At 60.0% G+C, this 57671-nt stretch carries 36 protein-coding genes and 1 tRNA gene (1 of these 37 running past the window's edge); 24 read left to right on the forward strand and 13 right to left on the reverse strand.

From position 1 onward, the window contains the following. Positions 1 to 487 precede the first annotated feature (487 nt). The 4 genes from JNN07_08200 (at position 488) to JNN07_08215 (ending at position 15025) form a co-directional block, all read left to right on the forward strand. The gene (locus JNN07_08200) at positions 488 to 4048 is read left to right on the forward strand and encodes a histidine kinase (protein ID MBL9167708.1); all 3561 of its coding nucleotides are present in this window, start codon (positions 488 to 490) and stop codon (positions 4046 to 4048) included. Further along, positions 4045 to 4668: a response regulator transcription factor gene (locus JNN07_08205; GenBank protein ID MBL9167709.1), complete on the forward strand. Its 624-nt coding sequence runs from the start codon at positions 4045 to 4047 to the stop codon at positions 4666 to 4668. Before JNN07_08200 ends, JNN07_08205 begins: the two co-directional genes overlap by 4 nt. A gap of 484 nt (positions 4669 to 5152) precedes the next feature. Next, entirely contained in the window at positions 5153 to 11365 is a 6213-nt protein-coding gene (locus tag JNN07_08210; protein MBL9167710.1) for a lamin tail domain-containing protein, read from the forward strand. A gap of 168 nt (positions 11366 to 11533) precedes the next feature. Continuing rightward, complete coding sequence (locus JNN07_08215) at positions 11534 to 15025, forward strand: hypothetical protein (protein ID MBL9167711.1); 3492 nt, start codon at positions 11534 to 11536, stop codon at positions 15023 to 15025. A 120-nt stretch (positions 15026 to 15145) separates the two neighbouring features. On the opposite strand, the gene JNN07_08220 is transcribed toward JNN07_08215, so the two are convergent. The 5 genes from JNN07_08220 to JNN07_08240 all read right to left on the reverse strand — a co-directional run bounded on the left by JNN07_08220 (position 15146) and on the right by JNN07_08240 (position 20706). Next, a tRNA-Tyr gene (locus JNN07_08220) sits at positions 15146 to 15231 on the reverse strand. Positions 15232 to 15327: 96 nt separating this feature from the next. Next, a complete protein-coding gene (locus JNN07_08225; protein MBL9167712.1) occupies positions 15328 to 16701 on the reverse strand; it encodes an aspartate aminotransferase family protein in 1374 nt (457 codons plus the stop codon). Between the two features lie 67 nt (positions 16702 to 16768). Beyond that, complete coding sequence (phnY, locus tag JNN07_08230; protein MBL9167713.1) at positions 16769 to 18184, reverse strand: phosphonoacetaldehyde dehydrogenase; 1416 nt, start codon at positions 18182 to 18184, stop codon at positions 16769 to 16771. Between the two features lie 15 nt (positions 18185 to 18199). Continuing rightward, entirely contained in the window at positions 18200 to 19465 is a 1266-nt protein-coding gene (phnA, locus tag JNN07_08235; protein ID MBL9167714.1) for a phosphonoacetate hydrolase, read from the reverse strand. Between the two features lie 104 nt (positions 19466 to 19569). Further along, on the reverse strand, positions 19570 to 20706 hold the full coding sequence (locus JNN07_08240) for a 2-aminoethylphosphonate--pyruvate transaminase (GenBank protein ID MBL9167715.1): 1137 nt from the start codon (positions 20704 to 20706) through the stop codon (positions 19570 to 19572). Between the two features lie 313 nt (positions 20707 to 21019). Between JNN07_08240 and JNN07_08245 the strand changes: the two genes are divergently transcribed. Genes JNN07_08245 through nth form a run of 3 tightly spaced genes read left to right on the forward strand, consistent with a single transcriptional unit; the run spans position 21020 to position 24308 of the window. Next, positions 21020 to 22348 carry a hypothetical protein gene (locus tag JNN07_08245; protein ID MBL9167716.1) on the forward strand — a complete coding sequence of 443 codons (1329 nt, stop codon included), beginning with the start codon at positions 21020 to 21022 and terminating at the stop codon, positions 22346 to 22348. Between the two features lie 34 nt (positions 22349 to 22382). Further along, a complete protein-coding gene (locus JNN07_08250) occupies positions 22383 to 23621 on the forward strand; it encodes a KamA family radical SAM protein (protein ID MBL9167717.1) in 1239 nt (412 codons plus the stop codon). A gap of 18 nt (positions 23622 to 23639) precedes the next feature. Next, positions 23640 to 24308: an endonuclease III gene (gene nth / locus JNN07_08255; protein MBL9167718.1), complete on the forward strand. Its 669-nt coding sequence runs from the start codon at positions 23640 to 23642 to the stop codon at positions 24306 to 24308. Between the two features lie 175 nt (positions 24309 to 24483). Here nth and JNN07_08260 read toward each other — a convergent pair whose 3' ends face one another. The 8 genes from JNN07_08260 to JNN07_08295 all read right to left on the reverse strand — a co-directional run bounded on the left by JNN07_08260 (position 24484) and on the right by JNN07_08295 (position 34246). After that, complete coding sequence (locus JNN07_08260; protein MBL9167719.1) at positions 24484 to 25542, reverse strand: hypothetical protein; 1059 nt, start codon at positions 25540 to 25542, stop codon at positions 24484 to 24486. 145 nt (positions 25543 to 25687) lie between these two features. Next, positions 25688 to 26557 (reverse strand): hypothetical protein, encoded by an 870-nt coding sequence (locus JNN07_08265; GenBank protein MBL9167720.1) that lies wholly within the window; start codon positions 26555 to 26557, stop codon positions 25688 to 25690. A 58-nt stretch (positions 26558 to 26615) separates the two neighbouring features. Further along, on the reverse strand, positions 26616 to 27653 hold the full coding sequence (locus tag JNN07_08270; protein MBL9167721.1) for a hypothetical protein: 1038 nt from the start codon (positions 27651 to 27653) through the stop codon (positions 26616 to 26618). Between the two features lie 21 nt (positions 27654 to 27674). Then, positions 27675 to 28556 (reverse strand): SMP-30/gluconolactonase/LRE family protein, encoded by an 882-nt coding sequence (locus JNN07_08275; GenBank protein ID MBL9167722.1) that lies wholly within the window; start codon positions 28554 to 28556, stop codon positions 27675 to 27677. 287 nt (positions 28557 to 28843) lie between these two features. Continuing rightward, entirely contained in the window at positions 28844 to 29563 is a 720-nt protein-coding gene (ubiE, locus tag JNN07_08280; protein MBL9167723.1) for a bifunctional demethylmenaquinone methyltransferase/2-methoxy-6-polyprenyl-1,4-benzoquinol methylase UbiE, read from the reverse strand. A gap of 14 nt (positions 29564 to 29577) precedes the next feature. Further along, the gene (locus JNN07_08285; protein MBL9167724.1) at positions 29578 to 30453 is read right to left on the reverse strand and encodes a UbiA family prenyltransferase; all 876 of its coding nucleotides are present in this window, start codon (positions 30451 to 30453) and stop codon (positions 29578 to 29580) included. A 57-nt stretch (positions 30454 to 30510) separates the two neighbouring features. After that, positions 30511 to 32619 (reverse strand): S9 family peptidase, encoded by a 2109-nt coding sequence (locus JNN07_08290; GenBank protein ID MBL9167725.1) that lies wholly within the window; start codon positions 32617 to 32619, stop codon positions 30511 to 30513. Position 32620: 1 nt separating this feature from the next. Continuing rightward, positions 32621 to 34246, reverse strand: a complete 1626-nt coding sequence (locus JNN07_08295) for a serine hydrolase (GenBank protein ID MBL9167726.1) — start codon at positions 34244 to 34246, stop codon at positions 32621 to 32623. 231 nt (positions 34247 to 34477) lie between these two features. Here JNN07_08295 and JNN07_08300 point away from each other — a divergent pair, with 231 nt between their 5' ends. The 17 genes from JNN07_08300 to JNN07_08380 all read left to right on the forward strand — a co-directional run. Continuing rightward, positions 34478 to 37045: a heavy metal translocating P-type ATPase metal-binding domain-containing protein gene (locus JNN07_08300; protein MBL9167727.1), complete on the forward strand. Its 2568-nt coding sequence runs from the start codon at positions 34478 to 34480 to the stop codon at positions 37043 to 37045. Beyond that, a complete protein-coding gene (gene ccoS, locus JNN07_08305; protein MBL9167728.1) occupies positions 37042 to 37230 on the forward strand; it encodes a cbb3-type cytochrome oxidase assembly protein CcoS in 189 nt (62 codons plus the stop codon). Before JNN07_08300 ends, ccoS begins: the two co-directional genes overlap by 4 nt. Next, a complete protein-coding gene (gene ccoN / locus JNN07_08310; protein MBL9167729.1) occupies positions 37227 to 39398 on the forward strand; it encodes a cytochrome-c oxidase, cbb3-type subunit I in 2172 nt (723 codons plus the stop codon). The genes ccoS and ccoN overlap by 4 nt, the downstream gene beginning before the upstream one ends. Before the next feature lie 9 nt (positions 39399 to 39407). Next, positions 39408 to 39614, forward strand: a complete 207-nt coding sequence (locus JNN07_08315; protein MBL9167730.1) for a hypothetical protein — start codon at positions 39408 to 39410, stop codon at positions 39612 to 39614. Then, positions 39607 to 40188, forward strand: a complete 582-nt coding sequence (locus JNN07_08320; GenBank protein MBL9167731.1) for a c-type cytochrome — start codon at positions 39607 to 39609, stop codon at positions 40186 to 40188. The genes JNN07_08315 and JNN07_08320 overlap by 8 nt, the downstream gene beginning before the upstream one ends. Before the next feature lie 52 nt (positions 40189 to 40240). Next, complete coding sequence (gene ccoG, locus JNN07_08325; protein MBL9167732.1) at positions 40241 to 41707, forward strand: cytochrome c oxidase accessory protein CcoG; 1467 nt, start codon at positions 40241 to 40243, stop codon at positions 41705 to 41707. Positions 41708 to 41768: 61 nt separating this feature from the next. Next, positions 41769 to 42254 carry a FixH family protein gene (locus JNN07_08330; GenBank protein MBL9167733.1) on the forward strand — a complete coding sequence of 162 codons (486 nt, stop codon included), beginning with the start codon at positions 41769 to 41771 and terminating at the stop codon, positions 42252 to 42254. Further along, entirely contained in the window at positions 42254 to 42943 is a 690-nt protein-coding gene (locus JNN07_08335) for a sulfite exporter TauE/SafE family protein (GenBank protein MBL9167734.1), read from the forward strand. The genes JNN07_08330 and JNN07_08335 overlap by 1 nt, the downstream gene beginning before the upstream one ends. A gap of 94 nt (positions 42944 to 43037) precedes the next feature. Then, the gene (locus JNN07_08340; protein ID MBL9167735.1) at positions 43038 to 48431 is read left to right on the forward strand and encodes a hypothetical protein; all 5394 of its coding nucleotides are present in this window, start codon (positions 43038 to 43040) and stop codon (positions 48429 to 48431) included. Between the two features lie 169 nt (positions 48432 to 48600). Next, positions 48601 to 48906, forward strand: coding sequence for an antibiotic biosynthesis monooxygenase (locus JNN07_08345; GenBank protein MBL9167736.1), 306 nt, complete (start codon positions 48601 to 48603; stop codon positions 48904 to 48906). Beyond that, entirely contained in the window at positions 48872 to 50068 is a 1197-nt protein-coding gene (locus JNN07_08350) for an iron-containing alcohol dehydrogenase (protein ID MBL9167737.1), read from the forward strand. The genes JNN07_08345 and JNN07_08350 overlap by 35 nt, the downstream gene beginning before the upstream one ends. Positions 50069 to 50295: 227 nt before the next feature. Beyond that, the gene (locus JNN07_08355; protein MBL9167738.1) at positions 50296 to 51327 is read left to right on the forward strand and encodes a rod shape-determining protein; all 1032 of its coding nucleotides are present in this window, start codon (positions 50296 to 50298) and stop codon (positions 51325 to 51327) included. Between the two features lie 52 nt (positions 51328 to 51379). After that, positions 51380 to 52186, forward strand: coding sequence for a rod shape-determining protein MreC (mreC, locus tag JNN07_08360; protein MBL9167739.1), 807 nt, complete (start codon positions 51380 to 51382; stop codon positions 52184 to 52186). Further along, positions 52183 to 52734, forward strand: a complete 552-nt coding sequence (locus JNN07_08365; protein MBL9167740.1) for a hypothetical protein — start codon at positions 52183 to 52185, stop codon at positions 52732 to 52734. The genes mreC and JNN07_08365 overlap by 4 nt, the downstream gene beginning before the upstream one ends. Before the next feature lie 3 nt (positions 52735 to 52737). Further along, entirely contained in the window at positions 52738 to 54669 is a 1932-nt protein-coding gene (mrdA, locus tag JNN07_08370; GenBank protein MBL9167741.1) for a penicillin-binding protein 2, read from the forward strand. Continuing rightward, a complete protein-coding gene (gene rodA / locus JNN07_08375; GenBank protein ID MBL9167742.1) occupies positions 54666 to 55865 on the forward strand; it encodes a rod shape-determining protein RodA in 1200 nt (399 codons plus the stop codon). Before mrdA ends, rodA begins: the two co-directional genes overlap by 4 nt. Positions 55866 to 55907: 42 nt before the next feature. Then, positions 55908 to 57671: the 5' portion of an Rne/Rng family ribonuclease gene (locus JNN07_08380; protein ID MBL9167743.1), read on the forward strand. Its footprint extends 165 nt past the window's final position; only the first 1764 of its 1929 coding nucleotides appear in the window; it begins with the start codon at positions 55908 to 55910; the stop codon falls past the right edge of the window.

Consider the following 57671-nt stretch of genomic DNA (forward strand, 5'->3'; position numbering starts at 1 on the left):
GATGGGGTTGTGGATTCTATGGCGTTTTCCCCAGGGTAGCTCGTTCCTCCCAACCCTGGGCTTTGAGGCGCAATCCCGTTGGGATAGGGAGGAAGCCCTCCGAACTTGTGGGTAATGCTCAGAGAGGGCTGCCGCACTCCATATAGTCCAACTGCCTCGCGAAGCGTTTGGAGTGCTGTAGCCCTCTACAGCTTTTCGGGCACCCCCGGAGGGGGATCCCAGCTCCGCTGGGGGGGGGCAAAGCGGCAGAGGGCTGCCGCACTCCATATAGTCCGACTGCCTCGCGAAGCGTTTGGAGTGCTGTAGCCCTCCACAGCTTTTCGGGCACCCCCGGAGGGGGATCCCCGCTCCGCTGGGGGGACCAAAGCGGCAGAGGGCTGCCGCACTCCATATGTAACGCCCGCGTCGCGGTGTTTACACCAGCGTTGGCTGGCCCTACTCTCAGTTCATACCAATGGCTCCGGGTCCCGTTCTCACCCTACTCGCGATGGCACTGGCAGGTGTTGTCCTGCCAGCGGCTGCCGCGTTGCGTGAGCCGGTTCATCCACGGCGGAACGTGGAGGACTTTGCACCGGTGGATGCCAAATATGTTCGATTCACCGTTCGTGCTACCAATCGAGGGGAACCCTGCTTGGACGAATTGGAAGTCTATGCATCCGGAGGTGGTGATCGCAATCTGGCGCTCGCGGCCAATGGTGCTCGTGCGAGTGCTTCCGGCTCGCTTTCGGGCTATGCGATTCATCAATTGGATGGCTTGAACGACGGTCGGTTTGGCAACGGGCGGAGCTGGATCGCGGATCGAACCGCGGGGGCTTGGGCTCAAATCGAACTTCCGGAGATCACCCGCATCGGTCGGGTGGTGTGGGGGAGAGATCGTGAAGGGAACTTCATGGATCGACTGGCGACCGAGTATGAGGTCCAGGTGGCGACCGACACGAACCGCTGGCGCACGGTGGCCTCGTCCGCCGACCGCGAACCCCTCACCATCGGTGCCAGGCTTTCCGGTGGCGGGTCGATCACTCGGTCGTTGGTGAACCGATTCGTTCCGATGGGCACCTCGTTGTCAGCTGAACCGGGTACGACATCGACCGGGTATCGAATCGACGTGTGGCAAACTTCGGATGGTTTGCCCGGCAACACCGTGACAGCACTGCAGCAGACCCAGGATGGCTATCTCTGGATCGGTACCCTCAACGGCCTCGTGCGGTTCGATGGAATTCGGTTCAAGGTGTTCGGAGAGGCGTCCGCCTTGCCCAACATTCGGGTGTTGGCACTGTTGGCAGCGCGTGACGGCGCGCTCTGGATTGGAACCGAGGGCGGTGGGTTGGTTCAATGGCAGGCAGGGGTTTTTCGCACCTTCGGTCGCAAGGAGGGGCTGCCTAGCGATACGGTGACGACCCTCGCCGAGGATGGCCAGGGGCACATTTGGGTGGGTACATTGGCGGGACTCATTCGCTGGCGGGATGGGCGGTTGGAGGCTCCGTCGAGTGCCGTGAGTGAGGTGGGATTGCCCATCTCGGCAGTTGCGGTGGATCGCGAGAACGGCCTGTGGGTGGTATCTTCCAGCCGGTTGCTCCTGAGCCGCAATCAGGAACCGCTGCTACGACCGGCGGCTTCCGAACCTAGCGCATTCAGCAGTGTGTTGGCCGCAGAGTCGGGGCGGTCGGGGCAGCTGTGGTTTGGGGGCGCGAATGGTTATATCGGGGCGGTGAGCAACGGGACTGTACACGTGTTTCGAGAACAGCCCGGTCAGCTGTTGGAGGCCACGTGGGCGCTTTGCGAGACCCGCAATGGAGATCTCTGGGTGGGGACTGCCAATGGAGGACTCCGTCGCTTGCGCGATGGAAAATTTTCGTCGCTTACTACTCAGGAAGGGCTTTCGGACAATTCCGTACGCTGTCTCTTCGAAGATCGGGAAGGCACTTTGTGGGTCGGCACTGTCGGCGGCGGGTTGAATCGGGTCAAGTCGCGGAAGGTAACTCCCTTCACGACCCGGGATGGCTTGGCTCACAATGTGGTGATGTCGCTGGCGGAGGATGGGGAAGGAACGCTGTGGGTGGGCTCTAACTGCGGTGGCCTCAGCGCACGTCGCAACGGGGTCTTCGGACCCTTCTATGCGAACTACCTGCTCGATAATGAGTGCATTTGGTCGTTGCTGCCGGGAGCGGATGGGTCGTTGTGGGTGGGCACCTGGGGCGGAGGGCTTTTCGAGATCCGAGGCAAGGAGGTGCGGAATTATTCGGTGGTGCGCCCCGGAAACGATGAGCCGGTGGTGGCTTTGGCTGAGGATGGCTCGGGCGGACTGTGGATGGGCACCATGCAGGGTGGGCTGAAGTTGTTTCGCGACGGCACGGTCTCGGCCGGACCTGGCGGGGCAGCTCTCGGGGCTTATCCGGTGACCAGCCTCATTCAGGAGCCGCAAGGACCGTTGTGGGTGGGGACCAGCGGCGGAGGGCTGCATCGGTTGGGGGATGCTCAAGACCGAACGTTTACGCGTCGCGATGGCCTGCCGAGTGACTTCGTGCGCACCCTTTATCTGGATACGGGAGGAGCGCTCTGGATCGGGACCGGGGGAGGGATCGCCCGGTTGGCTGCTGGGAAGCTGGCGGCGTTTACTCGAGCGCACGGACTTCCCGACGAGGTGATCTCCCAAATTCTGGAGGATGATCAGGGGTTCCTGTGGTTTGGATGCAATCAGGGGATTTTTCGCGTATCCCGAGAGGAGTTGGAGTCGGTCGCCCAGGGAACCGCTGCGCGGCTGAATCCCATCGCCTATGGTCGGGCCGAGGGCATGGAAGGGCTCGAATGCACCGGCGGGTTTCATCCGGCCGGGCTCAAGACCCGCGACGGCAGGCTGTGGTTTTCCACCGTGAAGGGTTTGGTGATGGTGGATCCGGCGCACATCTCGCTCAACGAGACGCCCCCTCCCGTGGTCGTGGAGGAGATCTCTGCCGATGGCGTTTTGGTATCAGGAAATCCCGCCGCGGGCGGCGGAGGTGTCAGCGGATCGACAGGGGGAGCTGAACCCGAGATTCGAGTGGGGCCGGGAGTGCAGCGGATGGAGTTTCGCTTTACCGCCTTGAGTCTGGTGGCTCCGGAACGCAATCGGTTTCGTTACCGGCTGGAAGGGTTGGAGGCAGATTGGCTCGATGCAGGTCCGCAACGCTTGGTCGCTTATCCCCGGCTTCCACCCGGTCGTTACGCGTTTCACGTCTCGGCTTGCAACAATGATGGAGTTTGGAGCCGGGCCGGCGCGTCGGTGGGATTTCAGGTGCAGCCCCACTTTTGGCAGACTTGGTGGTTTCGTGTCCTGGCCCTGACGTTGGTACTTGGCGGTGGCGGCTGGTTGGTTCGATCCGTGGCGGTCCATCGGCTTCGCCGCAAGGTTCGTCTGCTGCAGCAGGAGCATGCGGTGGAGCGGGAGCGGACCCGTATCGCTCAGGATATTCATGACGAGCTGGGCGCCACCCTGACTCGGATTGCGCTCCTGACCGAGGTGGGGCTCAAGCATCAGGACAAGCCGGCGGAGGTAACGGCGGCGCTCGGAAAGATATTCTCGACCGCCCGGGAGGCGGTCCGCGCCATGGATGCCATTGTGTGGGCGGTCAACCCGCGCAACGACTCGTTGGATCATTTTGCCAACTACGTCTCTCAATATGCTGAAGAGTTTTTCCGGCCCACTTCCATTCGCTGTCGGCTCGACATCCCGGCCGATCTTCCAGAGCATCCGCTCTCTACCGACGGGCGGCATCAACTGTTCCTCGCGGTGAAGGAAGCGTTGAACAATGTGGTTCGACACTCGGGAGCGACGGAAGTCTGGTTGCGATTGGGTATGCAAGACGGTGAGTTGAGCATCACGGTGGCGGACAACGGACACGGCATCTCTGCCGCCCCTGATGTTGCGGGGCGTCATAATGGTCTGGGCAACATTCGAAAGCGGATCGAAGGGTTGGGCGGACGTTTGGAGATCCAGTCCCGGTCCGAGATCGGGACGGAGCTGAACATTTGTCTGCCGCTCTCCGGACGAGGGAAGGCCAATCTACCATGAGCATCCGGGTGGCCATTGTGGAGGACGACGAGCAGGTTCGGGAACATCTGTCGCGACTGGTGGGGGAGGCCAAGGGATTTGAGTGCGTGGCCACCTTTTGCTCGGGCGAGCAGGCGCTTGAGTCGCTGCCCCGCCGCGCTCCGGATGTCGTGCTGATGGATATCAACCTGCCCGGCATCTCTGGAGTGGAATGTGTGCGTCAGCTCAAGCTCCTCCTGCCTGACGTGCACGTAGTCATGGTCACGGTTTACGACGACAGCGACCGGATTTTTCAAGCCTTGCAGATGGGCGCGTCCGGCTACCTGCTGAAGCTGTCGACGGCCGCTGACATCCTGCATGCGATCGAGGAGGTGCATCGGGGCGGTGCGCCGATGTCGAGTTACATTGCGCGGAAGGTGGTGCAGTCGTTTCGGCGTCAGGGCGCCTCGAGCAAACCTGCTGAGAACCTTTCGAAACGGGAGACGGACGTACTGGACTATGTCTCCCGGGGGTATACCAACAAGGAGATCGCAGAAGCTTTAGGACTCAGTGCGGAGACGGTTCGCGGCTATCTCAAGACCATCTACAGCAAGCTGCATGTCCGTTCGCGTACTGAGGCCGCGATGAAGTTTCGCAGGTGATGAGAGGGGGGAGTACGAGCGGCGAGTTAGGATCCTGACCCCCGACACTTGGCACCTGAGGAGAGCGGATGGGCTTGTCCTAGCGTGAAGGAACAGCGGTGTCGGGCCACCGCGGTCCACAGGGGGAAGCGCTGCGCATGTTTTGACCCTTGGTAACCACGACCAAACTGGTGAACGTACGTTCAGCGAATTGGTCATCGGGAATCCCACCGGGGGAAGCCTCCTCACAACACCTGACCCCTGACATGCCCCCCCCATTCGGGGGGATGGCCATTTCAATGGAACCCATTAGTCTCACTTGCAATGTTCCCCGCAATTCTAGGTTACCTAGCGCTCCTATTCGCGCTCAGTGCTGCACCTTGCGCAGCCGGTGGGGAGATTTGCGTGGAAAACTGCAGTTCCTTTTAAGGTTTTGAAGCCTGTTTTGTTTTGTGTCTCTGTTCCTAGGGTGATATACGGATAGTTGTTCACCCGCACCCGAATTATGAAGCTTTGTACCCTTGGTGTCCTAGTCTGTGCTGTGGTTCTGGTTCCCGCCTCGAGCTTCGCCAACGGTTTGGTCGTTTTCAATGAGGTGATGTATCATCCGGTCGATGAGGAACCAAAGCGGGAGTGGGTCGAGCTCCACAATCAGAACGTGGTGGACGTTGATTTATCGGGTTGGCGGCTGACGGAGGGTATCGGCTACACTTTTCCGACCGGGACTCTGATTCGGGGCGGCGGGTATCTCGTTGTGGCGATTGATCCGGGGACGATGGCGGCCGAGGTTGACGGGGCGAACGTCGTCGGGCCGTTCACCGGACGGCTTTCCAATTCGGGCGAACGTTTGGAGTTGCGGGATCTGAGCGGTCGGCTGATGGATTCACTCAGTTATGGTGTGGATGGCAACTGGCCGGTAGGGCCCGACGGGGGAGGGGTATCCCTGGCGAAACGAAATCCGCGAGTGGCTAGCGACTCATCGAGTGATTGGGGAGTTAGCGCCGAGTTAGGAGGAACCCCCGGACGTGCCAACTTTGCTGGCGCAATCCTCACTGGGCCAGCCATCCAGGAACTCCGGTGGGATGCCGCTTGGCGATATCAGGATGAGGGGGTGGACCTAGGAGATTCTTGGCGTGCCCCTAACTTTGATGCTTCGGCCTGGAAGACGGGTTCTGGACTCTTCGTTTCTGGAGAGACTCCAGTGCCCGGGCCTCGAGGCACTGTTCTGGCGGCAGGTCCCAACACGTATTACTTCCGAACCTCGCTTACGATTCAGGGTGACCCGGCGTCGCGTGTTTGGACGCTGCGTCCCTTGGTGGATGATGGAGCGGTGATTTATCTGAACGGGGTTGAGTCCGCGCGCATCAACATGAGAACTGGCGTGGTGGCCTATGCCACTCAGGCCGCGAGCTCGGTGGGCAATCCTGCGGTAGGTCCAACGTTGACGATACCGGCCAGCCAGTGGGTCGAGGGGGAGAACCAGATCGCCGTTGAGGTTCACCAAAATTCCGGCCTAACGAACTCGGGGTTGCGGGTGATCCCAGTCTCGGGTGTGACCGTGACTTGGGACGGCAAGGATGGTGACTACTTCTCCGCCGCCTCCCCCGCCTCGGCTCCGGCCAACGATGCGTCGACCACGACCGGGACTTTGGCGGTGGGGAGCAGCAACACCAACCTGGTTCGAAACCTGAACGACGGCAGATATGGAGCGAGGTCGAGCTGGACCCCGCTGGGCAGTGACACCTCACCTTTCGTGTATCTCAATTTTAAGCGCCAGATCGGTGTGCTCAGCGTCGCCTGGAGCCGGGACAATGGCGACACGACCGAGTCGGAGTGCGGAGGGACCTGTACGGATGGATCGCTCGGCAACTACACCCTTCAGTACACCCTGGCGGCGGATCCCGCCACCTTGACCGCCACGGGGTCGAATCCCACCAATAGCTGGACCACTCTGGCCACGGTTCAACACCTGAGCGTTCAACCCGGTTTTACCCCGTCGCTGCGGCATCGCTTTGCGCTCGCCACGACCTCAGGGCTGCCCATTCAAGCCACGGCCATCCGACTTCGAGTTCCTGCGGGCGCCAGTGTCGACGAGCTGGAGGTCAACACCCCCTCGCTGAGCAATTCTGACGCTGTGTTTGGAATCGAAGTGGCCTCCGCGCCTCTTCTTCCTCCGCCTCCCGCCCTTCGGTTCAATGAGGTGAGCGACGCGCGGCGTTCGGGCTTCTGGCTGGAACTGATCAATGTGGGAGAAGCCGCCGTGAGCTTGGACGGGGTAGAAATTGTTCGGAGCGGCGGGACCCCAGGTCGGTTTGTCGGGTCAGCGGGCAGCATTAACCCCGGGGAGATGCGCGTGCTGACTCAGGCCGAGCTGGGTTTTTCCGCGGAGGACAATCAGAAGCTGTTCCTTTACGGCGCCGCTGGCAGCGCGCTCCTGGACGCGGTGACCGTGCGCACGCGGGTGCGGGGACGGTCAGCGGATGGTCTTGGCGATTGGCAGTTTCCGGTTGGAGCAAGTCCTGGCGCGTCCAATCGCTTCGCGTTGCAGCGCGATGTCGTGATCAACGAGATCATGTACCGCCACCGACCCATCGATGCTTCGCCTGCCATCGTTTCCAATCTGGTGATGCTTCCGCTCGGTGCGGCTTGGAAGTATCACGATGGTGGGTTGGATTTGGGCAGCGGGTGGCGGAGTTCGAGCTACGACGACTCCCTATGGCCAGCGGGCGATGGTCTTTTCCAGTTTGCGGCGGCGAGCCTTCCCGCGGCTGCTGCTACTACGTTGGCTCCCGGTCGGCAGACCTACTATTTTCGAACCCGATTTCAGCTGAGCCAGGTTGATTCCGATCAGTCTGTTTTCCTCCGTCCGGTGATCGATGACGGAGCGGTCTTCTACCTGAATGGAGAGGAGCTGGGTCGTGTGAACCTCCCGGCCGGCACCATCATTTACAGCACTTCCGCTTCAGAGAACGTCCTCGACGCAGACTTTGGCCAGCCGGTGGTCATCCCGGCGAGCCGTCTTCGAGTGGGAGAGAATGTGCTGGCAGTCGAGGTGCACCAGCGTGTCGGCGCCACGACCTCAACCGGAATCACGATCAACGGTGGCGGGCTCAGGCTCGTCGAGGAGGGCCCGGTGGGCAACACGGCTCCGAACAATCTGGCTCGGGAGGCCGGGGCGTCGCCCTTTGCGATCAATTCCCTGGCCGGCTTCCCGATCCACAATGTGGTTGGCCTGACCGACGGAGTGTATGGCAATGGGAACAGCTGGATCGGCAACAGCGGAACTCCGGGCTACGCGGCCGTACGATTGGCCGGAGTTCGGACGGTGAGTAGTATCGCCTTTGGACGCGACAATCAGGGTACGCTCGGAGACCGGACACTCGGGACCTACACGGTGCAGTATACCGAGGTGGCTTCACCTGACACCACCACCACCGCTACGGGAGACTCCAAAACCGGATGGAAGACCATCGGCACCCTCAACTATCAGTCGGCTGGAAGCGGGCTTTTCTCGAACCCATCGCGACGGCATCGATTTACGTTCAACCCGGTGGAGGCGACGGCGATCCGATTGCTCGTGCCTGCGACTGGGATTGGCGGGGGCACGTGCATCGACGAGCTGGAGATCAACCCGCCGGAGACCGCAGGCGATGTCGTCTTCGGTGCTGAGTTGGTAATGAGCACGACCCTGGCGCCGGCGGTTCCTTTCTCGACCTCCCCGGAAGAGTGGATCGAGCTGCACAATCGGGGCGCCAATCCGGTGGATCTTTCGGGATGGCGCCTGGATGGCGGGATTGACTATGTCTTTCCTGCGGGCGTTACGATTCCAGCCCAGGGTTACATCGTCGTGGCCAGGGAGGCAGCCGCGCTCCGAACGTTGTGGCCTGAAGTGGCCACGCGGATTTGGGGGGATTTTGAGGGGAGACTTTCATCCGGGGAACGAGTGAGCATCAAGGACGCCTTTGGCAATCTCGCCAACGAGGTGCGGGTGTTCGGGGGCGTTTGGAGTGATGGTGGAGGCTCGAGTCTCGAGTTGATCGATCCGCACGCGGACAATGATCACCGGTCTGCCTGGGCGGATAGCGACGAGACGCAACGCAGTGACTGGCAGACCGTGACCTATCGCATGATCTCGGGCCAGCGTTTCGGATCTTCAGATTGGAACGAGTTTCGCATCGGGATGTTGGACGCAGGGGAGTGTTTGATGGACGACATCAGCGTGGTACGGGATCCCAGAGGGGTCCGTCAGCAGCTCATTCAGAACGGAGACTTCGAAGTGACGACGGGGGCAACTCGTTGGCGGTTGTTGGGAAACCACGACGGCAGCCAGATTATCTCCGAGCCAGGAAATCCGGCGAATCATGTGCTCAAGGTGTCGGCCACCGGTCCGGCGCGCACGAGTCACAATCACATTGAGTCTTCCTTCGTCGGGAACACCCGCCTGGTTGATCGTCAGGAATATGAGGTGAGCTATCGTGCTAAGTGGCTGGCTGGCTCCCCGCAGTTGCACACCAGTGCCTATTTTCAGCGCCTCGCTCGCGCAACCCTGCTCACGATGCCTCGGCGCCATGGAACGCCGGGGGCAGTCAACTCGCGTCGAGTGCCGAACGCAGGCCCAGTCCTCTCGCAGCTCCATCATAGCCCACTCACCCCGCGGACCAACGAACCCGTGATCATTACGGTGCAAGCTTCGGATCCCGACGAGGTCGCTTCGGCCATCCTGAGCTACCGGGTCAATCCCGCGGCCACCTACACCAATGTTCCGATGGATCGAGGTCTGGATGGATTGTGGCGCGGGGCCATTCCCGGTTTTGCGGCGGGCAAGGTCGTCCAGTTTTATGTGCGGGCGGAGGATGCCTTGGGTGTCGCCTCGTTCGCGCCGGCCGACGGACCACGATCGCGCGCGCTTTATCAGGTGACAGACAATCAATCGTCGCGAGTTGCCGCTCGGGAGTTTCGGCTGATTCAATTCGACGCCGATCGTGACGCGCTCTTGCGCTCCACGAATGTGATGAGCCAGCAGCGGCAACGAGGCACAGTGATCTACAATCGGAACGAAGTGTTTTACGACATCGGTGTGCGGCTCCATGGCAGCGCAGCCGGTCGGGCTCGAGATGGGGATGACTACATGAGCTATGATGTGGAGTTCTCTCCCGACCAGCTGTTCCGGGGTATCCATAGTCATGTGGGCATTGATCGTTCCGGGCGGGCGCCCAACGTTCGGCAGCAGGACGAGATCTATGTCCTGCACATGTTTCACCGGGCGGGGCTCCCGTGTCATCGGGTGGACTTGTGCTACTTCATCGCTCCGCGAACCGGGCATACCGGGCCGGCGATCCTGCAGTTGGGCGCGTATGACGGCCTGTTTGTGGAGGAGCAGTTTGGAGAGGACGGAGCCGTCTATAATCTGGACCTTACCTATGAGCCGAGCACGACGGTGAACGGCAACTATGAATCCCTGAAGCTGCCGGTGCCGCTGCAGGCGCATATTGGGACAGATTTCGCGGACCTCGGCGACGACAAGGAGCAGTATCGGTATCCTTTCAACACCCGACTCAACGAGCGGGCCGATGATTTCTCGGGGATCATGAGGCTGTGCAAGACAATGGGGGCGCCGCAGGTTCAGTTCAATGCGCAGATCGGAACCGCCTTGGATGTCGACCGCGCGGCGCGTCACACCGCCCTGACCATCCTGTGTGGCATTGGTGACAACTACTTCAGTTCTACGCCGAGCCTGCCGCACAACGCCCGCATTTTCACTCCTTCCGATGGCGGGATGGCATCGTTTCTACCCTGGGACATGGACTTCGTGTTCACTCAGCCGACGGATTCCTCCATTTTTCCAACCACCTCTGCCAACATCTCGAAGCTGATTAATTTTCCGGCGACGCGACGTCTCTATCTCTGGCATGTCAACGATCTCTGCCAGGGAGCATTCAATTCCGGATATCTCGGTCCTTGGCTCGCCCACTATGGGACAGTGGTCGGCCAGAACTATTCAGCGGCCTCGACCTATATTCAGAGTCGCCGCGCTGCAGCTCTGCGGCAGCTGCCAGTGGCCGTTCCCTTTGCGATCACTAACAACGGGGGCAACTCCTTTGAGGTGGCGACCAATCAGGTCACGCTTTCGGGCACCGCTTGGATTGACATTCGGGCGTTGCGGTTGGCGGGGAATAGCAACTCGCTGGCGGTGAACTGGGTGGATGTGACTCGCTGGCAGGTAACACTGCCACTCGCGCGGGGGGCGAACAGCCTGGTTCTGGAGGCTATGGGGGCGGGCACGAACATTGTGGCGGTGGATCAGATTGTGATCACTAGCACCGCATCGGGAGCGGATGCCGACCTGGATGGCGACGGGATGCCCGATGAATGGGAGCTCGCGAACGGGCTTAATCCAGCGGTGGCTGACGCGACGGGTGATCTGGATGCGGACGGGTTGAGCAACCTGCAGGAATACATCGCCGGAACCAATCCGCGCGACCTCGGAAGCTCCTTGCGGTTGACGGTTCTGTCGGAGTCGGGAGCGCTCCAGCTCCGTTTTTCGGCCTTGGCTGGCCGCACCTACACCGTGTTTCGACGGAGCCAGATCGCGGATGGAGAATGGGTCGCGTTCGCGCAGATCCCCTCCGAACCGAATGACCGCGCCATTTCCACTGAAGTTCCTGCCGGGTTGCCGGGGGTGAGTCAGTATTTCCGTCTGGTCGTTTCGAAGCCCTAGCGGCGGATGCCGCCGCCAGAAGGCACTGCGTGCCTAGAGATAACAGCCTTCTGGTATCCAAGGGCTTTGGCCACGAGTTTCGGGACAGGCCGTTGGTCGTGCATGTAATTTCGAGTTCATTTTTTGGAATCGTTCAGTCAACAACCCAAAACAAGAAAGGTCAGAGAGATGAATCTGCATACTCACACGTTCAGCTCAGTATCCTGCCGTCTCCGCGGTTGGAGCGCAGGGCTGGCAGTTGCCGGCCTGATGCCGGCCCTGGTCGGTCAACTCGAAGCGGCCCACCCCCGAGTGATCCTTACTCCGTCCCCCGGCTTTTCCATTAGCTGGGATGGAAACAACGGTGGGTACAGCAGTCCGGACGCCGGAGCCTCTGCTCCCGACAATGAGGCCAGTGTCGGCCGGGGTTCGATACCTCTCGGCAGCTCCGAGCTCGGGTTGGGATCTCACCTGATCCAGCACATTAACGACGGTTTATATGGCAACTCGCACAGCTGGATTTCGGATCGCGGCACCGGTGGCGGAACCGATCCAGACCCGTTTTTCGGGGTTGTTTTTCCAGCGCCGGTGGCGTTGCAAAGCATCGCGTGGGGCCGGGACAATGGAGATGCCGTTGAAGGAGCATGCGGGGGAACGTGCCGCGATCGGAACGTGGGCATCTACACACTCCAGTTCACCCAGGTCTCCGGGCCGGCCATCGACACCGCTGAAACCGGTGACCCAGCGACCGGTTGGGCAAACATTGGGACTGTGGAATACGCGGCTGGAACGGACTCGCGGGAGTTTTCCGGGTATCTGCGTCACCGGTTCGAGGTTTCGCAAGGCGGAGCGGCGTTCAATGCCTCCGCCATTCGAATCAAGGTCTCCGATGGCCTGACGTGTGTGGATGAGCTGGAGGTGAATCCGCCGGAGGATCCGATCCCGCCTCTGAGCAACTTTCTGGTCATTGCCAGTCAGCCCGGGTTCAGCATCGACTGGGATGGCAACAACGGAAAACTGAACGATCCTTCGACCCCCGCCTTGGCACCCCAGAATCGCGCTAGCGTATCGACGGGAACCAAGGCCTTTGGAAGCAGCGAGCTTGGGCTGAATACGCACTTCATCACGAACGTGAACGATGGTCTCTATGGAAATGCGCACAGTTGGATCTCGGCGAACGGCATTGGAGGCGCCACCGATCCTGATCCTTACGTCGGTCTCAACTTCGGCGGGCTCATCGAGCTGAAGCGCCTGGCCTGGAGCCGCGACAATGGCGACGTGGCGGGCGACTGCTGCGGAGGGACTCTGACCGACCGAGCGGTCGGTGTGTACACCCTCCAGGTCACTCGGGTTAACAATCCTGGCACCGCCACTGCTGACACGGGCGATGCGGCCACGGGATGGGCGACTGTTGGTACTTTCGAGTATAAGGCAGATGGCGAGCCTTTCACCACGGCGCTCCGCCACCGCTATGGGCTGGCACTCTCTGCCGGCGGTGGCATTCCAGCGACCGGGCTGCGCCTGAAGGTTTCCAAGGGCGACATGGCCATCGATGAAATCGAAGTCAACCCGTTCATCGCCGTTGAGGAGGATCTGGGCGACGCTGTGGTCATGACTCCTGAGGGGACCTACAGCATTGCCTGGGATGGAAACGACGGTGAGTACAACAGTCCTCTCGCCGGCGCACGCGCTCCGGCACACGATGGCCTGGCCTCGCGCGGAGCTGCGGCGATTGGCAGCAGTGAGTTGGACTTCGGCATTCATTTCATCCGAAACATCAATGACGGGTTTTATGGAAACAGCAGCAGCTGGATCTCGGATCGCGGGGTAGGGGGGGGGAACGACCAGGACCCGTGGGTCGGTCTCGCTTTGGGACGTGAGGTTCTCATCAGCACCCTGGCATGGGGACGCGATAACGGCGATGCCACTGAGGGCGGATGCGGCGGCACCTGCACGGATCGATCCCTGGGCATTTACACCATTCAGGTGACCCGAATTCCGGCACCCGACAAGGAGACCCTGGAGACCGGCGACGCGTCCACGGGATGGGAAACGGTCGGTACGGTGGACTATCGCCGCGCTGTCGCTCCTGCGTTCAATCCCTCGCTGCGCCATAGTTTCCTAGTCGCCAAAGACGGTCAGCCGATTGCGGCGACCGGCGTTCGCGTCAAGGTTTCGGACGGCAACCGCGCGATCGATGAGCTGGAGGTGAACCCGAGTTCGGCCACCACGGCTCCTCCGGTCACGGATCTGCTGGTCATCAGCCCGGCCTCGGGATTCGGAATCAGCTGGGATCGAAACGACGGCGATTTCGCGAACCCGGTCGCAGGGGCTTCTGCTCCTCGCAATCAAGCTTTGGCCACTCGTGGTGCTGTGGCCTTCGCCAGCAGTGAGCTGGACTTCGGTGTGCACTTTGTCCGGAACTTGAATGACGGCTTGTATGGGAACAGCCACAGCTGGATTCCCGACTTCGCGGCGAAGCCCGATGCCAATCCGTTCTGCGGTATCAAGTTCGCTGGGCAGAGGCTCGTCCGCAGCATCGCCTGGGGACGCGACAACGGCGACGCCACTGAATCCGCCTGTGGAGGCACTTGCAACGATCGGGCTCTCGGTCTTTACACACTCCAGTTTACCCGAGTGGAAAACCCGGGACTAGACCTGGCGGAGACAGGCGATGCCGCCACGGGTTGGGAGACGATCGGAACGGTGAATTACAAGGCCGCCTTTGCCAGTGTGTTCAACCCGCACCTGCGTCATCGCTTCGATGTCAGCCAGGGCGGATCGCCGCTGGTGCTTTCGGCTTTGCGAATCAAGGTGCCCAACAACCAGATCGCCATCGACGAAATCGAAGTCAATCCCTTCCCCAGCGCTGATGAGAATGTTCTCCTGATGCAGCCAGAGGAGGGTTTTTTTATCGAATGGGATGGCAATAACGGCGATTTCAACTCGCCCTCTACCCCCGCCCTGGCGCCTGACAACGATGCGTTGGCGAGCAACGGAGCGACCGCGTTCGGAAGCAGCCAGCTCGACTTTGGCGTTCACTTCATTCCCAACATCAATGACGGGATGTATGGCAATGCACACAGCTGGATCGCCGACTTTGCAGCCACGGCGGATGCAGCTCCGGCCATTGGCGTGAGCTTCGGCCGTACGGTGGCGGTTGGCAGCATCGCGTGGGGACGAGACAATGGCGATGTCGCTGGTGATTGCTGCGGCGGGACACTCATCGATCGAGCGGCGGGTGCCTACACGCTCCAGTTCACTCAGGTTGAAAGCCCGAACAATGACACCCCGGAAACCGGAGATCCCAGCACAGGATGGGCCAACATCGGTCGGGTGACCTATCGAGGGGCAGGTTCGGCGGCCTTCCGTCATCACCTGCGTCATGAGTTCACGGTGAAGCAGAACGATGCACCGATTCCTGCGACGGGCATCCGCTTGCGGGTCTCCAGCAATCAGATCGCCATCGACGAGCTGGAAATCAACACCCGGGTTCCAGTGCCGCGTCCGGTCATGTCGATCGTCCGGGATGGGAACGTCGCCGTCCTGAGCTGGCGCGGGGGCGGGGCTTTGGAAGTCGCCCCGGAGCCGACCGGCCCTTGGACATTCGTGGGCAACGTGACGAATCCGACGCGAGTCCCGCTCGACAATCCGAACCGCCAGTTCTTCCGCGTTCGGTAAGGACTACTTGAACTCATCTCCAGCCCGGCATTGATTCGAAAGAATCGGTGCCGGGTTTTTCCATTCGAGAGGCGGGTTGAGTGAGGGGTTACCAAGCCTGGCGGCCTGGGTACGGCGAGATGGTGGTAGGAACTGGATTCGAACCAGTGAAGGCGTAAGCCAGCAGATTTACAGTCTGCCCCCGTTGGCCACTTGGGTATCCTACCCGCCGTCTCTTGTCCATCGGACGAAGAGCGGCCAGATTAAGCCAAAGCCAGGGGTATCTTGTCAATGGAAGGAACTAGCTGTTTTTAGGTCGCGATTTAGCTCGCCGACCCGGCTTCGGTGATGGCGGCCTCCAGGATGGTTAGAGCGCGGTCCATTTCTTGCCTCGAGATGGTCAAGGCGGGGGTCAGTGTGAGGATGTTTCCCATGGTGATTTTGAAGCTGAGTCCCTTGGAAAAGCAGGAATACATGACTCGTTCAGCAAGTTCTGCCGCGCGGGAATCGGAGCCGTGGCTTGAACCCAGCACGACGCCCATCAAGAGGCCCAGCCCTCGCACTTCGGCGATTACTGGGTGCCGAGCCTTCATGGCTTGCAGCCGTCCCAGCGTGTAGGCCCCCAGCTCGGTCGTTCGGGCGAGGAGGTTTTCCTTGTGAATAATGTCGAGGGTGGCCAACCCCGCCGCGCAGGCCACGGGATTCTTCTCGTGGGTGTAGTGGCCGAGCGCGCGGTCTTGCATCGCGCTATTCAGTGAGTCCCTGGCCAGGAGCGCTGCGAGCGGGAACACGCCTCCTCCGAGTCCCTTGCCCAGCACCAGCATGTCGGGAACCACATCGAAATGCTCGACGGCGAACAGGCGTCCCGTTCGTCCCAGGCAGGTCGGGATCTCGTCCAAAATCAACAAGGCGCCATGACGGTCGCAAGCGGCTCGGATCCGCTTCCAGTAGTCGAGCGGCGGGATGAAGGGAGTGCACCGCACGGTTTCCGCGATCACGGATGCGACATCCCCCTCTTTCTCCATGACATACTCCACATAGTCGGCGCAGCTGAGGTTGCACGAGCCGGCGCAACGAAATGGGCACTCGCTGGGGTTGGGGGGCGGGACATGCTCGCATCCGGGTAGCAGTGGGCCGCACCCCTTGCGAAACATAGCCTCGCCACCAACCGAGATGGCATCGAGCGAGGCTCCATGGAACGAATCCCACATCGAGATGGTTTTGTAGCGTCCGGTGGCAACTCGAGCGAGCTTGATGGCCATGCCGATGGCCAGGCTGCCGGCCGGGGCAAAGAGGACGCGTTTCAGATCGCCGGGAGCGAGCTCGGTTAAGCGTTTGGCCAGCTCGATCGCCGGAACGTTGGTGTAGCGTCGTGGGCAGAAGGACAGTTCTTGGAGCTGGTGAGTGATGGCCTCGATCACTTCGGGATGAGCGAAACCTACCTGGTGCACATTGTTGCCATGAAAGTCGAGCAGCGTGCGCCCCCGAGTATCGGTGAATTCCGGGCCTTTGCAGCCGGTCAACACATTCAGGCAGGGCGTCGAGAGAGACTGATGAAGAAAGTAGCGCGCATCCTCCGCCAGCAAGGCTCGGGTCTCGGCATCGATGTGCTGCGAGGACCAGGCCTTCCGTTGCGGGGATTGGTTGAGATCCCCCTCGGACCTTAGCCCTTCCAGCGGATCTAGGGAATCAGACATAGGTCCTCTCCGCGTGAGGGTGGGCGTTTACTTCATTCATGACAGCTAAATCTTGCGGCGGGGCGGATCACCAGGGAAGGCTGAACGTTTTGACGAAACTAAAACACTTAATGGCTTCGATGACTCCCTCCTTAATGCCGAGCCCGCTGTCCTTGATTCCGCCAAACGGGCTGCTCTCGATGCGGAAGCCCGGCACTTCGTTGATGTTCACCGTGCCACATTTGAGGCGCTTGACCGCCTGGAGTGCGGAGTCGAGAGAGCGGGTGACCACTCCCGAACTGAGCCCGAAGGCGGTGCTGTTGGCGAGTTCGATGGCATCGTCGAGGCTCTTGATGGCCAAGATGGGCGCCAGTGGGCCGAAGCTTTCGCAATCGACCATGCGGCAACCGCGTGGGACCTGGCTGATGACCGTGGGAGGATAGAGGGCGCCCCGGCGTTCTCCCCCAATCAGCACTCGAGCCCCGGCGGCGACTGCTTCCTTGACCACTGTGTCGAGATAGATGGCGGAGTTTTCGTCGATTACCGTCCCGACGCGAGTCGCCTCGTCCAAGGGATCGCCACAGACGTATTCCCGGGTTTTGGCCACCAGGCGATCGGTGAACTCCGCCAGGATTTTCTGGTGGATGAGCAGCCTCTTGACGGCGGTGCAGCGCTGTCCGGAATTGCGATAGCTACCCTCGGCGGCCAGATGCACAGCCAGATCCAGATCGGCATCCTCCAGGACAATCAGCGGATCGTTGCCGCCGAGCTCCAGCACCAGCTTTTTATAGCCGGCATTGGCCGCGATCCGTTTGCCGACCTCGACACTTCCAGTGAAGGACACCAGTTCCACGCCGGGATCGACAACCAGCGGCTCTGTGACTTCCGAACGCGACCCCAGCAGCACGCTCAACATGGGTCCTGGCAACCCAGCCTCGTAGAGCAGTTCGGCGAACTTCAGGGCAGTCAATGGCGTCTTTTCCGACGGTTTGAGGATGATCGGGGTGCCCGCGGCGATGGCGGGCGCGAGCTTATGCGCCACCTGGTTCAGCGGGTGGTTGAAGGGCGTGATGCAGACGGCGCAGCCCAGGGGTTCCCTGAGGGTGAAGATTTTGCGCTCCTTCCCCTGCGGTGAGACGTCGCAGGAAAAAATCTGGCCGTCATCACGCAACGCTTCGATCGAAGCAAAGCGCAATACGTCCAACGCACGGCCGGTTTCATAGCGACCTTCCCGAATGCAGAGCCCCGCCTCGCTGGCGATGAGGTGTGCGAATTCATCGCGTCGGGCCTCGAGCAGCAGCCGGGCCTTGTCGAGGATCATCGAGCGTTGGTAGCGTGACGGGGTTTCCTTGAAGGCACGGGCGGCCGCGATCGCTTCTTCTGTCTGGGCATGAAGGGCCAAGGTCACCGTGCCCACGACAGCCCCGTTGTAGGGGCTTTTCACCGTCAATTCAGGGCCGGCCGTGGCGGGCTTTCCGGCAACATAGCAAGGGAGCTTCAGCATAGATCGGGTTCTCAATTAGTCGCACTGGATACCATTTAGGGTGAAATCGAAGATCTGGTAGTTACGGGGATCGCCCAATGCCCGGGTGGCGTAGGCGGGGCGCAGCGGGGCGCTGAAGAGGAAGGGCACCATCTCCTCGTATCGCCCGCCATGGGAGCGCAAGCCGCCTTCGATGGCTTTGAGATCGTGATACTCGGGAGTGCGGCCCAGCACCGCATCCCGACCAGAGCATACCACCAGATCCCCCATGCGGTCCGATGGAAGCTCCATCAATCGGGCGGCTGTGCTGCGGTCCAAAACCTCGGAGACCCCGCGTTGCTTCAGCAGCCAGGCGCTCACTTCGGCGAGGGCGGGGGCGGAGGTCAAAGCCGTCGGCACATGGACCTGAGCGAACGAGCCGAGTGCTCCATGGTGAACGACGTAGGGATCGGTGATGGGCAAGATCACCCGGAATCCTGGGCCAAATTTTTGAACCAGCTCGCTCTCCAGGTAGAACACGTTGGGTGAACCGTCCGCATTCTGCTTGGCATTCATCCCATGGTCGGCGGTGATGCCGAGCACTGCGCCCAGCTTCAGCATGCGGCCGATCTCGGCGTCGATGCCGGCGTAGAAATCCACTGCTTCCGCTGCAGCCGGCGCATATTTGTGCTGCATGAAGTCGGTGGTGGAGAGGTAAAGGAAATCGGCGATCCCCTTTTCGATCAGGGCTGTGCCTGCCTTCAGCACGTAGAGGCTCGCATCGCCACTGTAGATCTGCGGGGTCGGCCCGACCAGTGATTCGACCTTCTCGATGCCGTGAGTGGGCATCGCCGCCTGGCCCGCCTTCTCGGAGGAGAAGGCGATTCCCCCCTTCTGCAGGAGGCCGGATGCAAAGATGTCGCGCAGCTTCTCCTTGGCGGTCACCACGGCGACCTTCCTTCCGGATTGCGCGGCGGCCGGGAACAACGTTTCACAGCGGAGGAACTTGGAGGAGTTCATCATGACCTCCTGGCCGATGGAGGTGTCGAAAAAGAAATTTCCTCCGATCCCGTGCACGCTGGGGGGCACTCCGGTGACGATCGAGCTGTTGTTCACGTTGGTGAACGATGGCATTGCCCCGCGAGCGACCCCGCGGTAGCCGCTGAGGATCATGCCTTTCAGGTTTGGCATTCGATCGCGAATGAGCGCGGCGTTGAGATACTCATCGGAGGATCCGTCCAAGCAGATCACTGCCACCGGGCGAGCTGGTGGGGTGTATTGGATGCCATTGGCGGAAAACGGCTGACGCGTGGGATGGGGCATGGGCAGTGTTTAGGGTAATGGGTCTGGTTGAAAGTCAGGGCAGGTGGTTTCCGGTCGTGGTGGTGGTCGTGAATGCCATGGCGATGCGCGTGGGGCTTAACGACTCAGGGCACCTTCAGTTCCAGTTCTCGAACCGTCTCGGCGACCGCGCCCAACAGGCCGCGCATGTCCGCTTCGAAAAGTCGCCCGATGTTCCCGATGCGGAAGAGATCAGCCTGGCTGATCTTCCCCGGGTAGATGATGTACCCCTTGTCGCTGAGGCTGCGGTAGAAGCGATCAAACGTGAAGCGGGGATCGGAGGGAAAATAGAAGCTGGTGATGATATAGCTTTGGACCTCGGCGGGCAGATAGGAGCGGAAGCCAAGACGTTTCATGCCTTCGACGAGCACGGCATGATTTCGCTGATATCGGAGCGCGCGGCCGGCGATGCCTCCCTCCTGGTGCAGTTCGACCAGCGCCTGCTCGAAGGCCAGCAGGCTGTGGGTGGGGGGAGTGTAACGGAACTGGCCGTTTTTCTCGAATCCTTTGAGCTGCGCCACCAGATCCAAGCTCAGGCTGCGCGCCCACCCTTCACATCCGAGCAGCAGCTGACGACGGCAAATGACGAAGCTGAAGCCCGGCACACCTTCGATGCACTTGTTGGCGGATGAGATCAGGTAATCAATCCCGCAAGCCTCGAAGTCGATGGGGATCGCGCCAAAACTGCTCATGGCATCCACGATATAGACGCGCCGGTGCTTTCGGGCCACTTCCCCGATGGGCTGGATCCGGTTCAGGACGCCTGATGTCGTCTCGCAGTGGACGGCCATGACGTGGGTGATGGCTGGATCTTGTGCGAGAAGCTGATCGAGCGCGGCGGGATCGGGCGGGGTGTCTTCGCCGGTCCGTAGCACGACGTGATCGATCTTGGCGTGCTTCAGCATGGTGGCGGCCCTTTCGCCATAGGCTCCGTTGGCGAGCACCACGACCTTACCTTGGGGAGGCACGCAGGTCAGAAACACGGCTTCCACGCCAAAAGTTCCGCTGCCCTGCATCAGCACCGCTTCCCATCCACTCTCACGGGACACTCCCGCCAGCGCGAGCAGCGCTTCGCGGATGGCGCTCACTCGCGCATTGAATTCGAAATGCCACGATCCGGCATCGTGGAGCATGGCCGACTTCACCGAAAGTGAGGTCGTCAACGGCCCGGGGGTAAACAAAGTCTTGTCTCGATCGGTCACTAGCACATCGGCTCGCTTCATAACGTGGCCCTGTTGTAGCGGGGCGGCTCGAGTTTGGGAATACTCAACTGGAGATTGTGTGTTGGATGGAACGAGGCTAGGCTGGTTTAGACCGCCTGGTCCGGCTGTTTTGTGTCAGGTGGATCCGCTGGCAGGTTCATTGATCATGCGAACGATGGTTCGATTCGGGCTCTGGATGAATGTTTCGAGTGTGAGCGCCTCTCAGCAGGCCTCCGCTCGTGAATTTTCTTCATGCTTTCCATGGGCCTCCCCGCATGGAGTTCCGCCTTCAGGCGGTCTCCGGACGGCTCTCCGTGCAGGGTTCGCAGCTCGCGTGTGCTCGGCGCTTCTCGTTTTGCTCTGCGGGTTTCCTTCTTTGCGCGCCGCCGAGCCGGTGACACGAATCAGCCTTTCCCAACAATTTGTGGTTCGCGGCGTGCCGATCGACACACCACTCGCGATTCGGCCCAGTCTAGGTAGCGATCAGATGAACCTGGAGCCGGCCACCGCCGTGGTTTCCTGCGAGCGCATCAAGGAACAGGTGTTGCGGGAGTTGGGTGCCGCCGATCAATGGAAAGGAAAGATCTATTTGCGGCTGCACCCTCGATTGAGCGATGAGGAGCGTGTGATGGTGGATGCTCAATCGCGAGCCGAAGGATGGGTGTATTTCGTGGACATGCCCGCCTTGATCAGCCGAAGGCGATTCCTCAACTCGATGGTGCAGATCATTCTGTTTGAGTGGGCCAATCGCGGGGCTCAAACGGTCCCGTCCGAACTGCCGCCGTGGTTGGGTGAAGGTCTGGCGGGACTGCTCGAGGCTCGAGGTATAATGAGTCTCTTTGCTGAACCCTTCAGCCGACGGATCGAGATCCAGCGCTGGGAGGTCGCTGCGTTGGAACTACGCAAGCGGTTTCAAGCCACCCCGCCGCTGTCTTTCGATCAGCTGAGCTGGCCGCTGAAGAACCCCGATGCTGCTCAGGCAGACCATTACCGGGCTTCGGCCCATTTGCTCGTGGCCGAGTTGCTCCGTATGGAAAACGGTCCGCGGAACCTGGTCGGCTTGTTGCAGGGACTGCACCAGAACCTCAACTGGCAGACGACGTTTCTACGGGCTTTCGGAGCCCGCTTTAGTCGTCTGGTCGATGTCGAGAAATGGTGGACTGTGGCGGTCATGCACTTCTTGGGTTTGGATGAGAGCCGTCGGATGGCTCCGGAGGATGTGCTGGGACAGCTTCATGAGATTCTCATCGTACCGCTTGATGTTCAGGTGAATACGAATCGCATTCTCAACGCCGCCCGGGCTACTCTTCAACAGATCATCCCGGAATGGGAAGTGCACCGGCTGGACCCCGTGCTTTACCGCAAGATTGCTCAACTGGAAGGCCTGCAGTGGCGTAGCCCACAGCCCGTTTCCGGGCTGGTCGCGAACTATCGGGCGGTGCTGTTAGACTTCATCGCCCGACGCAATGCCGCCAGCGGCACGACCCGGAGTCGGAATGAGGTTTTGCCCAATGCCAAGATCGTGCAAAACAAAGTGATTCAATCACTTACATTGCTGGATCAGGAGCGTGTCCGGCTGGCCGCGAGTTTGCAGCCCGCCACTACCTCCGATAAGCCGGTCGGGGGTACGAATGGCGTGGCCGGACCGCCGAGGTCGCCTTGACACACCATTGACTCGTCCTATAGTCCGCCCCGCAATGCACATATCTTCGTCAGTCCGCCCCGCTGCGGACGCTGTCGAAAACGCGAGGTTCGAGGCGCTTAAAGCCTTCCGGTCCGCCGGTCGTGGATTCTGGTCTCATGTTCCTGATGCTGAATGGAATAGCTGGCAATGGCAGCTCAAGAATCGGATCACCAACCTCACGAGTTTGCAGAGGCTCATGCCGACGCTGACCCCGGAAGAACTTGCCGGTGTTCAATTGGCCAATACCAAGCTGGCCATGGCGATTACGCCCTACTTTTTTAGTTTAATCGATGCAGCGGACGAAAATTGTCCGATTCGGTCGCAAGTCATTCCTCGTCTCGAGGAAACGTCCACCGCGCCGTGGGAAATGAGCGACCCTTGCGGCGAGGACAGTCACTCGCCGGTGCCCGGATTGGTGCATCGTTATCCGGACCGGGTGTTGTTCCTGGTTACGGACCGTTGCGCCGCCTATTGCCGCTACTGCACGCGTTCCCGATTGGTGAGCAACGCGACGGGCTATGATTTCCATCCGGAATTCGACCGGCAGATTGAGTACATTGCCAAAACCCCCTCGGTTCGGGATGTCCTGTTGAGCGGGGGAGATCCTTTGTTGTTCAGCGATGAGAAGCTCGAGTTTCTGCTGAGCCGTCTGCGTGCCATTCCGCATGTGGAATTTCTTCGGATAGGCACACGCATTCCCTTGTTTCTTCCCCAGCGGATCACCCCGGAGCTGTGCTCCATGCTCAAGCAGTATCATCCGCTGTTCATGAGCATTCACTCCAACCACCCGCGCGAATTGACCACGGAGGTGCGCGATGCCTTGGGTCGTTTGGCCGATGCCGGCATTCCTTTAGGGAACCAATCCGTGCTCCTGCGGGGAGTGAATGATGATCCGTTGGTGATGAAGGCCCATCTGCAGAAGTTGCTGATGTGCCGGGTTCGCCCCTATTACATCTACCAGTGTGATTTGATCGCTGGATCTTCCCATCTCCGGGCCAGCGTGCGCAAAGGATTGGAGATCATGCAGAGCTTGCGGGGCCACACGACGGGCTATGCGGTGCCCCAGTTTGTGATCGATGCTCCCGGAGGAGGAGGCAAGGTTCCGATCAATCCGGAGTATGTGCTCCAGCACAATGCGGATCGCGTGGTGTTTCGAAATTTTGAGGGCAAGGTGTTTGAGTATCCTGAGGCTGCCGACGGCACCCCTTTGGTGGGGGCTCCGAAGTCCAGCGAGCAGCCCGAGTGGGCCTAAGCCGAGCCTGGAATCTTCATGCCGCGCGAAGCGAGTCGAGACCGGGCAGATCGCCTGAACCGGATTCTTGCGATCCTAGCCCGGACCTACCCGAACGCTTACTGCGAGCTCAACTATCGAAATCCCCTCGAGCTGTTGGTAGCCACGATTCTCTCCGCGCAGTGCAATGACAAGCAGGTGAACATTGTGACCGAGTCCCTGTTTGCCAAGTATCGAACCGCCACGGACTACGCTCAGGCTTCGCTGGAAGCTCTGGAGAACGATATTCGCCGGATCGGGCTATACCGCAATAAGGCCAAGAACATTCAGTCGGCCTCTCGGCAGCTTTTGGAGCGGCATGGCGGCGACGTGCCGCAGACGATGGAGGCGCTGACGGCCTTGGCAGGGGTGGGACGCAAGACAGCGAATGTGGTGTTAGGGAACGCCTTTGGGATCAACGTGGGTGTGGTGGTGGATACGCATGTTCAGCGCCTGTCGCAGCGGCTTGGTTTTACGCGGGAGAAAACACCCGAGAAGATCGAGTTGAGTCTCATGAAGCAAGTGCCCTCGGATCAGTGGACGGTCTTCAGTCATCGGCTCATCTGGCATGGGCGTCGCCGTTGCATGGCGCGGAACCCGGACTGTGCTGAGTGTGAACTCGCTGAGCTGTGCCCGAGTCGGAAAGCGTCCGATCCTCAGGAAGCGTAGGGCCCCCTGCACTAGCCGCAAAAAACGAAAAGAGACGAAAGAAGCAAACGGAGACAATGTGGGTGATTTTCTGAGTTCGGATACTCTTTCGTCATTTTTCGTTTCTTTCGGCCAAAGGAGTTGTCGGGGTCGGAGGATTGTATCACCTGACCGCTCAGAGCAACGAACGGCCCCCTTACGTCCGCATATTGAACAGGGCACCGAATCCCAGGCAGAACAGCGCGTTGGACGTGGCCATCGTAAAATCGTCCGTGCCCCGCGGAGACACTAGCTCGACGATGGGATTCAGGAGCGCTATTAGGGCTCCGAGCACCCACCAGGAGGTGGATAGTCCATTTGCCGCCACGAGGCTCCAGTTCAAGATCAACGTGCACACGAACGCGGCCCCTACACCCACCCACGATTTCCGGTTGAGATCCCCCAACCCCCAGACGCGGATGGAATGCTTGCCCCAAATCGAACCAAAGATCTCGGCGGCGAAGTCCGCGGTTGCGTAGGACAGCCAAATAAAGGCGTACAGCACGGCGTAGGTGCGAGGTGGATAGAGGGTAGTGAGTTGGGATCCGATCGGGATCATGACAAACTTAAACGCGTTCCACAGCGTCCCGATACACAGCACATTTGCACGGCCGAGGATGCCGTCCAAGACTCGCGCGTGAGCCCCGTAGCACATATGTCCCAGAGGGCCGTTGCTGTGAAAGGTCAGGACCATCCACCAGCTCATGACGACGGCGTCGAGCAGGCTGGACTGAAGGCCGATAAGCAAAGAATCGGGAGAGGGGTTGTCGCGGATTCGCGCGTAGACAAAACCAAAGCTGGCGACCACCAGGACGAGCATGCGTCCGCGTCGGCCGATCATGTCGATGATGCGGAGGGTTCGTTCCGAATGGCGGGAAAGCAGTGCTTCCAGCTCGAAATCCCGGAGGCGGTTCCCGAACACGCTTTTCAAGTCCGATTGACTGAGTCCTGCCCGCTTCAGCAGCCAATACTTCAACCCATAGAACGCGTACGAGTAGATTCCGAAAAACAGGAGAATGCCGAAAGCGAGTTGTCCGAGTTTACCCCAGCTGACCTGGGTATCGCCGAACCAGCGTCCGCCGTCCTTTCCACTGAGGAGGAGTGTGAACCAGATGGCCGTCGAAACGAGGGTATAGCCGAGGCAGACTCGAAAGACCACCCGAGCCTGCGCGCGGCGTGCGTCTTGAGGAGTGGGTGAGGGAGCATCGGGATCCACGCGGTGAGCTTCCCCAAATGGGGGGTGCGCGGACAAGCGCGGAATTTGGGGTACGGAGTTCCGCCTTCAGGCGGATGTGGCACCGGAGTGGGAAGGGACGCCGAACCTGCTAAAGCAGGAACTCCTTACAGGGGACCGGCCCGTCTTACTTAGAGTAAGCGAGGTAGAGCCAGGCGAACGGGCTCGTGACCGGGAAGATGAGGCCGAGTGCGGTCAGTCCGCCCTTGCCGCGGGCCTTGGCGATCTGGATGCACCAATAGATGCTGATGAAGATGTTCACCACTGGAAGCAGGAAGAGCACGAACATCCAGCCTTGCATGCGTGCGGCCTTGAGCAGCGGGACGAGGGAAAGCACGGGCAGCCAGATCAGGAACCCCGGCTCAGAACCCGCCTTCTGGCAAACCAGTCGAGCGGTATAACAAAAGAAGAAGTAGAGGATGGGGAAGGCCACCAGGAACACGGAGAAGATCACCATGGCGGACTGAGGCAGCTGCTCGCGAAGCGCCTGCAGGGACTCGAGGGTAAGACCTGACGCATTCGGGTCCCCGCCTTCGGCCGTGATCTGGGCCTTCATTTTATTCGCAAATCCCATCAGCGCCTCGTTTCCTTGCGCTGCGCTGAGAGTGCGCGAAACCACTTCGTTCAGTTTGCCAGGGCTGGCAGCAGCGGTTTTCTGCTCCGCCTCCGCCGCATCGAGATAACCCAGGCTGACCAGCAGCTCGGTGGAAAGTTCGTCGACCTTGAAGTTGGAGATTCCCTGCGGATGTCGAACGAACACATCCGAGCTGGTCCGCGAAATGACCGTGACGTTCGAGTAGGTTTTGGACCCTACTTTGAAAGTGTCGAATTTCAACACCGCTTTGGCGGCGGCATTGGTGCCCTTGGTCGCCGCGCCCCCGGTTGGCGACGTCGCTGCCGCCTGGGTCCAGCCGTTCAAAGCACCTGAAAGCAGGAGCGTCCCGCACACCATGATCCGAATGAGGCTCGTTTTCACCACTTCGTTCCATCGGATCATCGGGGCGCAAACTTGAGCCCGGGAACTTGTTGCCAGTCCGTCGGTTCCGCGCTTCCTTTCAATCCCTCGACTTGAGGGTTTCCAGCTGCCACTGGATCATCGACCGAATCATCGCTTGTTCTGCTGTCCCAATTCCAGACTGCTGGAAGTCGACGGCGAAGGCGGTCAGCCACTGCTCCTCGCGCGGCACATAGTTGAACTGACGGGAGAGACGGGCCTCGAAATCCTTCATGTGTGCGGCCCCATAAAAGATGGCGATCGTTGCACGGGACCGCTTCCGCTGCAGCAAGCGGGCGACATCCTCCATCACCTTAGCATTTCGGGCCTCCACCAGGACTTTGAGCAAACCCTCCATCCCTGGGTTGGCCTTGGCCAGCGCCTCCAGGTCCCCGCCCATCCCACCGAGCATTTCAATCATGGCCAGTCGAGCGATGCCTCGCATCTGGGGGCTCGACTCGATGAATCCCAGCAGAAGCTTGGCGATGGAATTGAGCCAGGAGCCTTCATCCAGCGCTTGCATCAATAGGGCGAACTGTTGCTCGGCTTCGTCCGCAGAGTCCTCCCCGCCAGAACCCTGAGCCGGTGGATCATCGGATCCTGAGCCTGCGATCAGTTGCTCCAGATCTCGTCGGGAGAGGTCGGAGTTCTGAAAGTGAGGACGGTTGTAGTCGATGGCGGTCAGCTGAAAGACCAACCCGAGCGATCGGGCTAGGGTGCCCTGTAGGGATTGTTCCAGGGTTTCGCGACGCAGGGGATCGTGGGCGTTTGCCAGCGACGCTGATGAGTCGCGGGCCGACTTCATTCCGACCCCCTCGTAGAGCACCACTCGATTCGTGTCCAATAGCTCCTGCAGATTTCGGTAATAGGCGGGATCACCAATGTGAGAAACGCCGACGAGCCAGATCGTCGGGCCTGGTCCTTGGCGCGGGGAGAAGCGCCGTATCGCGATCTGAAGCTCCCGACCTTGGGAATGGGGGCTTCCTACCCTCAGATAGGAAGACGCGGTCGGCAGGACTTGGCTTTCCGACGTGCCACGCCGCGAGGCGCACCCCGATACCAGGAGCAAAAGGATGATGATCGGGGAGGTGTAGCGCACGTTGCCTTCAGTGGGCCGGGGTTAGCCTCGGTATTCGTAGGGAGCAAATCCGCTGACGCCGGGTCTGGCGCGAAACAGCGAACCCGCCAGAGGCTGCTTGGCCAAGGCAGCGGCGTCGAGTCGCGTGCTGGCGCTGGTCATGTAGAGCTCGTCGAGGCGCTCCCCGCCAAAGCAGCAAGCGGTCACTCGCGCCACCGGCAGCTCGATTTTTCCAATCTGTTTCCCCGTTTTGGGGTCCCATCGCAGAACCGCCCAGCCATCCCACATGCCAATCCATAGCATTCCCTCGCGGTCGATGGTCATGCCATCGGGGTACCCCACCCCTTCCGGAACGCGGATGACGGTGCGGCGATTGGTGATCGACGAGGTTGCGGGATCGAAGTCGAAAGCATCCACCCGCATCGTCGGGGTGTCGATGTAGTACATGGTGCGTTGATCGTCGGTCCAGGTGAGGCCGTTGGAGATCGAGATGTCCTTCAGCACCTGGCGGGCTTTTCGGTGTTCATCCAAGACATACAGGCCACCGGCGGGCGATTTCTCATCATAGGGCAGGCTGCCTGCCCAGAATCTTCCGGCCGGATCGGCCTTGCCGTCATTGAACCGGTTTCCGGGAAGATGGGCTTCCGGATGGGTGATCCAGGTCACTTGTCCATGGGTGAGGTTCAGCTCTCCGTAACCCTTGGCGGTGGCGACAAAGACGTTGCCGTTGGCTCCGGGAACGGCGCACCCGACGTGACATCCGACCTCAAAGGTCCGGTTTTTGCCGGACGCCGGATCAAAAAGATGCACCCGCGACTTTTCAATATCGACCCACAGCAGTTGCTTGAGCTTGGGAAGCCACGAAGGTCCTTCGCCGAGTTGGGCTTGGGTCTCAAAAACGCATTCAACGGAATTGGTATTCATGAAAGTGCAGCGGTTTAAAGCTGGGTGGATTGAACACGCGGAGGGGAGGTTTTGCCAGGAAGAAAGGCGGTGCAATAGATGCCGCCAATAATCGTAGTAATAGGTGACAGCATATGAACAACCAGTGGACCAGTTCACGGATCGGACGGTGCCTCCTGCACCTGGCCTGCATGCTTCGGCGTCCCGAGCAGGCGCCTTGGCATTGGCAGGGCATCGTGCGGGAGTTTCGAGGTTGATTCCCCCTTTCTCTTTAGCCAAGTCCGATCGGCACGTTACCTCGCTTGAGGCTATCGTTTGCCGATGTTGATGCTCATGATTCCACCCAGCAGATTGACGACCCTTATTTGCTTAAAACCCATCTGGTGCATCTTGGCTTCCACGCCGCGTTGGGCGGGATAGTTCAAGAGCGATTCATAGATATAGCCATGGGTGTCTGAATCCCCGAAGAACAGGCGGCCAAAGCGGGGCACGATCCAGCGCAGATAGCAGAAGTAGGCCTGCCGCCAGGGCTGAAAGTCCGGCTTTCCAAAATCCAGGATCAAAATCTGTCCGCCAGGTTTCGTCACGCGCCGCATTTCTTCCAGTCCCGACTCCCAGTTGGCTAGGTTTCGCAGTCCATAGCTCATGGTCACGAGATCGAACGCGGCATCAGGAAGTCCGGTGGCCATGGCATCCCCTTGGATGAACTCCGGCGGGGAGCTGCTAGGCGAGGCGTGGGCGGCCCGTTTTCGAGCGACGTTCAGCATGGCGTTGCTGAAGTCGAGTCCGGTGACCTTCACACCCTGCGCTGCGAGTGCGAAGGCAACATCTCCGGTTCCGCAGCAGAGATCGAGTCCTCGATCCCCGGCGCGTGGATGGGCCAGCCGGATAAGTCGGCGCTTCCACCAGCGATGCATCCAGAAGCTCTGCAAGTCGTTGATGAGGTCATAGCGGGGCGCGATGCGAGCGAATAGGTCATTGACCTTTTCGGCACGCTCCTCGCCCGGACGGTAATAACGGTTGGCCATGCAACGCTAGAGGCTCAGGTCGCGGGTATGTAGCGCTGGAACAGGAGCGAGAGTCCGAAGAAGCCCAGGAAGAGCAGCCCGATCTCCCTGGGGACGTCGGCGACCGCCAGCAGGTCTACGAGGCAGATCCCGGCCAGCAGATGCGAGACCACCTGGCCGATGTTGCGATGAGCGGCGCGCCAGAGTGGCTTGAGAGACTTGAGCACCCACAGAATCAAGACTAGCGACAGCAGGCGGGCGTTGTCCCGGTGCGGACCGGCGTTCACGATGTAGGCGAGCACGAGCGGTGCGGCCATGGGCAGCAGGGGCCAGAAACCGATCACCCCCTGGGTGCTCTCCCGTCGGGCGATGTAGCTGAGTCCGACAATATAGCCGGCCAGCACCAATCCGCTCCAGATCACCAGTCCGTCGATTTCGAATTGTCCAAAAGAAGCTGCGAGTAGGAACAGCAGGAACCGGCATAGCGCCATAAGGACCGGTGAGAATGCCACCAATTTATGGACCGCGTCGTACAGTAGAATGGCCCCGACGAGCAAGAGTGTCAGAATTGCCGACTTGCCGCTGTGGGTGGCCAAAAGTCCGATGCCCAGCAGCAGCCACATGGTTCCTAAAATCCATACCTGTGCGAGGCTGATCACTCCGCGGGGGATGGGGCGCTCCTGGCGATGCTGGCGGTCGAAATCGGCATCGCAGGCGTCGTTGAGATACATCCCGCCGATATACAGCGCCGAGGCTCCGACCATGAGTTGGAACAAGGTGAGGTATTCTCCGCCGCGGCCCAGCCACCAACCGGCCAGGCAATTGGACCAGACCGTGGGCAGGTTGGAAACCCGGCCCAGGACTAACAGCGCTCTCAGGTAGCTCGGCTTTGGTTCGGAAACTCCAGTCATCGATCCCCTGAGCTAATCAAAGGTGACGGGTTCAGGGGAAGATCTGATTTTAGTTGGCTATTTCGCGATTCCCCATTGCTGAAGCAGGAAGGCTTGGTCGAAGGCGCTTTCCTTCAGGTTGTCGTAGCGACCCGAAGCGCCACCATGGCCGGCCGCCATGTTGATGCGCAGGAGCAGCGGTCCCGCCCCAGTGTTGAGGGTGCGCAGCTTCGCGGTGTACTTGGCGGGCTCCCAATACATCACCTGGCTGTCATTGAGACTGGTGTTGATGAGCATGGCCGGGAACGGGGCGGCCTTCAGGTTTGTGTAGGGGCAGTAGGTTTTGAGGTAGGCGTAATCGGACGCGATCTTCGGATTGCCCCACTCTTCGAACTCACCCACGGTGAGGGGGAGGGATTCGTCGAGCATGGTGTTGATCACATCGACGAAGGGCACATCCAGGATCGCAGTGCGGAACAGTTCGGGTCGGAGGTTGAGCACGGCGCCGATGAGCAGTCCGCCGGCGCTCCCCCCCTGGATGGCCAAATGCTCGCTGGAAGTGTATTGGCGTTGAACCAAATGTTCCGCGCAGGCGATGAAGTCGGTGAAGGTGTTTTTCTTATTCTGCATCCGGCCACCATCGTGCCACGCCTTGCCCAGATCACCGCCGCCGCGAATGTGGGCCAGGGCCACGACCACGCCTCGGTCGAGCAAGCTGAGCCGTACCGGGCTGAACTGGGGCAGGTTGGGAAAGCCGTAGGCCCCGTACGCCGTGAGCAGCAGCGGCGATCGGCCGTTCTTCTGAAAACCCTTCCGATACACCAAGGAGATTGGGATATGGGTGCCGTCGGGAGCGGTTGCGGTAAGCCGTTCCGTCTGGTAGTTGGCGGACTCGAATCCTCCGGGGACTTCAGTCTGCTTGAGCAGCACCGACTTCCGCTGAGCGACGTCGTAGTCGTAGACTGCAGCGGGCGTGGTAAAGGAGTCGTAGTGATAGCGCAGGGTCTTGGTCCGGAACTCGGGATTGGAAAGCAGTCCAGCGGAATAAGCCTGCTCGGCGAAAGGAACCCGATGGCTCTCGCCGCTCCGGATTTCAGTGATGCGCAAATGCGGCTGCGCATCCTCGAGTTCCGAGAGTACGTAATAGTCCTCAAAAAAATCGACCTCCTCCAGCATGACCTGGGCGCGATGCCTGACAACCACTTTCCAGTGCGCTCGATCAGGCTGGCGCACGGGGGTGCGGAAAAGGGCGAAGTTGCGGCCCGTTTGATTGGATCGGATATAAAAGTAATCTCCGTGATGATCGACGTCGTATTCGTGATCTTGCTCGCGGGGTGCCACCAGGCTCCAGGCGCCCTCGGGGGTGGCGGCGGACAGGAAGCGGACTTCGCTGGTGGTGTGGCTGGCAATGGTAAGGAAGAGCCAGGCGCGGCTGCGAGAACGTTGGATTCCGAGGTCGAAGCGCTCGTCCTTCTCCTCATAAATTAGAACGTCGGGACCTTTCTGTCCGAGCTGATGCCGATACAGCCGATAGGAGCGCTTGGCATCGTCCTCGGTCGTGTAGAACAAGGTTCGGTTGTCGGCCGTCCACTCCACATCGCTGACCCGCTCACGGCGAAAAGGCAGCATTTTGCCGGTCCGGAGGTCCTTAATCTCCAGCGTGTACTCGCGGAAACCGGTGACATCCGTGCTGTAGGCGAGCAGGTTTCCGTCATCGCTGGTGTTGATGGCTCCCAGCGACATGAATTTCTTGCCTCGAGCCAGGCGGTTTAAGTCGAGGATGACTTTCTCGGGGGCGTCGGGGCTGCCGTGGCGTCGGCAGTAGGTGGAGTACTGTTTTCCCTTCTCGGTGCGCGTGTAATAATAGTAACCATCGTGAAGCTGGGGCACCGAAAGATCCGTTTCCTTGATGTGGCTGCGCATCTCGCGGAACAGCTTGCGCTGGAGGGGGGCGGTTGGCTTCATCCAGGCCTCGGTGTAGCGGTTCTCCGCCTTGAGATAGCGGATCACGGCGGGATTCGTTTTCTCGCGTAGCCAAAAGTACGGGTCCAGTCGTTTTTCTCCATGCAAGGTGGAGACATGCCGGTGCTGGGGTGCTACCGGCGGCTCGGGTACTCGTGATTTCGGGGTTTGCGCCACGGCCAGAGTCTGGCACAGGATCATCGTGGTATAAAGCGGCAGTCTCATCTCATTTTTTAGGCTCGGTCGAGGAGCCCTGGAGCACCAGGCCCTCCTCCCGGCTGCTGGGGTTCAGCAGGGACGAGCCCCGTTTGAGCTCACAGCGCAGGCTGTCGCCATCAAAATGGCAGATCACCCGCTGGTAGTGGGCGGTCTCCACGAAACGCCAATCCATCACCAGAGTATGAGGGTCTCTCCAGGCGGCGCTGGCGGCGATCGGTGATTTCCCGAAGCTGGCGGTGGTAGCGAGGTGAAGGCGGGCGGGGGAGAGTCGGGTTTGACCCGTGATCCAACTGCCCAAGCCGGAGCGCACAGAGTGTTCCCCCTGCGCATCCTGGAGGGTGACAACGCAGTCGCGGGCCGAGAAGTGGACTGCCACGGTTCGAATCCCCAACGGATTCTCCGCCATGTGATACACACGGTCCCCCACGCGGGTGGCTTCCGGCGACTCAAACTGCCCCGTTGGCAGGGGCAGCATCAACAGCTTCAATCGCTGCTCCAAGCGGGCACGAATCCGGGGGTCGGAAGCGAGCGGACGCGGTCCAAATCCCGGAAGCAGATGCTCCCAAATCGTGTTCAGGACCGCCTGCATGTCTCCGGTTTCGGCCGTGATGGCGATCACCACATTCTGGTCTGGCAATACGATGCAATACTGTCCGGCGGCGCCGTCACCGCGGAAGGCATTGTGGCGACAGCGCCAGAACTGATAGCCATAGCCCTGAGCCCAATCACTCGTCTGAGCTTTTTTCGGATCATCCGACGGGGCGTTTTGAATGCGCAGCCCCGTAGCTTCCTGCACCCACGATGCCGGCAGAATTCTGCGTCCGTTCCAAGTGCCTTTCCGAAGGTAGAGCTGTCCGAGTTTGGCAATATCCTCGGTCCGAACCCGCAGTCCGAAGCCTCCGCTGTTGATCCCCTGCGGGCTCTGCTCCCAATCGGCACCTTCGATGCCCAACGGCTTGAACAGACGGGGGGTCAGGTAGTCGAGAACGGTTTGTCCGGTTGCTTTTTGGACGATAGCGGAGAGGAGGTAGGAGGCTCCGTTATTGTAGGCGAAGTGAGTTCCCGGGAGGTGGTCGACAGGACGGGACAGCACCGACCTAGCCCAATCCAGGGTTCGGTTCGTGAGGGAGAACCCGGGGCCGAAAAGCGAGTCCCCGCTGTGTCCACTGCCCATCATGAGCAGGTCCTTTACCTTCATGGCCGCCAGGTTTGGGCTGACCTGAGCGGGGAGTTGGTCGGGAAAAAAGGTAACCACCCGATCGTCCAAGCGCAGCTTGGCTTCGGAGGCCGCCAATCCCACCGCGGTTGAGGTGAAGCTCTTGCTCAGGCTGTAAAGGGTGTGCCGCCACTCGGGAGCATACGGTGCCCACCATCCTTCCACGACCACCCGGCCATGGCGCACCACCATCAGGCTGTGCAGGTTCAGCTTGCCGGCTTCGACTGCTTCGAGGAAGGCGAGCACATTCGACGAGGCCACGCCCTGAGACTCGGGACGCGCCCGAGGAAGCGGATGCGATCCTGAGGAGATTTCTCCGAGCGAGTGGGGGATCAAGCCCAGTGCTATTCCGAGGGAGGCGATCGCCAAGCCGAGCTGAGTTAGGAAGGTTCCGCGCTGACGCTGGGGTTTGATCATGTTGGTCACCGTGGTTATCACTTCGGCCGCTCGGTTGACAACAAGAATGGGGCGGCTGAGGTGGATGGGCTTGAAAGGGAAATGTCGCTGAGAGCAGGGGTCTGAAGACAAGTCGCCCTGGGTGTATAAGTTTTGTTACTCAACCTTTTTCACCCACCTGCTGACAAGAAGCGACTAGCTTACGGCAAAAGGGAGGAAGCTTGGTTCTAGGGAACCGTCGATTCTATCCCCGTGATTGAAACGTCGGCCAAGGCCGGGGCAAAGCTCCCGGCGCGTTCCTCTGAAGCCACCGGCTCGAAAGAGTTGGGGGTTCCAGGAGGGCCTCTGCTTGATGCCGATCGGTGCTTTCACTGTGGTACGAAGGTTCCTGATGATCGATATCGCCGAGACGACAAGTTCTTTTGTTGCGCGGGCTGTCTTACGGTGTTCGAGCTGTTCACGGAGAATGGGTTGGAGCAGTTCTATCAATTGGTACCCCAAGCTGGGGCTCGTTTGGAGGGGCAGCCGGGGGGAGATCAGTTTGCATATTTGGACGCTCCGGAGGTCCGTCAACGATTAGTGGACTTTTCGGACGAGGCCCTGACTCGGGTGACCTTTCAGGCCCCGGCGATCCATTGCGTCGCCTGCGTTTGGCTGTTGGAGAACTTGTTTCGGCTTCAGCCGGGGGTGGGAAAGTCCCAAGTCGATTTCCAGCGCAAAACGGTCTCCATCCAGTTCGATCCTCGACAGGTTCAGCTCAGCCGCGTGGCGCAGCTGCTGAGTTCGATTGGGTATCCGCCGGAGTTTAAGCTGGCCGACCTGGATCGGCCGCAGACGACTCCGGCGATGAAGCGCCTGCACTTGCAGATCGGGTTAGCTGGATTTGCCTTCGGCAATATCATGCTGTTCAGCATTTCGAACTACTTTGGCCTGGATAGCATGAGCGGGCCCGCGTTCCGACGGTTGGTTGGGTGGCTGAGTTTCGCGCTCTCGGTGCCGGTGGTGATTTTCAGTGCGGCGGACTATTGGCGGACCGCTTGGTTGAGCCTGCGGGAGCGGGTGATGACGATCGACGTGCCTATCGCTGCCGGGCTGCTCGCCCTCTTCGGACAAAGCACCTACGAGGTGGCGTCGGGCCGAGGCGAGGGCTACTTCGACTCGCTCTGCGGGCTGCTCTTCTTTCTCCTGTGTGGCCGTCTCTTTCAGCAAAAGACTTATCATCGGCTGGCATTTGACCGCGATTATCGATCCTTCTTTCCGTTGTCAGTTATCCGAGCCACACCGGGCGGCGAGGAGCGCATCGCGCTTTCCGATCTCCGGGTGGGCGATGAGGCGCTGCTGCGTCATGGAGACCTGATTCCAGCCGACGCTCGACTGGTGAGCGGGGACGCTCTGGTCGACTACAGTTTCGTCACCGGCGAGGCGGATCCGGTGGCCAAGCAGGTCGGCGAGTATTTGTATGCCGGTGGCCGCCAGGCGGGGGGGGTGATTCGCATCGAGATCGCGAAGCCGGTTTCGCAAAGTTATCTTACCTCTTTGTGGGACCAGGCGGCGTTCCGAAAGGACACCGACACGGGATTGGACAACCTGACCAATCGCTACAGCAAGCGGTTTACGTGGATCGTGATGGCGATCGCTGTCGGGGCGGCGGCTTACTGGTCGCTGCACGATCCCGCCCGCGCCGTGAAATCGTTCACTTCGGTGCTCATCGTCGCCTGTCCTTGCGCTCTGGCGCTGGCTGCTCCCTTCACCCTCGGCACCGTGCAGCGTTGGCTTTCCAGCGGCGGCTGCTTCGTGAAGAACGCGACGGTGATCGAGCGTCTGGCGGGAGTGGATACCATTGTTTTCGACAAGACCGGCACCCTGACCACGGCCGGTCAGTCGATCCTCCGTTTCCACGGCGTTCCTCTGTCCCGACAGGAGGAGATGTGCGTGAGTCTGGTAGCGGCCCAGTCGAGCCATCCGCTGGCGGCGTCCTTGGCCAAACTGGCCTCGGGTGATGTGGGTGCCACGGTGGGCGGATTCTCCGAGGTGCCGGGCTGTGGCATTGAGGGAGAGACCGGGGGCCAGAAGGTATGGCTGGGGTCGGCCGAATGGTTGCAATCGCGGGGTGTCGCCATTCCTTCCGATGCGAAGGCCTTCTCCTCTGTGGTGCATGTCGCCTTGGGCGGAGCGTATCGGGGCTCGTTTCTGCTGCAATCGACTCTTCGGCCGCTGGCGGATCGACTGCTCGGCCGGCTGGCACTCGGGTACCGGCTCGCCTTGCTGAGCGGGGATCAACCTCGGGAGCGGGAGCGCTTTGCGGCCCTGTTCAACACTGAAGCTCCGCTGCTGTTCAATCAGAGTCCGATGAACAAGCTCGGGTTTGTCGAGGAGCTGCAGCAGTCCGGTTGCCGCGTGATGATGGTGGGGGATGGACTTAACGACGCCGGAGCGCTGAAGCAGAGCGATGTGGGGGTCGCGGTGATCGAGGATCGGGGCACCTTTTCACCGGCGAGCGATGTGATCCTGGACAGCCGTCGGGTCGTCGACCTGGAGCACCTGCTTGGGTATTGCCGTGCGGCGGTGCGGGTGGTGCGGTGGAGTTTCGCTCTTTCCAGCGCCTACAATGTGGTTGGCATCGCCATCGCGGCCAGCGGACGGCTGGAGCCCATCGTGTGTGCGATATTGATGCCGCTCAGCTCGATCTCCGTGGTCGCGTTTGCCTCCGGGCTGGCGAGTTGGGAGGCACGGCGCACCGGCTGGCTTCGGGCTGCATCGCCCGCCAAAACCGAGCTTCCGCAGCTGGGGTTGGCTTCCCAATGGGAGGTGGCGTCGTGAGTGTTATTCTGCTCCTGATTCCGTTGAGCCTCGTGGTGGCTCTGGTTTTTCTTGGCTTTTTCTTTTGGGCGGTCCGATCCGGTCAGTATGAAGACACCTGCACGCCTTCGATGCGGGTGCTGACGGACGATGCGGGCGCACCAGCTTCTCCTTCCATGAAACCTGAATCCAAAACATTACGATGAACGTAGAAACATTCCGTTACGACAATCGAATCGTTCGCGCCTTCGCCATAGCCACTGTCATCTGGGGCATCGTGGGCATGGCGGCCGGCCTCCTCATCGCCGTGCAGCTGTTCTTTCCGGAGGCGAACCTCAACTTTGCCATGACGACCTTTGGGCGCCTCAGGCCGCTGCACACCAATGCGGTGATCTTTGCCTTCGTCGGCAATGGCATGTTTATGGGCATCTACTACTCGCTTCAGCGGCTGTGCAAGGCTCGCATGTTTAGCGACACTCTCAGCTGGCTGAATTTCTGGGGATGGAATGCCATTATCATCGCGGCCGCTGTTACCCTTCCTTTGGGATTCACCACCAGCAAGGAATACGCAGAGCTCGAGTGGCCCATCGATATCGCCATCACCCTGGTCTGGGTGTTCTTTACGGTCAACCTGATCGGCACGATCCTGAAACGCCGAGAGCGCCATCTGTATGTGGCGATCTGGTTCTATATTGCGACCGCCCTGACGGTGGCCGTGCTGCACATCACGAACTCGCTGGAGGTGCCGGTGAGCTGGTTCAAGAGCTACTCCATCTACGCGGGTGTTCAGGATGCGCTGGTTCAGTGGTGGTACGCCCACAACGCCGTGGCCTTCTTCCTCACCACCCCTTACTTGGGGCTGATGTATTATTTCCTGCCTAAGGCCGCCAACCGCCCGGTATTCTCCTATCGGCTGTCGATCATCCACTTCTGGGCGCTGATCTTTCTCTACATCTGGGCCGGCCCTCACCATCTCCTCTACACGGCACTGCCGGATTGGGCGCAGTCGCTCGGTATGGTCTTCTCGGTGATGCTCGTGGCTCCTTCCTGGGGTGGCATGTTGAACGGGTTGCTCACCCTGCGCGGAGCATGGGATCGGGTGAAGCAGGATCCGATGTTGAAGTTCATGGTCGTCGCGGTCACCGCCTACGGCATGTCGACCCTTGAGGGGCCGATGCTTTCCATCAAGAGCGTGAACTCGCTCTCCCATTATACCGACTGGACGGTGGCCCATGTGCACACCGGCGCTCTCGGATGGAACGGGTTTTTGACCTTCAGCATGCTCTACTGGCTGTTCCCCCGGCTCTACAATACCAAGCTCTACTCGGTGAAGCTGGCGAACTATCACTTTTGGATCGGGCTGTTGGGCATGATGTTTTACGCGATCCCGATGTATTGGGCCGGCATCACCCAGGGCCTGATGTGGAAGCAGTTCACGGCCGACGGGTTCATGCAGTATCCCAACTTCCTCGAGACCGTCATTCAAATCATGCCGATGTATCGGCTCCGCGCCATTGGTGGAACCTTGTTCCTTCTGGGGGCGGTGCTGATGGCCTACAATCTGTGGAAGACCGCCAAGAGCGGCAGTTTCGTGCCGGAGCAGGAAGCACAGGCGGCTCCGCTGACTTCTGCCAGCGCTCATGCCGAGCGCGGTCACCGTTGGCTTGAATCGAAGCCCGTGCTGTTCACTGTGCTCTCGTTAATCGCCGTTCTGATCGGCGGCCTGGTCGAACTGGTGCCGATGTTCCTGATCAAGGAAAACGTTCCGACGATCTCCAGCGTGAAGCCCTACACCCCCTTGGAAGTGATGGGACGGGATCTTTACATTCGGGAAGGCTGCGTTGGCTGCCATTCCCAGATGATTCGGCCCTTCCGGTCGGAGACCGAGCGATACGGGGAATACTCGAAGGCGGGCGAGTTTGTTTATGATCACCCCTTCCTCTGGGGCAGCAAGCGTACCGGACCGGATCTGCATCGTGTGGGTGGCAAATATCCGGATGCCTGGCATTACAATCACATGGACGATCCGAGGTCGACCTCTCCCGGGTCCATCATGCCGCGGTATTCGTGGCTGCTGACTCAGAAGCTGGACACCTCATCGATTCAATCTCGGATCAGCGCGCTTCGCAAAGTCGGCGTCCCTTATCCGGCAGGCTATGAGCAGAAGGCGTTGGAGGATCTGGAGGCTCAGGCCAAGAAAGTGGCTGAGAATCTGAAAACCGGCATGGTGCAGGCCCAACCCGACCGGGAGATCATTGCCATGATCGCCTATCTCCAGCGGTTGGGAACCGACATCAAGACTGCGACGCCGGCGCCCAAACAGACCGCCGATGCCGGCCCGGCGGCCGCGGCATCCATCCCCGCCAAGAACTAAGGAACGCATATGATCCAAAATGTATTGCGAGATATCGGAGGGATCGCCGGCTACGGCGTGATCTCGATTTGCCTCTTCTTCCTGGTCTTCTCGAGCGCCTTGATTTGGGCGTTCTCGTTGAAGAAGTCACTGCTCAAGAGCATGGAAATCCTGCCGCTTGAGGGCAATGCCGCTGAATCTGACAACGTCCGGAAAGGAGACTCTTCCCATGAATGATCCCAAAGACCCCCTGTTGCTCGACCATGAGGCCGACGGCATTAAAGAACTGGACAACAACCTGCCTCGCTGGTGGGTGTGGCTGTTTTACCTCTGCATCATCTTCGCCTTTGGTTACATGGGTTACTACCATGTGATGAAGGCCGGCGACCTTCAGATCGCCGAGTATGAGAAGGAATGGAAGCGCGGCGAGGAAATCAAGTCCGCTGCCTTGGCGAAGTTTGAAAGTTCCATGGGCAGTTTGACTCCCTCGAAGGATGCCGTGCTGCTCGCCACGGGGCAGCAGACCTACACCACTCTCTGCGCGCCCTGCCATGGTCCGCAGGGTCAGGGGTTGGTCGGTCCCAACCTGTGCGACGACTACTGGATCCACGGATCCAACTTCGTCGATAACGTGAAGACGATCGTGAACGGGATTCCCGAGAAGGGCATGGTGACCTGGAAGGGTGTGCTGAAGCCGACCGAGATTCATGCGGTGGCCAGCTACATCTATACCTTCCGCGGCACCAAGCCCCCCAATCCGAAACCGCCCGAGAACCAGGCCCCGACCGGGCCCAAAGTGGAGTTCGAGTAGCCTAGCCTAGGACTCGGCCGAGTGAGAATCGCGAAAGACCATCATGCCAAATGTGAGTACGCCCAGTCCGACACCGGATGCCCCCGACGTCAGGGGGGCAGCCAAAGAAATCAACTGGGGGGACTTTCGCGATCACTTATCGACGGCGGATAAGGATGGCAACCGCAAGTGGCTTCATCCCAAGAAGCCCAACGGGCGTTTCTACCAGGCTCGGACGTATGTCAGCTATCTCCTGCTGGCGATCATGTTCATCGGGCCGTTTATTCGCATTAATGGCAACCCGTTGCTGCTGATCAATATCCTGGATCGGAAGTTTGTGATCCTGGGGCAGATTTTCTGGCCCCAGGATTTCATTATTTTCGCGACTGCGATGCTGCTGTTTTTCACGGGGATCCTGGTCTTCACCTCCGCGTTCGGGCGGCTGTGGTGCGGATGGACCTGCCCTCAGACACTGCTCATGGAAATGGTTTTCCGGAAGATCGAGTATGCGATCGACGGCGATGCCCACGAGCAGCGCGCGTTGGCCAATGCGCCGTGGACCGGACGCAAACTCTTCAAGCGAGCGTTCAAGCATGCCATCTTTTTCGGACTCTCGTTTGTGATCGGCAACACCCTCCTCAGTTATATCCTGGGCAGCGAGCAGCTCTTCCTCATCACGACCGACAATCCGATGAATCACCTGCGGGGGTTGACCTTCATGGTTTTGTTTACGCTCGTGTTTTATGGGATCTTCGCCCGCTTCCGAGAGCAGGCCTGCACGTTCATATGTCCCTATGGACGGTTCCAGTCGGTGCTCTTGGATGAGAACACCATGGTGGTGGCATATGATTACAAGCGCGGGGAGAAACGCGCGCACTGGCAGCGCGACGAGTCCCCGGATCAACGGAAAGCTGCTGGGGCGGGGGATTGCATCGATTGCCGGCAGTGCGTGACGGTCTGTCCGACGGGCATCGATATTCGCAATGGCACACAGATGGAGTGCGTGAACTGTACCGCGTGCATCGACGCCTGTGATGCGGTGATGGACAAGATCGACTTGCCCAAGGGTTTGGTGCGCTACGCGTCACTGAACGGAATTGAAAAGGGTCAGCGGCTGCGGTTTACCCCCAGGATGAAGGTCTATCTGGGCATTTTGTTTGGACTGGGCATCGCTTTGAGCCTGTTGATTTTTAATCGCACCGACGTGGAAACCACTTTGTTGAGAGCCCCTGGCGCTCTCTTTCAACAAACCCCCGAGGGACGAATCAGCAACCTTTACACCATGAAGATGTTTAACAAGACCTCTCATGATGTTCAGGTGGAATTACGGCTGGAAGGGTTCGATGGAACGATCCGGGTGCTGGGGCAGGGCACGGCGGTTCCGGCTCAGAAGCTGACGGAGGGGTCCGTCCTCATCGAGACGGAGCTAAAGAATCTGAAAGGGCCTACCACGCCGATGGTGGTGGGCGTTTATGCTAACGGGAAGTTACTCAACCGGGTTAAGACAGTGTTTGTAGGCCCCAGGTCCAACACTCCCTAATCGTCTTTCCGGATGGGTAAACAGTGCTGTAGTGGATAAGTGGGTCAACGAATTTTGATTTATGAGCGCGAATGATTCGGTTTCGAAGTCGTGGAATCCTTGGCCCTGGGCCATCATTGGTTTCTTTGTGATCTTCATCGGGTGCGTCGTCGCCTTCGTGATGTTTGCCACACGCCAGCCGATGGACCTGGTCCGGCACGATTATTACGAGGAGGAGTTGAGGTATCAGAAGCGAATCGACTCCGCCCAGCGGGCCCAGGCGCTGCCCGGGACCTTTTCTGTGCAGTATACGCCGCGGCCAGAGCAGCTCATTATCAGCCTGCCTCCGGCCACCCGCACGGCCTCCAAGGGCACGGTTCACCTTTATAGGCCGTCCGACGCCCAGCTGGATCGCACGCTGGAGCTCTCCTTCGATGCCTCGGCTAGGCAGGTGTTGGATGTGCCCGGACTCAAACCGGGTTTGTGGAAACTCCGGCTCGCTTGGGAGTTGCTCGGCGAGACATACTCCCATGAAGAGTCGGTGGTGATTCCTCCCAAGACCTCCTGATGGAACTCTGGACCGCATTCCTGCTTGGTTTGTTGGGTAGCCTGCATTGCGCCGGCATGTGCGGCCCCATCGCTCTGGCGTTGCCAGCCTCCTCGGTGTCCCGACGGGCGTTTCTGCTGGGTCGAATTCTAAATCAGCTGGGACGGATCGCCACGTATCTCTGCCTGGGCTTGCTGGGGGGGGTGCTGGGGAAGACCTTGGCGCTGGCCGGAGTCCAGCAGGGACTGTCCATCGGTTTGGGATCTCTCATGCTTATCGCGGTGTTCACTACCCAGTTAGCCCCGTGGAGCATCGGTGTTGGACGTTGGATAGGGTGGGTCAAGTCGTCGCTCGCGCGTTCTTTGAAGCAGGGCACGCCCCTGTCCCTCGCTGCAATGGGGGCCTTGAACGGACTTCTTCCCTGCGGGTTGGTCTATGTGGCTTGCGGGGGAGCGGTTTCGACCGGGAGTGTGGTGGAGGGGATGGCCTATATGGCGCTCTTCGGCCTTGGGACAGTTCCCATGATGCTTTCGATCAGTTTGGCCGGCCGCTCCCTGCCCATCGGGCTTCGATTGCGGCTTCAGAGCGTGGTTCCGGCTTGTTTGGTGTTGATGGGAACGCTGTTGATTCTTCGGGGATTGGGTCTGGGGATTCCGTATCTGAGTCCCGACCTCAGCCATGCGCTGACGGGTTGCCACAGTTGCCATTAGCAGCCTGCCGGACTTATCCACATCCGGCATCCCGGACCGGACGCTTGTTGATTCCGCGAAACCTCCGCGATTAGTTCCGTTAGAAGGGGGGTGTATGAAGCCATCCTCAGTCTCGGTGAGCGGATTTCTCGGCCCAAGTCGCGTCCTCTGGGCCATCGTTTCAGTCTGGCTCCTGCTCGGATTGTGCCCGCGGGAAGCTCTGGCTCAAGGTCTTTGGGCCTGCGGAGGCGAAGGGGAACCCCCCTGCAGCTGTTTGACCGACTTCTTCTGGGAGAACGGGAACCTGTTCGCTGATCGGGGTTTGCAGGCGACGGGGTTTCGGCGGCTGCCACCGGTCCGCTTCAATGCCACCGAGTGGGCGAACTTGAACCGGGTTGATATGACCCTAGCGGCCAAGTTGATCAACGTCGATTGGCCAGCTTTTCAGCAGCGGTTCAACAACCTGACTGCGGCTGATTTTCTGTCCTCGGTGTGCGTGGGGACTGTTGTCGAAGGAGTTTGCTATGCGATTCCACCCTCGAAATTGCCGGGGTGGTTCATCGCCGGTCAGGGATGTGTGGTGCCTGCCGTCATCCCGATCGTTCCCTCCAATTGCGAGATCAATGTTCCCGGCATCCCTTCCACCACCTTCAACTGGCTGCCGGACTTTGGCCGGCCTGGCTGGTCGGCACCTCGTGATTTGAATGCCTTTCTAGCGCAGGTGGATCGCGTCCTTGTTCAGTTTCCGCCGGCGATCCGCGGCATCCCGGGGCTGAGACCCGGCTTTCAGTTCCCCAATTTTCAATCAGGAGTGTCGGTGAACCTGGACGACTTCCAAGCCTCACTCGCCAGCTTAAAGCGGTTTTTCGTGGTGAACGCCGCCTTCTTTACCAGTTTGGCGGACGTGATTCACGACTTCACCGACCCTCCGGCGGGCGCTGTGTGTGTCAATGACACGCGGCATCAAGTCGAACCGGCCGCCTTTCTTCGGACTTGGACCCACTGGGCGGTTCAGAACCAGGAGCACCTGGCAAGGTTCGAACCGTTCAATTGGTATTCGCGCCTCGGCACTCACAATGCCTTCAACAACACCGCGGATGGTTACGTCGCTCCGAACCAGAAGTGGTCCCTGACTGACCAGCTGAATCTCGGGTCGCGCTATGTGAGTCTGGATGTGCATTGGTTTGCGGGGCGGCTCCGACTCTCCCATGCGGAATCCAATCACAACGGCGCCGGGCTCGCCGATCGGTTTCTCTCCAACGCGATCAAGGAGATCGCACGGTGGCTGCGCTCGCACACGAATGAAGTGATCCTCATATCTCTGGAGGATCGTTCGGACAATGACCACCACGCTGAGTTCATTGCTCCCTTCGAGGCGTATCTGGGCGATCTTGTTTACCGAGCGCGACCCGGCAACCCCCCTTGGGGACTGACGAGCATCGATCCCAACAGTCAATGGCCCAGCACTCAGACGTTGCGGGAACTGGGCAAGCGGGTGCTGGTGAAGGGGAGCTATGATCATGGGTCGGATATCATCTGGACGGGCGTTCCCTCTCCCAGCCTGGGGTCGTTTCGGGCGTTGAACTTTGCGCCCGACCGAACCAACTGGGTGGCCATCGCGGCCGGGGAGCGTATCGGTCCGGTGCTTTCCGTCGACATCCCTGGCCAGTATGAAACCAGGTCCGCCTTTGACCCGTTTGAACCCTCGGGTTACTTGACCGCGGCGGGACTGGCGGATCGAATTCGGTTCAACATTCCTGAGCTCAGCCTGGACATGCTCCACGCGCAGGAGGACACGGCTCAGTGCCCTGGGGCTGGCCCTGAAGTCTGCAATCCCCCGGACCGGAGGATTGAGGCCTTGGTTTGGAGTTGGGCGCCCGGGCAACCGGAAAACGCCCTAGGCGGCTCGGCCCATGGCAGGAATGCGGCGATCATGAATGGGAATACCGGCCGTTGGGAAGCGCGTCAGTCCGAGGAGGTTCACTACTTCGCCTGTGCCCTGAGGCGGAGCAATCATCCGACGGAGGTGATCGATCCCCTGGGCACCAACTGGGTGATCACGACCCGCGCGGGCTCGTGGGCCGAGGGCCCACTCGTGTGTGCGGAGCTGAACGCGAGCATCCGAGCGAATGCCTGCCGGCCGGGAACGAACGATCCTTTGACTGGGGTGTATGCGTTCGCGGCTCCTGTGAACGCACTGCAGAACGTCCATCTTCAGAAGGCGCTGCTGCGGTTCCGAGCTGAACATGGCTTGCCCAGTGCCCAAGTCTGGATCGCCTGCCATGATCCTCAAGGAGACGGCCAATGGGATCTGGCGCGCTCGGCTTACGAGGAAGAGGGGCATGAACAGGTGTTGCGTTTCGACGGTCAGGACGACGCGGTTCGGGTCCCCGAATTCGGCAGCGTGACGCCGGTGGATGAAGTGACCATCGAGTTCTGGCAGAAGGTTGGATCCGCGAGCGAGCAGGTGGCTTTGGCGGTTAATGGTGAGTCCTCCATCAATCGGATCACCATCCATTCGCCATGGGTCGATGGTAATGTCTATTGGGACTTTGGAAACATCCTGACGGAAGGCCGCCTCGCCTATCGGCCGCCGGTCGAGCTAGCGGGCTCATGGCAGCATTTCGCCATGGTCGCCAGTCGCAGCGGCAACTTTATGAAGATCTTCCGAAACGGGGTTCAGGAGGCGTTTAAGACGGGCATGACCCCGTTCACGCCGGGACGTTTTGATCTGGTGCTGGGGGCTGCGTTGCAAGGAGAGCAACTGGTTGGACTGTACCGGGGGGACCTGGATGAAGTCCGAATCTGGAGTCGCGCTCGGACTGAAACGGAGATTCGGAGCGATTTGCATCGTCGACTCGACGGCGCCACACCAGGCCTGCTCGCTTGCTGGCATCTGGATGCGGCGTCCGGGATCGGGGTGGTCGAGTCGGTGGCTGGCCGGCATGGGCGCCGAATCAATGGTCCCGACTGGGTGGTTCTAGATGCGGTCAGGCCGCTGTCCTCCGAAGTCCTGGCGGACAGCCCGATGGTTTACTATCGGTTCGACGATGCGGAAGACTGTTCCCGGGCTCTGGACATTTCCGGGAACTCGCGGCACGGGAGCTATCATCAAATGGGATTCCAAGCCGTGGGTGCGTTTGCCGGGCACGGCAGGACCCTGCTGCTCACCAACCGAACCAGTCGTGTGGAGGTGAACCGTTTCGTGCCGCCCTCGGCATTTACCCTGAGCGCTTGGGTCAAAACGGATACCTTGGGGCAGGGCACGGTCCTGTTGGGAGCGGACGCTGCCCTCGGCACCCTCTTTCGAATCACCATGGATGCGCAGGGGCAGATCACCATCCAGAACCACACGCTGGCCAATGCGGTTCTTCGCTTCGACACGCATCTCCAGGTGCCTCCATCCGGATGGCACCACATCGCCATCGTTCACAGTCCCCAATTGGGAGAGGTTCAGGTGCGGGCCTACCTCGATGGCCGAATCGCGGGCGCGGGCTACCTGCCTTCGCTGGTGCCCGACGGCCCACTGAGCTGCTATCTGGGAGCTTCGAAGTTCGTTCCCGCCACGACCCCCGCTCTCCTGGACGAATGGATCGTCCATCCGGCAGCCCTGTCCGCCGACCGAATCAGGGCACAGTACCTGACCGCCGCCGGCGGATTTGTCGAAGGTCGGGTCACGGATGGACTGGTTGGTCAGCCGGACGCTGAAGTGCAATGGGGGTGGGCGGGGGGAGCGCGATCGTTGGATGAAGTGAATTTCAGCAACGCTCCTTGGTTGACAACCTTTGGAACTCAGATTCGCTTGCCGGCCCCCGACGTTTCCTTTCCGCCTGGAAGTCCGACCCGTGACTTTGCGGTGGAGTTTGACACGCTGATACAGGTGCCGTTCGGCTCGATATTCAATCCCCTCGTCGACGTGGATTTTCGCGTCACCAGCCGCGATGGGGCCCGGGTGTTCGTGGACAACCGACTCGTCCTGGACAATGACGGAATCCATGATTCCCGGAGTGTGAACCGCCGGGTTGGTTTGTCGGGGGGTATTCATCGGTTGAGGATCCAATCCTTCTCCACCACCTCGGAGCCTTTGTTGGAGTTCGGTCTGACCGGGGCTTCGCTCACCGGCTTGGTATCCGCGAAGTGGGTAGACGCCGGGTGGGTGGCAGGAGGCTCGACCTTGACGCGAAACGACGGTGGTTACGCTTTGGGGCTCGTTGCGCCGGGAGCGCTGGTGCGTGCGTTATTCGAGAATTGGTCATTCACCCCCATGCAGGTGAGGGTCACTCCACCACAGCAAGGGATCGACTTTACGAGCCGCCGATCGCCGCCGACCCTTTCCCAGATTTCCGATCCCCCCGCCGTGGCCGTGGATTCTCCCGTGTTTGTCGAGTTTGAGATAGGCGACAGTCAGAGTTCGCTGGATCAGTTGGTGGTGTCGGTCGAGCCCAGTGTGCCCTCGCTGTTTCCGGTTGGGCGGATTCAGCTGTCTGGTGCGGGAGTGAAGCGGAGCGCGGTGCTGAATCCGGAGCCCGGTCAGGTGGGGATCAGTGAGGTTCGAATCGTGGTGACGGATCCTGATGGCCTCTCGACGACTGCGTCGTTCCGCGCGGAGGTTCGGGCGGGATCGGTGGGTGGAGTGGTGAGCGGCGGGTTGGTGGGCGTGCCCGGGATTCGCGTGGAGAGTGGATGGACCGGGGATCTGCGTTCCGTAGAAGAGATTCCTTTGGATCAGCCTTTGATCCACCTGATGATCGCATCCCAGATCGACTTCGATCCAGGCCTGGGAGCCTTCTACCCCGGCGGCCCCGTGGACTCGTTTGCCCTGGAAGTCTCTGGCACCATTGAAGTGGCTTTGGTTCCGCCCTTTTTTGGGACTCGCAACATTCCGTTGCGTTTGGAATCGGATGGCGGGGCCCGTCTCGAGGTTGATGGGGAGGAAGTGCTATCCCATCAAGACCCAGGTGTGCGGCAATCGACGGGCAGAGCGGTGCAGTTGTCACCGGGGCTTCACCCATTTCGGCTTTTGTATTTTGAGAATGACGGTCCGGCCCTGCTGCGGTTGTTTTCCGAGGACCGCGATACTTTGATTCGGGGAAGCTTTATGGGTTTTTGGGATACTCAATGGCGCCCCTTGGATCAGGCGGTCACCGATTCGCGAGGTCGCTACACGCTTCACCGAGCGCCGGTGGGTGCCACGGTGCGGGCGGTGTATCCTGGATGGACCTTCGCTCCGGCCGCGCGGGTGATCACCGGTCAGGCAGGGAACATGAACTTTGCGGTGGAGGATCTTCCCCGACTCACGATCCACCGCAGTGGGAACCAAGTGGTGTTGGAATGGCCGAAGACCGGGGGCACCTATTCCGTTCAGGCGGCCGGTGGCATCTCCCCTGCCGCCCAGGAGATCGCGTGGCTTCCCGTGGAAGTCGAGATCCTCGAGAGCGCGACTCTTCAACGGGTCGTCATTCCGGTCGTGGATCAGCACCGATGGTTTCGGCTGATCCGTTTGCGTTGAGCCTATATCAGGGCGCTTCGCGAGATCCTATGGAAGGGTAGGGGGAGACTCTCGCCCTACCTCGTCGCGCGGAGCGCCCGCCCCTCAGTCGCCCGCTTCCACTCACCCCCTGACATTCCTGCGAAATTCTCGCTTCTCCCCGAAGCGGGAGGCGCGTTAGTCTCTCGCCATGCTCGTCGTTCACGTTCACGTTCGGGTGAAGCCTGAATGCTTGGATGCATTCATCCAGGCGACAGTCGCGAATGCGCAGGCCAGCCTTCAGGAGTCTGGGATTGCTCGGTTTGATGTGGTTCGCCAACTCGACGACCCGACTCGTTTTGTTCTGGTCGAGGCGTATCGTAACGAGGATGCTCCGGCAGCCCATAAGCTGACCCCTCATTACCTTGCCTGGCGTGACACGGTGGCTTCGATGATGGCTGAGCCGCGGACTTCGGTAAAATATGGCAACCTCTACCCCAACGACGCTGGTTGGTGACAAGCCGCTCCGGTTTGAATTCGGCACTTCTTCGCGAATTCTCTTCGGGAGCGGTGTGTTCGCCGAGTTGCCCGCGCTGGTTCGCGAGTATGGTAACCGAGCGTTTGTTATCACGGGCAAGAACGGTCTGCGTGGTGATCGTCTGCTTCAGCAGTTGAGCGCTGCTCAGCTGGAATGTGATCGTTTTCCCCTGGCGGGAGAACCGACCGTCGCTGAGGTTTTGCTCGCTCGGGAGCGGGCGGCCAGGTTTGGTGCCTCCGTGGTGATCGGTTTTGGTGGCGGCAGCGCGATTGACGCCGCCAAAGCGGTTTCGGTGTTGCTCACCAATCCGGGGGATCCCATGGACTATCTGGAAGTCGTGGGCCGGGCCCAGCCCTTGACGGTTCCGGCGGCACCCTGCATCGCGATTCCCACCACTGCGGGCACCGGGGCGGAGGTGACACGCAATGCCGTGCTGACGGCCACGGAGCACCAGCTGAAGGTGAGTCTGCGTGGGCGGTTTCTGCTGCCCCAGGTGGCTTTGGTGGATCCTGAGCTGAGCTATGACCTTCCCCCCACGCTCACTGCGATGACCGGGCTTGATGCGCTTACCCAGCTCATCGAACCGTACGTGTCCTGTCGTGCGAATCCACTGACGGATGGGTTTTGCCTGGATGGGATTCGCCGGGTGGCGCGTTCCCTCGAGAAGGCGTGTGCCCATCCCAACGACGCCGCGGCCCGGGAGGACATGGCCCTCGCGAGCCTGCAGAGCGGCTTGGCGCTGGCCAATGCCGGTCTGGGCGCGGTTCATGGGCTGGCAAGTCCGATCGGCGGCCTGTGCGGCGCTCCACATGGGGCAGTTTGTTCCGCCCTCCTGGCATCGGTCATGGAAACGAACATTCAAGCCTTGCGGTTAAGAGCCCCCAATAGCACGAGCCTTTCGCGCTTTCGTTACATCGCCCGCTTGCTGGTGGGTAAGGAAGATGTGACCGCTGATGCGTGTGTGACTTGGGTGCGACACTTAACCTCTGCGCTGCACTTGCCTCGATTGCGCGACCTCGGAGTTCGTCACGAACACTTCGTTACCCTGATCGATAAGTCCTTGGTAGCTAGTAGTATGAAAGCGAATCCTATCCCCCTGACCTCGGTTGAGTTGAAAGCGGTCCTGGATCGTTCTTGGTAAGGTTTTGCTGGCCAACCTGGAGGTTTCGAGCGGAGCAAAAGGATCCAAGGATTGAACGCGGCTTGGAACCTGGTTTCGGGCTTTCTGATTCAATCGTTCAGGGAACTCGGGGATGGTATCCCTTCCCTTTCTGCTTGGCGGGCAAGGAAATCGCCAGTTTTTCACGCCAATAAACTTGACCGCTAGAGGAGGGGACCCCTAATTTGCGGATGTGCTAGGCACAATTCATGTTCGCACAAGTTAAAAGCCTGTTTTCCAACGACATTGGCATCGACCTCGGCACGGCGAACTCTCTTGTTTACGTACGCGATCAAGGCATCGTTCTGAGAGAGCCTTCCGTCGTGGCCATTCAAGCTGGCACTACCAACGTTCTGGCGGTTGGTGAGGAAGCCAAGCGGATGTTGGGCCGAACCCCGGGAAATATCGTGGCCATTCGGCCCATGAAGGATGGTGTCATCGCAGATTTCGAGATTACCGAAGCGATGCTCCGTCATTTCATTCAACGCGTTCATCATCGAAAGTTGATCGCGCCCCGCGTGGTGGTCGCTGTCCCGTCTGGAATCACCGAGGTGGAAAAGCGGGCGGTAAAAGACTCGGCGACACATGCTGGAGCGCGCGAGGTTTACTTAATTGAACAGCCTATGGCTTCGGCCATTGGCTGTGGTCTGCCGGTGCATGAACCGGCGGGCAACATGATCGTCGATATCGGCGGGGGCACCTGTGAAATTGCCATCATCTCCCTTGCCGGCATTGTGTTCAGCCGCAGCCTGAGGGTGGGCGGGGATGAGTTTGACGAGACGATCGTGGCGCACATGAAGAGAGCCTACAATTTGATGATTGGCGAACGAACAGCGGAAGAGATCAAGATCCGTGTAGGATCCGCTTTTCCGATGGAACAAGAGCTGACGCTAGATGTTAAGGGTCGCGATTTGAGTTCCGGGCTACCAAAGACGTTAACTATACGCTCGGAGGAGATTCGCGAGGCCTTGCAAGAGCCGCTTTCAAGTATTCTGGAGTCCATTCGCATTACCTTGGAACGCTGTCCACCGGAATTATCTGCCGATTTGGTTGATCGGGGGATTGTGGTGGCCGGCGGGGGTGCCTTACTGCGTGGGATCGACCGTCTGATCTCGGAAGAGACCGGGTTGCCCGTGCATATTGCGGATGATCCACTTAGCGCCGTTGCCGAAGGGACCGGCCGGGTGCTCCAGGAGCTTCAATTCCTCAAGCGCGTCACTTCCTCTTCCAGCAAGCTGTAGCGTTCGCCCTGCCTGAGAGGCCTTGGAGCCTGCTCGGGCATCGGGTGCAACGATGCTTAAGCGGTCACATTACGTGGTGTTTGTGCTGATCCTTCTCGCCGGCCTGGCGCTTGTCGGGCAGTCGGAACGGGCCAGGACCAGGCTCAAACGCGCCCTCGGCGGACTGTTTCTCCCCCTCTTCGGAATCGCCAGCTCCGCGCAAAGCCTCGCGGATCGAAGCACGGCTGCCCTGACTCCGCGGCCTGAACTCCAACGTCAGATCGAACAGCTCCAGGAGGAGCTGCAGCAGCATCGGCTGAAGGCCATGCAGTGGGAAGAAGTGGCCCGCGAGAATGCCCGCCTGCGCGATGCCCAGGGTCTCTCCCGGCAGTATCCATGGAAATTCAAGCTGGCGAAGGTCGTGGGCCGGGATCCGGCCAATTGGTGGCGGACGATCCGGATAAACTTGGGCACGCGCGATGGCTTGACCAACCACCTGCCGGTGGTGTGTTCGGACGGCTTAGTGGGTCGGCTATCCGAAGTGGGCTATTCGCATTCGACCGTGGTCCTGCTCGGAGATCCTGATTGCCGGGTGCCCGTCATCGTCAAGGAGACTCGCGATTGCGGGGTCATCGCCCCGGCGGACACCGGGCCGATCGATAACACCATCGTGGATCTCAAGTATCTTTCGAGCAATAGCGCCCTCAAGTCGGGGCACCAGGTCTTGACGAGCGGGCTCGCGAATTTGTTTCCCCAAGGCATTTTAGTGGGGCAGATCGCCGATGTCCGCACCGTGCAATTCGGCTTGCATCTTGAGGCGCGTGTTCGTCTGGCGGCGCGGCTGAATACCTTGGAGGAGGTTTTCGTTCTTTTTCCATGAACACCCTCAACAGCATCCTGGTTCTCTGCGCCACCTTCCTGGCGGTGTTCTGCCAATCGACTCTGGTGGGTTTTCGCAACTTGATCGGCGCCCAGCCTGATCTGCTGCCGAGCCTCGTGGTCTATGCGGCTCTGACAACGGGGTTGGGCTTGGGCAGCGCCGTTGCCGTGCTGGGTGGCTTGTGCTTTGATGCCCTGTCCTCGAATCCGCTGGGGATCTCCATCTTTCCGCTTTTCGTCATTGCGCTGATTATCGAGCGCTACCGGGGTTTGATTCTACGCGATCAAACGTATGCGCAATTCATGATCGGACTGGCGGCCAGCGCGGGTGCGCCGCTGGTGGTCCTGCTGCTATTGCTCAATACGGCGCGTGTGCCCATGATCGGTTGGGGGGCCTTGTGGCAGTGGATTGTCGTAGCCCTGGTGGGTGCCGCTGTGACGCCCCTGTGGTTTGCTTTCTTTGGCTGGTGGATTCGCAAGCTCAGCTACGACACCTTGCCCGAGTCCATCGCCCGGCCGAACCGGGAGATCAAGCGAGGTCGCTCCTAAGCCATGCTCGTCTTTGACCAACTCAAAAAGGATGACCCGCAGCTTCGGCTGCTTACCGGGGTGGTGCTGGTGGGCATGATCGTGCTGATGGCCGGCCTCTGGTACGTCCAGGTCATCACCTCCCAAAAGTTTGTCGAGAATCAGCGGGCACAGGCCTACCGTACGGTTCGAATTCCCGCGGCCCGCGGCAAGATACTTGACCGCCAGGGAAGGGCGTTGGCGGATAACTATCCCAACTACCGGGTGAGTCTGTATTTGGAGGAGTTGCCGAAGCTGTTTAAAGCGGAGTATCAGCGCAGCCGTGCGGAACGGCCCAAGACACGCGAGGAGCGCGTGGTCTTCGAGTCGATGATCCGGTATCGGGTGGTAAGCAATTTGGTTTACAACCTCAGCCAGGTGCTCAATCAGCCGATGGCCGTCACTTACGACGAATTTGTTCGGCATTACAACGGACAACTGGCGCTGCCCTTGACCCTAGCCAATCAGCTCAATCCCGTACAAATCGCCCGCTTCCAGGAGCAGCCGGTCATTCCCCCGGGCTTGGATCTGGATGTACAGCCGATGCGATTTTATCTCTATGCGACCACGGCCGCGCATTTGCTGGGCTACTTGCGTCGGGATAACCAATCCCGCGAGGGCGAGGATGCCGAGTATGATTTTCGCCTGCCGGATTTCCGGGGCAGGGTCGGGGTGGAGCGCGCCTTTGATTCCACGCTGTGTGGTCGGGCTGGGGTTAAATCCGTATTGGTGAACAATCTGGGCTATCGGCAGTCGGAGAGCACCTGGGTGGAATCTGAGCCGGGGACGAACGTGGTTCTCACCATTGATTTGGATGTTCAGCGCGCTGCTGAGCGCGGCTTGCAAGCCTCGATGAACTACACGCGCGGGGCGGTGGTGGTCATGGATTGTCGCGATGGCGACATCCTGGCCTTGGCGTCAGCCCCCTCGTTTGATCCCAATCGGTTCATTCCCGGGATTAGCCAGGCCGACTGGGAAATGCTCAGCGATCCGAAGCTGCGTCCCCAGATCAACCGGTGCATTCAGGAGAATTACGCGCCGGGATCCATCTTCAAGATCATCACTGCGATGGCTTGCCTGGAGGCGGGACTCGACCCGCATCAGACCTTGCAGAGCGCGGGACATATCTTCGTAGGACGGCGTCGGATCAAGGATACCGCACCCGCAGGCGAGTACGACTTCAAGAAGGCGTTCATCCACTCCAGCAACACCTATTTTATCAGCAATGGCATCCACGCCGGGGTGGACCGCATTCTGGAAATTAGCCGTCGACTGCACTTGGGGGAAACCACCGGGATCCCGCTGCCGGGTCAAGAGACATCCGGGATCCTGCCTCGCCCGGGCGAGGATCCTATCGTCTGGCATGACGGCGAGACGGCGAACCTGTGCATCGGGCAAGGGCAGGTAGCGGTGACCCCTCTGCAAATGGCGGTGATGACCGCCGCCATTGCCAACGGCGGAAAGGTTTTGTGGCCGCGCTTGGTGGATAAGCTGGTTCCCCAGGATCCGCTGCTCTCCGGCGAGGCTTGGACTTACAAGCGCGGGCGTGTGCGGGACGAGTTGAATGTTTCCAAGCGAACCCTCGAGTTGATCCGGGATGCGATGCGCGCGGATGTCGAGGAAGACGGTACCGGGAAGGGCGCGCGCATACCGGGCTTCCGAGTTTGTGGGAAGACCGGCACTGCGGAAGTTACCAACCCGCAGGGTCGGGTGGTGGACCACACCACCTGGTTTGCGGCGTTTGGCCCTTACGAGGATCCGCGTTATGTGGTCATCGTGATGGTGGAGAGCGGCGTTTCGGGCGGCCACACGTGTGCGCCGATCGCCAAGGAGGTGTTTCTAGCGTTGCGCAAGCGCGACCTGACAGCCTCGCCGACCGCCAGTTCGAGTAGACCTTCAACTGTTCCTGAAGGATGATCGGAAACTTTGATCAAGAATCGCGCCCGAGGGTCGACTGGCTTCAGCTCTTCGCTGTGCTGGCGCTCATTGCCGTTGGATCGGCCTTCATCTACAGTGCGACCGCATCGAACGAGATCTTCAGCTCCCGACCCTGGTTTCGTCAGCCAGGGATCTGGCACATGATTTACGGGCTGGTGGGGCTGACGGCTGGGGCTGTGATTTGCTGCTTTGACTACCGTCTGCTGAGCCGCTGGGCGATTGTCGCCTACTGGGGCAGCATCCTGCTCTTGGTGGCGGTATTTCTGGTGGGCAAGGAGGTCTACGGGGCTCGGCGTTGGATCGATTTTGGTCCGGTGCAGATCCAGCCTTCGGAGTTCGCCAAGATCGCGTTCATCTTCATGATGGCCAGCTATCTCAGTCGGCCGATTGACGAGCTCAAGCAGCCGGTGGTTTTCTGGCGGGCGATCGGGCTGATGCTGCTGCCGTTTCTATTGATCCTGAAGGAGCCGGACCTTGGCTCCGCTTTGTTGTTCTTACCCGTCGGCTTCGGAATGCTTTGGGCGGCGGGGACCCCGGCCAAGTGGCTGGCTCGGTTGGTGGGCGTCGGGGTGACGCTCATCGTGTTGCTGTTGATCGACATTCTGTTCGCCCCACCCCAATGGCAGTTCAAGTTGGAGGAATATCAGCGGCGGCGGCTGCTGGTGTACTTTGGAATCGATTTTGCCGCCAATGCCCCTGCTGCCGAGAGAGCGCGCCTGCGTCGGGAGCAACGGGCCCATTCGTACAATGCAGAGCAGGCGCTCATTTCGGTGGGTTCAGGCGGTTGGTTCGGAAAAGGTTGGGGCCAAGGGCAACAAATCACCCTGGGTTACCTTCCCCGAGCCGTCGCGCACAACGACTTCATCTTCTCTGTGATTGCCGAGGAGAAGGGATTTTTGGGGAGCATCCTCGTGATCTCCCTCTATTCGATTGTGCTCTTTACCGGAATTCGTACCGCAGCCCAGGCGCGCGATCGCCTGGGGCGGCTCCTGGCGGTCGGGGTTGTGACCCTGATGTTTAGCCAGGTTTTTATTAATATCGGCATGAACATTCGCATTATGCCCGTGACGGGAGTCCCACTGCCGCTGCTCAGTTCAGGCGGATCCTCAGTGCTCTGCTCGTTGATCGCGGCGGGTGTATTGCAAAATATTCATCTCTACCGAAGAAACTACTGACACATGAGTGACAAGAACTTCTCAAAAAGGCGACGGGGCGGAATGCATTTCCGACCTGGCCAGAAGAAGCATCCGAACAAGGGGCAGGATCGGCCCAATCCCGAAGCCAAACTCGCGGCCAGCACCTCGGGCGAGGCTGAGCACGTCTACGATCCGAATCGATATGCCAAGGAGATCGAGCGCAGCGAGAATCTCGCCGCGGGCTTGCCGGCTGAGGGTGGACCTGCCCAGGAAAAGGAAGAGTCCGCGCATCCTCATCGCGGGCCGCGAGCCAATCGCAAAGCCACCCCTCCGCCTCCGGCCCCGCCGGAAGAGGCCTACGTGCCAGTTCCAGTACCCGATCCCAAACCGGATGGCATCATTTCGGCCATCAAGGCGGCGGCCTCCAAGGTCTTCAATGCGGTGACCCGCCTGATCAAGCCTAAGGAGCGGTCTCACAAGGAAATCATCATCAACGCGGAATCGCTGGAGATTCGCGTCGCGGTGCTCATTGAAGGAAAACTGGACGAGTTTACGATCGAGCGCACCACCACCGAGCGTCTGGTCGGGAGCATTTACAAAGGCAAGGTCCGCAACCTTGAGGATGGACTCAAGGCCGCCTTCGTCGATATCGGGTTCGAAAAGAACGCCTTCCTTCACTACTGGGATATCGTTCCGAACAACTTCGACAGCGGTGTGGAAGTGGTGGAGCGCGACAACCGCAAGCGGGACAAGCCTCGGATCACTCACAAGGACATCCCCCGTCTCTATCCTCCCGGAAGCGACATCATTGTCCAGGTGACCAAGGGACCCATTGGCACCAAGGGACCTCGGATCACGGGCAATCTCGTGCTGCCGGGTCGCTACCTGGTATTGCTCCCCAATTCGGATCAGTCAGGCATTTCGCGCAAGATCGAGGACAACGAGGAGCGCCAACGGCTGAAGAAAATCCTGCGCAGCCTCTCGATCCCCGATGGCATGGGCGTGATTATTCGGACTGCCGGTGAGGGCCAGCAGGCGCGGTACTTTGTTCGGGACCTGGCCCTTTTGCTCGAGGAATGGAATGGGATCCAGGAGCGCATCAAGAGCCAGAACTCCGCCACCTGCGTGTTCCAGGAGCCTGACCTGATCGAGCGAACGGTCCGCGACTTCCTCACAGAAGACGTGGAGCGTATCGTGGTGGACAGCCAGATCCAGTTCGGCCGGATCAATGGGATGATCAACAAAATCAGCCGTCGGTCGGCCGATAAGGTCAAGCCTTACACCGAGCCGCAGCCGATTTTCGATCGGTTCGGCATCACCAAACAGCTCGAGAACACCTTCTCACGTCAGGTCCACCTGAAGAGCGGTGGCTATCTGGTGGTGGATGAAACCGAAGCGTTGGTGGCTATCGACGTCAATACGGGACGCCATAAGGGTGGCAAGGATCAGGAGTCCACCATCCTTAAGGTTAATCTGGAGGCGGCGGAGGAGATCTGCCGTCAGCTCCGCCTTCGGAACATCGGTGGTTTGATCGTCTTGGACTTCATCGACATGAAGCATCCGCGCGACCGCCGTCAGGTGTATCAGAAGGTCAAGGAAGGTCTCCGACGCGACCGTGCCAAGACCCATATCCTTCCGATCTCCGATCTGGGGCTGATGGAGATGACCCGGCAGCGGCACACCGAGAGTGTGCATGCGTCGGTTTATGAGGACTGTCCGTATTGCAAAGGTCGGGGCAAGGTGAAGAGCGCGCTCACCATGAGCGTGGAGATTCAGCGCAAGCTGGGTGAGATTTTGAAGAAGCGGCATCGCGACGAGTCGGACTTTCAGCTCAAGATCAACGTG

This window comes from Verrucomicrobiales bacterium (genome assembly GCA_016793885.1).
Taxonomy (GTDB): Bacteria; Verrucomicrobiota; Verrucomicrobiia; order Limisphaerales; family UBA11320; genus UBA11320.

What these genes read in the sequence shown, in the direction of transcription:
- rodA (MBL9167742.1), top strand. Translation starts at nt 54,666, where the DNA reads ATGATCGGAAACTTTGATCAAGAATCGCGCCCGAGGGTCGACTGGCTT.
- phnY (MBL9167713.1), bottom strand. Translation starts at nt 18,184, where the DNA reads ATGCTGAAGCTCCCTTGCTATGTTGCCGGAAAGCCCGCCACGGCCGGC.
- JNN07_08350 (MBL9167737.1), top strand. Translation starts at nt 48,872, where the DNA reads ATGGCAACCTCTACCCCAACGACGCTGGTTGGTGACAAGCCGCTCCGG.
- JNN07_08200 (MBL9167708.1), top strand. Translation starts at nt 488, where the DNA reads ATGGCACTGGCAGGTGTTGTCCTGCCAGCGGCTGCCGCGTTGCGTGAG.
- nth (MBL9167718.1), top strand. Translation starts at nt 23,640, where the DNA reads ATGCCGCGCGAAGCGAGTCGAGACCGGGCAGATCGCCTGAACCGGATT.
- JNN07_08265 (MBL9167720.1), bottom strand. Translation starts at nt 26,557, where the DNA reads ATGATCCGATGGAACGAAGTGGTGAAAACGAGCCTCATTCGGATCATG.
- JNN07_08340 (MBL9167735.1), top strand. Translation starts at nt 43,038, where the DNA reads ATGAAGCCATCCTCAGTCTCGGTGAGCGGATTTCTCGGCCCAAGTCGC.
- mrdA (MBL9167741.1), top strand. Translation starts at nt 52,738, where the DNA reads ATGCTCGTCTTTGACCAACTCAAAAAGGATGACCCGCAGCTTCGGCTG.
- JNN07_08215 (MBL9167711.1), top strand. Translation starts at nt 11,534, where the DNA reads ATGAATCTGCATACTCACACGTTCAGCTCAGTATCCTGCCGTCTCCGC.
- JNN07_08345 (MBL9167736.1), top strand. Translation starts at nt 48,601, where the DNA reads ATGCTCGTCGTTCACGTTCACGTTCGGGTGAAGCCTGAATGCTTGGAT.
- JNN07_08295 (MBL9167726.1), bottom strand. Translation starts at nt 34,246, where the DNA reads ATGATCAAACCCCAGCGTCAGCGCGGAACCTTCCTAACTCAGCTCGGC.
- JNN07_08285 (MBL9167724.1), bottom strand. Translation starts at nt 30,453, where the DNA reads ATGACTGGAGTTTCCGAACCAAAGCCGAGCTACCTGAGAGCGCTGTTA.
- JNN07_08210 (MBL9167710.1), top strand. Translation starts at nt 5,153, where the DNA reads ATGAAGCTTTGTACCCTTGGTGTCCTAGTCTGTGCTGTGGTTCTGGTT.
- JNN07_08335 (MBL9167734.1), top strand. Translation starts at nt 42,254, where the DNA reads ATGGAACTCTGGACCGCATTCCTGCTTGGTTTGTTGGGTAGCCTGCAT.
- ccoN (MBL9167729.1), top strand. Translation starts at nt 37,227, where the DNA reads ATGAACGTAGAAACATTCCGTTACGACAATCGAATCGTTCGCGCCTTC.
- phnA (MBL9167714.1), bottom strand. Translation starts at nt 19,465, where the DNA reads ATGCCCCATCCCACGCGTCAGCCGTTTTCCGCCAATGGCATCCAATAC.
- JNN07_08355 (MBL9167738.1), top strand. Translation starts at nt 50,296, where the DNA reads ATGTTCGCACAAGTTAAAAGCCTGTTTTCCAACGACATTGGCATCGAC.
- JNN07_08365 (MBL9167740.1), top strand. Translation starts at nt 52,183, where the DNA reads ATGAACACCCTCAACAGCATCCTGGTTCTCTGCGCCACCTTCCTGGCG.
- JNN07_08225 (MBL9167712.1), bottom strand. Translation starts at nt 16,701, where the DNA reads ATGTCTGATTCCCTAGATCCGCTGGAAGGGCTAAGGTCCGAGGGGGAT.
- JNN07_08250 (MBL9167717.1), top strand. Translation starts at nt 22,383, where the DNA reads ATGCACATATCTTCGTCAGTCCGCCCCGCTGCGGACGCTGTCGAAAAC.
- JNN07_08320 (MBL9167731.1), top strand. Translation starts at nt 39,607, where the DNA reads ATGAATGATCCCAAAGACCCCCTGTTGCTCGACCATGAGGCCGACGGC.
- JNN07_08205 (MBL9167709.1), top strand. Translation starts at nt 4,045, where the DNA reads ATGAGCATCCGGGTGGCCATTGTGGAGGACGACGAGCAGGTTCGGGAA.
- JNN07_08315 (MBL9167730.1), top strand. Translation starts at nt 39,408, where the DNA reads ATGATCCAAAATGTATTGCGAGATATCGGAGGGATCGCCGGCTACGGC.
- JNN07_08290 (MBL9167725.1), bottom strand. Translation starts at nt 32,619, where the DNA reads ATGAGACTGCCGCTTTATACCACGATGATCCTGTGCCAGACTCTGGCC.
- ubiE (MBL9167723.1), bottom strand. Translation starts at nt 29,563, where the DNA reads ATGGCCAACCGTTATTACCGTCCGGGCGAGGAGCGTGCCGAAAAGGTC.
- JNN07_08275 (MBL9167722.1), bottom strand. Translation starts at nt 28,556, where the DNA reads ATGAATACCAATTCCGTTGAATGCGTTTTTGAGACCCAAGCCCAACTC.
- mreC (MBL9167739.1), top strand. Translation starts at nt 51,380, where the DNA reads ATGCTTAAGCGGTCACATTACGTGGTGTTTGTGCTGATCCTTCTCGCC.
- JNN07_08330 (MBL9167733.1), top strand. Translation starts at nt 41,769, where the DNA reads ATGAGCGCGAATGATTCGGTTTCGAAGTCGTGGAATCCTTGGCCCTGG.
- JNN07_08240 (MBL9167715.1), bottom strand. Translation starts at nt 20,706, where the DNA reads ATGAAGCGAGCCGATGTGCTAGTGACCGATCGAGACAAGACTTTGTTT.